Below are 55,161 nucleotides of genomic sequence, written 5' to 3'. Positions count from 1 at the left end.
GTATTTCATATTAAATCTGTGATCCAGCTCGCTATTTCAGTGCGTGATATTAACGTGCGTGAACAGAATACTATTCGCTTTTATTGCAAGATTATTCGTATGGCTGGAATTGAATGAGATAACGATGGTTTAAAAAATAGCCAAAGTAAAAGCTGGGCTGATGGATTTATGTTAAGTGTTTAGCTTGATTATGTGATCTACGTCACATATTCTTTAAATTCGCAGCATGGCTACGTTGTATGTGTAACGGGTGGCGGGTAGAGTTGCGTCGAATTAGGAAAAATCTTAGACATTTGTAAGAAATGATGTGAGCTTGTAAGGGACGCGGCATTCTAAGAAAGGAATGTTTAGACAACGCGTAAGTGCCATCACGTTGCTATGTATTTGACCTTTTGCTTTTTTTTACCGGGCCTTCCCGGCGACATCACGGGGTGCGGTTCTGCCGCATGAAAATAATGTTGGTTATTATGGATGCAAATAATGCATACATCCGAGTTGCTGAAACACATTTATGACATCAATTTGTCGTATTTATTGCTTGCACAGCGTTTGATCGTTCAGGACAAAGCATCTGCAATGTTCCGCTTGGGTATCAGCGAAGAGATGGCGGATACATTGGCAACATTAACACTTCCTCAAATGGTCAAATTGGCTGAAACCAATCAACTGGTATGCCATTTCCGTTTCGACGATCATCAGACTGTAACGCGTTTGACGCAAGATTCCCGCGTTGACGATCTTCAGCAAATTCATACCGGTATCATGCTTTCAACACGCCTGCTTAACGACATTGATGACGCAGCGCGTAAGAAAAGGGCTTGATGATGAGCGAAAAAAGCATTGTTCAGGAAGCGCGTGATATCCAGTTAGCGATGGAATTAATCACATTGGGCGCCCGTTTGCAAATGCTGGAAAGCGAAACGCAATTAAGCCGTGGCCGACTCATCAAGCTGTACAAAGAATTACGCGGTAGTCCTCCGCCAAAAGGGATGCTTCCGTTTTCCACCGACTGGTTTATGACGTGGGAACAAAATATTCATGCATCGATGTTTTGTAATGCATGGCAATTTCTGCTTAAAACCGGTTTGTGTAGCGGCGTGGATGCTGTGATTAAGGCGTATCGGTTATATCTTGAGCAGTGCCCGCAGCCAGAAGAAGGGCCATTGTTGGCGCTTACTCGTGCGTGGACCCTTGTCCGTTTTGTTGACAGTGGTTTGCTTGAATTGTCCGCCTGTAACTGCTGCGGCGGAAATTTTATTACCCACGCGCACCAACCCGCAGGCAGCTTTGCCTGCAGTTTATGTCAGCCGCCATCGCGAGCCGTAAAAAGACGTAAACTTTCCCAGAATGCTGCCGATATTATTCCACAACTGCTGGATGAACAGATCGAACAGGCTGTTTAACTGATACGGTGTGGATAAACACTCCAGCAGCGGTAAGCGATTACCGCTGCTTTTTTTTGTCCTGACCATGAGTTAACTGCCCGACTGCGCATCCTGTCATAGTCAATTGCGAAAGGATGATGTCGTGCTTATCTTATTAGGTTACCTGGTTGTTATTGGTACAGTTTTCGGCGGTTACATGATGACCGGCGGACACCTTGGGGCACTCTATCAACCGGCTGAGCTGGTGATCATCGGTGGCGCAGGTATCGGGGCATTCATTGTTGGCAACAACGGTAAAGCCATCAAAGGGACGATGAAAGCGATCCCGTTGCTTTTTCGGCGTTCGAAATATACCAAAGCCATGTATATGGACCTGCTGGCGTTACTCTACCGCCTGATGGCTAAGTCACGTCAGCAAGGCATGTTCTCGCTTGAACGCGATATCGAAAATCCAAAAGAGAGTGAAATTTTCGCCAGCTATCCGCGTATTCTTGCGGATGCAGTGATGCTTGATTTTATTGTCGATTACCTGCGTCTGATTATCAGCGGCAACATGAATACGTTTGAAATTGAAGCGCTGATGGACGAAGAGATTGAGACGCATGAAAGTGAGGCCGAAGTTCCGGCTAACAGTCTTGCAATGGTCGGTGACTCATTGCCAGCGTTCGGGATCGTGGCTGCGGTGATGGGGGTTGTGCATGCACTGGCTTCTGCCGATCGTCCGGCGGCTGAACTGGGTGCTCTGATTGCACATGCCATGGTAGGGACATTCCTCGGTATTTTACTGGCCTATGGATTTATTTCCCCACTCGCCAGCGTCCTGCGACAGAAAAGCGCTGAAACAACCAAGATGATGCAGTGTGTGAAGATCACTCTGCTCTCCAATCTGAATGGCTACGCGCCACCGATTGCGGTTGAGTTTGGTCGTAAGACGTTGTATTCCAGCGAGCGTCCTTCGTTTATCGAACTGGAAGAGCATGTTCGTGCAGTGAGAAATCCAGCAGCGCAGCAGACGACCGAGGACGCATGAAAAATCAGGCCCATCCCATTATCGTCGTAAAGCGACGTAAACATAAAAATCACGGTGGTGGGGCGCATGGTTCGTGGAAAATTGCCTACGCCGATTTTATGACCGCGATGATGGCCTTCTTTCTGGTGATGTGGCTTATTTCCATCTCCAGCCCTAAAGAACTGATTCAAATTGCCGAATATTTCCGTACACCGCTGGCTACTGCGGTGACGGGGGGAAATCGGATCTCGAACAGCCAAAGCCCAATTCCCGGTGGGGGTGATGATTACACCCAGCAGCAGGGGGAAGTAAACAAGCAGCCCAACATTGATGACCTGAGAAAGCGTATGGAGCAAAGCCGCCTGAGCAAGCTACGTGGCGATCTCGATCAGCTGATTGAATCCGACCCTAAGCTACGCGCACTGCGCCCACATCTGAAAATTGATTTAGTCCAGGAAGGGCTGCGGATACAGATTATCGACAGTCAGAACCGCCCGATGTTTAAAACCGGAAGCGCAGAGGTTGAACCTTACATGCGTGATATTTTGCGGGCGATTGCGCCCGTACTGAACGGGATCCCAAACCGTATCAGTCTTTCTGGTCATACAGATGATTATCCCTATGCCAACGGTGAGAAGGGATATAGCAACTGGGAACTGTCAGCCGATCGCGCCAATGCATCGCGTCGCGAGTTGGTCAGCGGTGGACTGGATGATGGAAAAGTATTACGGGTGGTAGGTATGGCCGCCACGATGCGTCTGAGCGATCGCGGTCCCGAGGACGCCATCAACCGCCGTATAAGCCTGCTGGTTCTGAATAAGCAGGCCGAAGAGGCCATTTTGCATGAAAACGCTGAAAGCCAGAATGAGCCGGTAAGTGTCTTACAACAGCCCGCGGCGGTGCCGCCGGCAAGCGTTCCCACATCGCCACCAGCCAATCCGAGGTGATAGCGTGAGCATGGATATTAGCGATTTTTATCAGACATTTTTTGATGAAGCTGACGAACTGTTGGCTGACATGGAGCAACACCTGCTGGATCTGGTGCCTGAAGCCCCGGACTCCGAACAGCTGAATGCCATTTTTCGTGCAGCGCACTCGATTAAAGGCGGGGCGGGCACTTTCGGCTTTACCATTTTGCAGGAAACGACCCATCTGATGGAAAACCTGCTGGATGAAGCGCGGCGTGGCGAGATGCAGCTCAATGCCGACATTATCAACCTGTTTTTGGAAACGAAAGATATTATGCAGGAACAGCTCGACGCCTATAAAAACTCAGAGGAGCCGGATGCCGCCAGCTTTGAGTACATTTGTAATGCGTTACGACAGTTAGCGCTCGAAGCAAAAGGTGAAACCGCGCCCGCGGTGGTCAATAGCGCCAAATTGAGCGTTGTTGATAGCACGGCGATACAAGACGAGGTGGTTGCACAAGCCGCCCCTGCCGCTGAAGAGGTCAAGAAGCGGATCATTCTCTCGCGCCTTAAAGCCAGTGAAGTCGATTTACTGGAAGAGGAACTGGGGAATCTGGCGACCTTGAGCGATGTGATCAAAGGTGCTGACACGCTGTCGGCTACGATCGACGGTAACCTCGCCGAAGATGACATTATTGCTGTGCTCTGCTTCGTCATTGAAGCGGATCAGATCGAGTTCGAAACCATCACTGCTGCGCCGACTACTGCAGAAACGCCAGCTGTTGCTGATGTCGTCGAACCACAGCCACTGCCGGTTGCTGCACCAGCACCTGCGCCGGTGGTCAAAGCGACCGCCAACGAAGCACCGCATGGACGAGCAGAGCGTGAGAAACCTGCGCGGGCCAGTGAATCGACCAGTATCCGCGTGGCGGTTGAGAAGGTCGATCAGCTGATTAACCTGGTGGGTGAACTGGTCATCACACAGTCAATGCTGGCTCAGCGTTCGAACGAACTGGATCCGGTAAATCATGGCGATCTCATCACCAGCATGGGGCAGTTACAACGTAACGCCCGCGATCTGCAGGAATCGGTGATGTCAATTCGTATGATGCCGATGGAATATGTTTTTAGCCGCTTCCCGCGCCTGGTGCGCGATCTGGCGGGTAAATTGGGTAAACAGGTTGAACTGACCCAGGTCGGTAGCTCCACCGAACTGGATAAGAGTCTGATCGAACGTATTATCGATCCGTTGACGCACCTGGTGCGTAACAGTCTCGATCACGGCATTGAACTGCCGGAAAAACGCATCGAATCCGGGAAAAGTCCGATTGGTAATCTGACACTCTCTGCCGAACACCAGGGCGGGAATATTTGTATCGAAGTGACCGACGATGGCGCTGGCCTGAACCGCGAACGTATCCTGGCGAAAGCGATTTCCCAGGGGATGCCAATCCACGAAAACATGAGCGATGACGAAGTCGGCATGCTGATCTTCGCCCCGGGATTCTCAACCGCCGAGCAGGTAACGGATGTTTCCGGGCGTGGTGTCGGTATGGACGTGGTGAAGCGAAATATCCAGGAGATGGGCGGGCACGTTGAGATCCAGTCGAAACAGGGCCAGGGCACAACCATCCGTATTTTGTTGCCGCTGACGCTGGCTATCCTTGATGGTATGTCTGTTCGTGTAGCCGATGAAGTGTTTATCCTGCCGCTGAATGCGGTAATGGAGTCTCTGCAACCTCGGGAAGAAGATCTCCATCCGCTGGCCGGGGGAGAGCGTGTTCTGGAAGTGCGTGGTGAGTATTTACCGCTGGTTGAGTTGTGGAAAGTCTTTGAGGTTGAAGGTGCAAAAACTGAAGCAACTCAGGGTATTGTAGTGATTTTACAAAGTGCAGGGCGTCGCTACGCGTTGCTGGTCGATCAGTTAATTGGTCAACATCAGGTAGTGGTAAAAAACCTGGAAAGCAACTACCGCAAAGTGCCAGGCATTTCCGCAGCAACGATCCTCGGCGACGGTAGCGTCGCGCTGATTGTCGATGTCTCTGCATTGCAGGGGTTAAACCGCGAACAACGTGTGGCAATCACAGCCGCCTGATTGAGTAAGAAAGGGAAGAATATGACCGGTATGAGTAATGTAACTAAACTGGCCGGCGAACCGTCAGGTCAGGAATTCCTCGTGTTTACGTTGGGGGATGAAGAGTACGGTATCGATATCCTGAAAGTGCAGGAAATCCGCGGCTACGATCAGGTTACGCGTATTGCCAATACGCCAGCCTTTATTAAAGGTGTGACAAACCTGCGCGGCGTGATTGTGCCGATCGTTGATCTGCGTGTGAAGTTCAGCCAGAGCGATGTGGATTACAACGAAAACACCGTCGTGATTGTCCTGAATCTGGGTCAGCGTGTGGTGGGAATCGTTGTTGATGGTGTATCCGACGTGCTGTCGCTGACGACGGATCAAATCCGTCCTGCGCCTGAATTTGCTGTTACCTTGTCTACGGAATATCTGACCGGGCTGGGGGCGTTGGGTGACCGGATGCTGATTCTGGTGAATATTGAGAAACTGCTGAACAGCGAAGAAATGGCGCTGTTAGATATTGCTGCCAGTCACGTCGCGTAATCGCCATACCGAATCCGGCCTACAACGATTATTGTTGCAGGCCGGATAAGCGTAGCGCGTACGGCAGACTTCCCCCTTACGCTTCTCGTTCAATCAGCTCAGGTTCAGCTTCCAGTAACCCTTCCTTCTGCGCCAGCATCGCTGTCGCAATTCCGTTACCCAATACGTTAATCGCTGAGCGCCCCATATCAAGGAAATGGTCGATGCCCATCAGTAACAGGATCCCTGCAACAGGAATATTAAAGCTTGGAATGGTGGCCGCCAGCACCACCAGCGCTGAACGCGGTACGCCAGCAATCCCTTTTGACGCCAGCATCAATGTCAGCATCAGCACGGTAATTTCCGCGAAGGAAAGGTGGATGTTATAAGCCTGTGCGATAAACATGGAGGCGAACGAGCAGTACACCATCGAACCGACCAGGTTGAATGAATAGCCAATCGGCAGTACGAACGACACGATGTTACGTGAGCAGCCAAATTTGGTTAATTGCTCCAGCGTTTTAGGGTAGGCCGCTTCCGAACTGCTGGTAGTGAAGGCGACCAACACCGGATCTTTGAGCATACTGACCAGGCGGAACACCTCTTTCTTCAGCACCAGATAGCCCACTGCCAACAGGACCAGGCAGGTCAGCAGAATAGCGACGTAGTAGCCGCCAATAAATGACGCGTAGTTGAGCAGAATACCCAGGCCCTGCGTGGAGATAACGGAAGAGATAGCGGCGAAAATTGCCAGCGGCGCGACGTACATAACATAGCCCGTCACTTTCAACATAATGTGTGAAACCACATCCAGTGCGGCGACCAGCGGCGCGTTAAATTTCTCTCCCAACGATGCCCCACCAATACCGAAGAACATTGAGAACACGACAATTTGTAGGATCTCATTATTCGCCATCGCTTCGGCAATACTGGTAGGAATGGTATGAGACAGAAAACCTTTCAGGCTCATACCACCGACGGCGAGTCCGGTGTCAGTAGCTTCCAGTGGAATGGCCAGGTTCAGCCCGCTCCCGGGTTGTTCAAGTGAGACAACAAACAGGCCAACCAAAATAGACAGCACGGACGAGCTGATAAACCAGATCATCGCTTTGCCGCCAACGCGCCCGATGGTGGAGGTTTCTCCCAGACGCATGATTCCGACGGTCAGAGTGCTGAAGACTAACGGTGCGATGACCATTTTTATCAGCCGCAAAAAGATGTCGGTGAGCAGCGTAATATTATCAGCCCAGGCGGTAACGACGCCGGGGGAGGCATAGGTGTGGATCACCGCACCCGACAGGATCCCCGCCAGCATGAAGATCACGATAAAGAGCGTGAGTTTGTTTGCATTTGCCACTAAAAAGCCCTCAGTAAGGATTTAACATTTATTAATCAGTTACTCATTTTTTATACTTATTAAGTGGTAACGAAGTATTCATCATATAAATTGAATTAAAGCCCAGGCAGATACAACTTTTTTTAATTTTTTATCCGTTTTGTTGTGGTATTCGGCGGATGGTTATGTGATCGGTATCACACGAAAAGGGAGGGGGGGAATACAAATAGTGGTCAAACAGGGCGGTTTAAAATGTTATTTGCATGATAATTATGATGTTTTTATGTAAATGAGTTGTGGTTTCTATTCCTCAGTTTTTCCCTTCTCCCGCCGGGCCTTGCTTTCCTGCTGGATTTCCTTTTTGCAAACGTAAAGTTATCTCAGTGAATGCCGATAATGTTGATAACTCGTTTTCAGGAAGGTGCCTTATGTTTAACCGTATCCGCGTTGTCACAATGCTGATGATGGTGCTGGGGGTTTTCGCACTGCTACAGCTTGTTTCCGGTGGTCTGTTGTTTTCTTCATTGCAGCAGAATCAGCAAAGTTTTGTTATTTCTAACGATCTACGACAGCAGCAAAGTGAACTCACCTCGACATGGGACCTGATGCTGCAAACACGCATCAATTTGAGTCGTTCCTCTGCGCGCATGATGATGGATGCGTCCAACCAGCAGAGCAGCGCGAAGAACGATCTGCTTAAGAATGCGAAAACGTCGCTGGCGCAAGCCGAAAAGCATTACGCTAATTTCAAAAAAATCACGCCGTTGCCTGATATGACGGATGCCAGCGGCAACGTCGATGAAAAATATCAGCAGTACCATGCAGCCCTGGTGGAGCTCGTCCAGTTCCTTGAAAACGGCAACATGGATGCATATTTTGCACAACCAACTCAGGGCATGCAAAACGCCCTCGGTGAAGCGTTAGGTAAATATGCCGATGTTAGCGAGAAACTCTACCGCCAGGCCTTCGATCAAAGCGCAAGCGATTACCATTTTGCCCAATGGCAACTCGGCATTCTGGCTGTCGTGCTGGTACTGATTCTGGTGGTGGTGTGGTATGGCATCCGTCATGCCTTGCTGAACCCTTTGTCCCGCGTCATTGCGCATATCCGTGAAATTGCCAGCGGTAACTTAACCGCAACTCTGGCTGTAAGCGGTCGTAATGAAATTGGCGAACTGGCCAGCACGGTCGATCATATGCAGCGTTCGCTGACCGAAACAGTAACCCTGGTGCGCGAAGGTTCGGATGCGATTTATTCCGGTACCAGTGAAATTGCCAGCGGTAACACCGATCTTTCATCCCGTACCGAACAACAGGCTTCCGCGCTGGAAGAAACAGCAGCCAGCATGGAACAGTTGACGGCTACCGTGAAGCAAAATGCGGACAATGCGCGTCAGGCCTCGCAACTGGCGAAAAGTGCCTCCGATACCGCACAACATGGCGGCAAAGTGGTTGATAGCGTGGTGAATACCATGCACGAAATCGCCGATAGTTCGAAGAAAATTGCCGACATCATTAGCGTTATTGATGGCATTGCATTCCAGACAAACATTCTTGCGCTGAATGCGGCGGTAGAAGCTGCGCGTGCCGGTGAACAAGGCCGTGGTTTTGCCGTCGTTGCTGGTGAAGTGCGAAACCTGGCAAGCCGCAGTGCGCAGGCAGCAAAAGAGATTAAAGCGCTAATTGAAGATTCTGTATCGCGGGTTGATACCGGTTCTGTATTGGTAGAAAGCGCCGGGGAAACCATGCATGACATCGTTAATGCGGTCACGCGTGTGACCGACATCATGGGTGAAATCGCCTCAGCATCCGATGAACAAAGTCGAGGAATAGATCAGGTTGCGCTCGCTGTGTCTGAAATGGATCGGGTTACGCAACAGAACGCCTCACTGGTGCAGGAGTCGGCCGCTGCCGCTGCCGCACTCGAGGAGCAGGCCAGTCGCCTGACCCAGTCGGTATCGACATTCCGCCTCGCGACGCGTCCTGCATCATCAAAGACGCGGGAAACACGACTACCTGCAACATCGACTCCGGCGTCACAACCGCGCCAGCTCGCTACCGAACAAGATACGCATTGGGAAACATTTTGACTGACAGCTAAACCGCGGCCTGCGCCGCCTGATGGGAGCGTTGATGTTTAATCGTATTCGAATTTCGACCACGCTGTTTTTGATTTTAATTCTCTGTGGTGTTTTGCAGATTGGCAGTAATGGCTTGTCCTTCTGGGCATTTAGGGATGGTTTTCAGAACCTGAACCAGGTCGAACAGAGTAATCAGCAACGCGCTGCGCTGGCGCAAACCCGTGCTGTGTTATTACAGGCCAGTACTGCCCTTAATAAAGCAGGAACGCTGACGGCTTTGAGCTATCCGCCAGAGGATATCAAAGCGCTGATGGTGATTGCACAGGACAGCCTGGCCCAGTCCGAATCGATGTTTAAACGCTTTATGGCGACGACAGAGACGGCAGAAGAGGGGAAGGCGCTGCAAAGCGCAACCGCGAAAAGTTTCAGTCAATGGCATAGCGATCTGGTTCACCAGGCAACCTGGCTGGAAAATAACCAGTTGTCGGATTTTTTGACCGCGCCGGTACAGGCTTCACAGGATGCCTTTGATGCAAACTTTACGGCGTGGCAGAACAACATCAACCAGGTATTGCAAAAAGCAGAGGACCACAGCCAGCGTAGTTACCATATGTCCGGGGTGATTTTCGCCACCATGCTGGTACTGGCGGCACTGTTAACGACTGCAGCGCTGTACTGGTCGCGAAAAATGATTGTACAGCCACTGGCTATCATCGGTAGCCATTTCGACAGCATTGCGGCCGGTAATCTGGCGCGACCGATAGCGGTATATGGCCGTAATGAGATTTCAGCCATTTTTGCCAGCCTGAAAGCGATGCAACAGGCACTGCGTGAGACTGTCAGTGAGGTACGCCAGGGGAGCTCGGCAATGCATACCGGGATCTCGGAAATCGCGATGGGTAATAACGATCTGTCCTCGCGAACTGAACAGCAGGCGGCATCGCTGGCGCAAACGGCAGCCAGTATGGAACAGCTTACCGCCACCGTGGGGCAAAATGCGGATAACGCGCGACAAGCTTCAGGTATTGCCAAAAGTGCGGCCGATACTGCGCATAAAGGAGGGGAACAGACGGCTAAGGTTGCCAGCACTATGCATGAGATTTCTGCCAGCTCGCAGAAGATAGGTGACATCACCAGTGTGATTGACAGCATTGCCTTCCAGACCAACATCCTGGCGTTAAACGCCGCGGTAGAAGCGGCCCGTGCCGGTGAACAGGGGCGCGGTTTCGCCGTAGTCGCGGGAGAGGTCCGCAATCTGGCAAGCCGTAGCGCGCAGGCCGCGAAAGAAATTAAAGGGCTGATCGAAGAGTCCGTCACCCGCGTTCATCAGGGATCGCAACTGGTGGATATGGCGGCGCGCACGATGACAGAGATTGTTAGCTCGGTTACCCGGGTTAACGACATCATGGGGGAGATTGCCTCGGCCTCCGATGAACAACGCAGAGGCATTGAGCAGGTGGCGCAAGCCGTCAGCCAGATGGATTCTGTCACACAGCAGAACGCCGGGCTGGTGGAAGAAGCGGCAGCCGCCACTGAGCAGTTAGCTACCCAGGCAGATAATCTTTCCGCCTGTGTCGCATTTTTTAAGCTTGAAGAGCAAACCGTAACACAACAAGAATTGGCGCAACCGCAGGTTGTGCCCGTTGTATCCTGAATGTGATTGAGAAGGCGCTATGACATCATCTCTGCCCTCCGGGCAAACGTCATTATTGTTACAGATGACACAGCGCCTCGCGCTGTCTGACGCGCATTTTCGTCGGATATGTCAATTAATCTATCAGCGCGCGGGGATCGTGCTGGCCGACCACAAGCGGGACATGGTCTATAACCGCCTGGTTCGCCGGTTGCGTACCTTGGGACTGGATGATTTTGGTCGCTATCTCAGCATGCTGGAAGCCAACCAGAACAGTGCTGAGTGGCAGGCTTTTATTAACTCCCTGACCACCAACCTGACCGCTTTTTTTCGCGAAGGGCATCACTTTCCGGTGCTGTCTGACCACGCCCGTCGACGCAGCGGTGAATATCGCGTCTGGAGCGCGGCAGCGTCTACCGGAGAAGAACCTTACAGTATTGCAATTACGTTGGCCGATACCCTGGGTATGGCACCGGGTCGCTGGCGTGTTTTTGCGAGCGACATTGATACTGAGGTGTTGGAAAAGGCAAGAAGCGGTATTTACCGCCTTGACGAGCTAAAAACGTTGTCGCCACAGCAGCTGCAACGCTATTTCATGCGCGGTACTGGACCTCATGAAGGGCTGGTACGTGTACGGCAAGAACTGGCAAGCCATGTTGAATTTTCCAGCGTGAACTTACTGGACAAAAAATACAACGTGCCAGGCCCGTTCGACGCCATATTCTGTCGTAACGTCATGATCTATTTTGACAAAACGACTCAGCAGGACATTTTGCACCGTTTTGTTCCACTCCTTAAACCTGACGGACTGCTGTTTGCCGGTCATTCAGAAAACTTTAGCAACCTCGTGCGCGAGTTTAGCCTGCGCGGGCAGACGGTGTATGCGCTAGGTAAGGATAAAGCATGAGTAAAATCAGGGTATTGTCGGTTGATGATTCTGCATTGATGCGTCAAATCATGACCGAGATTATTAACAGCCACAGCGATATGGAGATGGTTGCGACAGCGCCTGATCCTTTGGTTGCGCGGGATCTCATCAAAAAATTTAATCCCGACGTTCTGACGCTGGATGTTGAAATGCCGCGCATGGACGGCCTCGATTTTCTTGAAAAACTGATGCGTCTGCGTCCGATGCCCGTGGTGATGGTCTCTTCACTGACTGGCAAAGGTTCTGAGGTCACGCTGCGGGCCCTGGAACTGGGGGCGATTGACTTTGTTACCAAACCTCAACTGGGGATCCGCGAAGGAATGCTGGCGTATAGCGAGATGATTGCGGAGAAAATCCGCACTGCATCGCGCGCAAAACTGGCCGCCCACAAACCCACGGCAGCGCCAGCGACCTTGAAGGCGGGGCCGTTACTCAGTTCGGAAAAACTGCTGGTCATCGGCGCATCAACCGGAGGAACAGAGGCAATTCGTCATGTACTCCAGCCATTGCCGCTTTCAAGTCCCGGTATTCTTATTACCCAGCATATGCCGCCAGGATTTACCCGTTCGTTCGCCGAACGTCTGAACAAACTGTGTCAGATAACCGTGAAAGAGGCAGAAGACGGAGAGCGCGTGCTTCCAGGGCATGCGTATATCGCCCCTGGCGACAAGCATATGGAACTGGCGCGTAGCGGGGCGAACTACCAGATCAAAATTCATGATGGTCCGCCGGTTAACCGGCATCGGCCTTCAGTGGATGTGCTGTTTCATTCGGTGGCGAAACACGCGGGGCGCAATGCCGTCGGGGTGATCCTGACCGGTATGGGCAACGATGGGGCCGCCGGAATGTTAGCGATGAACCAGGCTGGTGCCTGGACCATTGCGCAAAACGAAGCAAGTTGTGTGGTGTTCGGCATGCCGCGCGAGGCCATCAATATGGGTGGCGTAAGCGAAGTGGTCGATCTTAGCCAGGTAAGCCAGCAAATGCTGGCGAAAATCAGTGCCGGACAGGCAATACGTATTTGAATCAGGAGTTTATTTTTATGGCGGATAAAGAGCTTAGGTTTTTGGTTGTGGATGACTTTTCCACCATGCGTCGCATTGTGCGTAACCTGCTGAAGGAACTGGGGTTCAACAACGTTGAAGAAGCTGAAGATGGTGTTGACGCGTTGAACAAACTGCAGGCAGGGGGATTCGGGTTTGTTATTTCCGACTGGAACATGCCTAACATGGACGGTCTTGAACTGCTGAAAACCATTCGTGCTGATGGCAGCATGTCTGCTCTGCCAGTGCTGATGGTGACGGCAGAAGCGAAGAAAGAAAACATTATCGCGGCAGCACAAGCGGGTGCCAGTGGTTATGTTGTAAAACCGTTCACCGCGGCGACGCTGGAAGAAAAACTCAATAAGATCTTTGAGAAACTGGGCATGTGAGGATGTGATGATGATGCAACCACAAATTAAACCTGTTGACGAACACTCAGCAGGGGACATCATTGCGCGCATCGGTAGTTTAACCCGAATGCTGCGCGACAGCCTGCGTGAACTGGGGCTGGATCAGGCCATTGCCGAAGCGGCGGAAGCCATTCCCGACGCGCGCGATCGCCTGGACTACGTTGTACAAATGACTGCACAGGCGGCAGAGCGCGCGCTGAACAGCGTAGAAGCTTCACAGCCACACCAGGATGCCATGGAAAAAGGGGCAAAAGACCTGACCAAACGCTGGGATGAATGGTTCGAAAATCCGATTGAACTGTCCGATGCCCGTGAACTGGTCACTGATACCCGCCAGTTTCTTGGTGATGTCCCCGGTCATACCAGCTTTACCAATGCCCAATTGCTGGACATCATGATGGCGCAGGATTTCCAGGATCTCACCGGTCAGGTTATCAAGCGCATGATGGATGTTATCCAGGAGATTGAACGTCAACTGCTGATGGTGCTGCTGGAAAACATTCCGGAGCAGGGCGCCCGACCAAAACGCGAGAACGAAAGTTTGCTGAATGGTCCGCAGGTTGACACTTCAAAAGCCGGCGTAGTGGCAAGCCAGGATCAGGTTGACGACCTGCTGGATAGCCTCGGTTTCTGATGTGTATTTGCCGGATGCGGGAGGAAACTTCTCATCCGGCTTACATGTTATTCATCGGCAATTGGCGTTAAAGCCATAAATCCCGTCTTTTTTACCGCTTACTCTCCCCATTGTTGTATGGCTGTTCTGGCATCATTCACGCCTATATCTCTATCCAGGGTCTGATGCGTGGCAGAAGAAAGCGACGACGACAAAACAGAAGCCCCCACACCCCACCGACTTGAAAAAGCACGGGAAGAAGGGCAGATACCCCGATCCAAGGAGCTAACCTCACTGCTTATTTTGCTGGTGGGCGTGTGCATTATCTGGATTGGTGGGGAGTCGCTCGCCCGTAGGTTGGCAGGCATGCTGTCAACTGGATTACGCTTTGACCACAGTATGGTCAATGACCCTAACCTGATCCTGAGCCAAATCATTCTGTTGATTAAAGACGCCATGATTGCGTTGTTGCCGCTGATTACCGGGGTTGTGCTGGTGGCATTGATCTCCCCGGTGATGCTTGGCGGCTTGATCTTCAGTGGTAAATCGCTGCAACCCAAATTCTCAAAGCTGAATCCGTTACCGGGTATTAAGCGTATGTTCTCGGCGCAAACCGGGGCGGAGCTGCTTAAAGCCATATTGAAATCCACATTGGTGGGTAGCGTGGCGGGATTCTATCTCTGGCATAACTGGCCAGAGATGATGCGCCTGATGGCCGAATCCCCGATTACGGCGATGGGTAATGCACTGGATTTAGTCGGTATGTGCGCATTGCTGGTGGTGCTTGGCGTCATTCCGATGGTGGGGTTTGACGTCTTTTTCCAGATTTATAGCCACGTAAAAAAACTGCGGATGTCGCGTCAGGATATCCGTGACGAATTTAAACAAAGCGAAGGTGATCCGCACGTTAAGGGCAAAATTCGCCAGATGCAGCGTGCGGCCGCACAGCGCCGCATGATGGCAGATGTGCCGAAGGCGGATGTTATTGTGACCAACCCTACGCACTATTCGGTTGCCTTGCAGTACGACGAAAACAAAATGAGCGCGCCAAAAGTTGTGGCTAAAGGGGCCGGACTGGTGGCATTGCGTATTCGAGAGATTGGCGCGGAGCACCGTGTCCCAACGTTAGAAGCTCCGCCTCTGGCTCGTGCGTTATATCGCCATGCTGAGATCGGTCAGCAAATACCTGGCCAATTGTATGCCGCCGTTGCCGAAGTGTTGGCATGGGTATGGCAGCTAAAACGCTGGCGTCTGGCTGGCGGCACGCCGCCACCACAACCTGGAAACCTTCCGGTGCCTGAAGCACTGGATTTTATGAACGAGAAGAATACTGATGGCTAATCTGGTCGCGATGCTGCGTCTGCCCGGCAACCTGAAATCCACGCAATGGCAAATTCTTGCCGGGCCGATCCTCATTCTGCTGATCCTGTCGATGATGGTGCTGCCGCTTCCGGCCTTCATCCTCGATTTACTGTTCACCTTTAACATTGCACTGTCGATCATGGTGCTGTTGGTGGCGATGTTCACCCAGCGCACGCTTGAATTCGCCGCATTCCCAACGATTCTGCTGTTCACCACCTTGTTGCGCCTGGCACTGAACGTCGCGTCTACGCGTATCATATTGATGGAAGGACATACAGGTGCAGCGGCGGCAGGTAAGGTGGTGGAAGCCTTTGGTCACTTCCTGGTCGGCGGTAACTTTGCCATCGGTATCGTGGTCTTCGTCATTCTCGTCATCATTAACTTTATGGTTATCACCAAAGGTGCGGGACGTATCGCTGAAGTGGGTGCGCGTTTCGTGCTGGACGGGATGCCGGGTAAGCAGATGGCGATTGACGCCGATCTGAATGCGGGATTGATTGGGGAAGATGAAGCCAAAAAACGCCGTTCTGAAGTGACACAGGAAGCCGATTTTTACGGCTCCATGGACGGTGCGAGTAAATTTGTTCGTGGGGATGCCATCGCCGGTATTCTGATTATGGTCATCAACGTGGTTGGCGGCTTGCTGGTTGGGGTGTTGCAGCACGGTATGAGCATGGGCAGCGCGGCAGAAAGCTATACCCTGCTGACCATCGGTGACGGGCTGGTAGCACAGATCCCTGCGCTGGTTATCTCAACGGCGGCGGGGGTTATCGTAACCCGCGTGAGTACCGATCAGGACGTGGGTGAACAGATGGTTACCCAGTTGTTCAGCAACCCAAGCGTCATGCTGCTTAGTGCGGCGGTCCTCGGTTTACTGGGACTGGTACCGGGAATGCCAAACCTGGTGTTTCTGATGTTTACCGCGGCATTACTGGGGCTTGCCTGGTGGATGCGCGGACGCGAGCAAAAAGCACCAGAAGAAGCTCAGCCGGTGAAAATGCCGGAAAACAACTCGGTGGTAGAAGCGACGTGGAGTGATGTACAGCTGGAAGACACGCTGGGAATGGAGGTTGGGTATCGCCTGATTCCGATGGTGGACTTCCAACAGGACGGCGAATTGCTGGGGCGTATTCGCAGCATTCGTAAGAAATTTGCCCAGGATATGGGGTTCCTGCCGCCAGTGGTACACATTCGCGACAATATGGATCTGCAACCTGCCCGCTATCGTATTCTGATGAAAGGGGTTGAGATTGGTAGTGGTGATGCTTACCCTGGGCGCTGGTTGGCTATCAACCCGGGTACCGCGGCCGGATCGCTGCCAGGGGAGAAAACGGTTGATCCTGCCTTTGGACTGGATGCTATTTGGATTGAAAGTGCGCTAAAAGAGCAGGCGCAAATTCAGGGCTTCACCGTTGTTGAAGCCAGTACAGTGGTTGCCACACACCTGAACCATCTGATTGGCCAGTTTGCCGCAGAGCTATTTGGTCGCCAGGAGGCGCAACAGCTGTTGGATCGTGTTTCACAAGAGATGCCAAAACTGACAGAAGATCTGGTGCCGGGTGTGGTCACACTGACCACACTGCACAAAGTGCTGCAGAACCTGTTGGATGAAAAAGTCCCTATTCGTGATATGCGCACCATTCTTGAAACGTTGGCGGAACATGCCCCGTTACAGAATGATCCGCATGAACTTACTGCAGTGGTGCGTGTGGCGCTTGGACGGGCGATTACTCAACAGTGGTTCCCGGGTAACGAGGAAGTTCAGGTTATCGGACTCGATACACCGCTTGAGCGCCTGTTGTTACAAGCGTTACAGGGCGGTGGGGGCCTTGAACCTGGTCTGGCAGACCGGTTGCTGGCACAGACGCAAGAAGCACTGTCTCGTCAGGAAATGTTGGGTGCGCCGCCAGTATTGCTGGTGAATCATGCGCTGCGACCTCTCCTTGCGCGTTTTTTACGTCGCAGTATTCCGCAGTTGGTGGTGTTGTCGAATATGGAGCTTTCCGATAACCGTCATATCCGTATGACCGCGACCATTGGAGGTAAATAATGGGTAAATTTCTTTGGTTGTTGCTTTTCCCGCTGGCTGTACAGGCTGCCGGGGAAGGGACATGGCAGGCAAGCGGCATGGGGATTACCTTAAATTATCGTGGGGAGTCGGCTTCATCTTCGCCTTTGGTTCCCAGCCAGCCCGTTTCAGGCTTGATGACGCTGGTCGCATGGCGCTATGAATTAAATGGGCCTACGCCTGCGGGATTACGTGTGCGCTTATGCTCTCAGTCCCGTTGTGTCGAACTGGATGGGCAAAGCGGGACCACCAATGGCTTTAATAGTGTCCCTGCGATTGAACCCATGCACTTCGTCTGGGAAGTGCCTGGTGGTGGTCGCCTGATCCCTGCCTTGCAGGTTCAGAGCAATCAGGTGATTGTGAACTACCGTTAATTCCCTTCTTTACGTCGGCCAGCAGGCGAAACTGCTGGCCACCTCGCAGTTCTGATCGACCATCCCGATTAAAAAGAAACGCTGTTTTATAAAATCGGTGATCTGTGTTATCGGACTCTTTGTGCTATTGCCATTTCGCAAAAAAACCTGGCAGAAACAAAAAGGTTTCCCCTGCGGTTAGCTTTTACTGTGGCTCGGTAATGATGCCCAATGTTTACACATCACTTTAGGGTAACAACACACAGGGTTACCTGAATCGTAATAAACCTGCCGCGTGAAACTGGAACAGGCGCAGCATCGAATTCGACACTGACAGAGGTTAAGGAAATGATTGTTTACCCGGTTAAACACAGCCCATTGTTGCGTCAACCAGAACATTTTATTGCCAGGGATGAATTAAAAACGCTCATTAAAAAGGTGACGCATAACCTGGTCAATATTCATGATGAAACGGGTGAGTTCTTGCTGCGACTGGATGACGGACGTGTTATTGATACCAAGGGCTGGGCCGGATGGGAGTGGACTCACGGCGTCGGCCTGTACGGAATGTATCAGTATTATCAGCAAACCGGTGATGAGACGATGCGCGACATTATCGATAGCTGGTTTGCCGAACGCTTTGCGGAGGGGGCGACGACCAAAAACGTCAACACGATGGCCCCGTTTTTAACGTTGGCATATCGCTATGAAGAAACGCGTAATCCGGCGTATCTGCCCTGGCTTGACGCCTGGGCAGAGTGGGCCATGCATCAGATGCCCCGTACTGAGTTTGGCGGTATGCAACACATCACGCTGGCAGAAGAAAACCATCAACAGATGTGGGATGACACACTGATGATGACGGTGCTGCCGCTGGCGAAAATTGGCAAGTTGCTTAATCGTCCTGAGTATATCGAAGAGGCCACGTATCAGTTTCTGCTGCATGTACAAAATCTGATGGATAAGGAAACGGGGCTGTGGTTCCACGGCTGGAGCTATGTGGGGCGGCATAACTTCGCGAACGCCCGTTGGGCGCGAGGTAATAGTTGGCTTACGATTGTGATCCCGGACTTCCTTGAACTTATCGATTTGCCGGCAAACAGCGCCATTCACCGTTATCTGGTGCAGGTTCTCAATGCGCAAATTGCAGCCCTGGCGGAATGTCAGGATGAGAGCGGATTGTGGCACACCTTACTGGATGATCCTCAGTCATATCTGGAAGCATCTGCAACAGCTGGATTCGCTTACGGTATTCTCAAAGCGGTGCGTAAACGCTATGTCGGTCAGGAATATGCGGGGGTGGCGGAGAAAGCTATCAGAGGTATTGTGCAGCACATTTCCCCGGAAGGGGAGTTGCTACAAACCTCGTTTGGCACCGGCATGGGGCACAATCTCGATTTCTACCACAACATCCCACTCACCTCTATGCCTTACGGACAGGCCATGGCCATGCTGTGCCTCACCGAATACTTGCGTAAGTACTATTAATCGTGTCGTCCGCTGATGCTGTGCTGGCCGGGCCTGGGTATTCTGCAACATCGGGTTGCCCGCTGTTGTCCTGCGGCGCAAACAGATGATCCATGATTTGGCGCATGACCGGCGCGGCGGTAACCCCGTCGCTGCCGCCGTTTTCCAGAATCAATGCGATGGCGACTTTTGGATTCTTATACGGCGCAAATGCGGTATAGAACACGTGGTCGCGCAGTCGTATGGGGATCATCTTCGCATTGTAAGTCTGGTTTTCTTTCAGGCTAAAGACTTGTGATGTTCCGCTTTTGGCCGCGATGCCATAAGGTGCCGTATGGAAGAACTTATAACCAGTACCGTTTGGTGCATTCGCCATGCCGAACATGGCCTGGCGTACCAGACTCCAGTACGGTGATGAGGCCGAGGCTATTTGCGCGGGTGCCGCCGGTGCCTGATAGGGAGTGATTGTTTTGCCGCTCTCTTCATCCTGTAGCAGGTGAGGGGCAATAACTTTCCCGTTGTTAATCAGTGCGACCATCGCTTTTACCATCTGAATTGGCGTGGCAATCCAGTAGCCCTGGCCGATACCGACCGAAATGGTGTCTCCCTGGTACCAGGCTTTTTTATGCACCCGTTGTTTCCAGTCGCGGCTTGGCAGCAGACCGTTGTACTCTTCATCAAGATCGATACCGGTAGGTTTGCCGTAGCCAAACTGGCTAAGCATGCTGTTAATACGGTCGATCCCCATCATGTACGCCACCTGATAGAAGAACGTATCCGCTGATTCTTCAATCGCTTTGGTCACATCCAGCATGCCGTGTCCTGTTTTTTTCCAGTCGCGGTAATGCCGTTCGGTGCCGGGGAGTGTCCATGTCGGGGCGCCAAAGAAGCTGGTTTGTGGGGTGATCACCCCGTTTAATAAGGCTGACATCGCCATGTACGGTTTTACCGTTGAGGCGGGAGGATATAACCCCTGGGTGACGCGGTTAATTAATGGCAGGTCTTTATCCTGCAACAGCGTGTTGTAATCCTGGTAGCTGATGCCTTTTACAAACGGGTTTGGATCGTAGCTGGGGTTTGAGACCATTGCCAGCACGGAACCATCATGGGGGTCTTCCACCAGCACCGCGGCGCGTTGTCCCACCAGCAGGCTTTCAATGTATTCCTGTAAGTGTAAATCCAGCGTCAGATGGATATCTTTGCCGGCGACAGGGGGGACGTCTTTAATCAAACGAACAATACGCCCGTGATTATCAACTTCCACTTCCTGATAACCCGTTTTGCCGTGCAGGTCATTCTCGTAGTAGTGCTCAATGCCCTGTTTACCGATGTTGTGATCGGCGGCGTAGTTCTCTGCCAGCCCTTTTTTATCCAGTGCTTTCAGATCGCTATCGTTGATTTTTGATACGTAGCCAAGTACATGTGCCAGCTCCGCCCCATAAGGATACTGGCGATCTTCGTAGCTATTGATGGTCACGCCGCTGAAATGGAACTGGTTCACAGAGAAACGGGCAATTTCTACATCGGTCAGCGCATTTTTAAGTACTACCGGGCGATAGCGACTGCTGGCCTTCAGTTCATGGCGAAACTGGTCAATATCATCTGGCGTGAGGTCAACAATCGGCGTGAGTTGCTTCAGCAGGGCGTCCATATCGCTGATTTTATACGGCGTAACAGAAATGTCGTACCAGGTGACATTTCGTACCAGCGGAATGCCGTTGCGATCGTAAATGATACCGCGCGTTGGGGCGACGGGCAGCATTTTGATGTCGTTTGCATCCGATCGGGTGGTGTAATACTGGTGTTGACGGATTTGTAAGTTGTAGAGGTTATAAATCAGGATGCCAAAACAGATGACGACCAGGCCAAAGGCCACCATTACACGCCGCTGGAAAAGTCTTTCTTCCGCCTCAAAATCTCTGAATGTCATTGACCCGTACCCGATTAATTCGCCGCCTCATGATACGGAGGCGTAAACGGGATGACAGGCAAAAAATGTACCATCCCTCTACGGAAATGTGTCATTCCTTGTGAGTTGTTACAAATTGATGCTATCAGTAGGCCGGATAAGGCGCTTACGCCGCCATCCGGCAAGGTGCGTCTGACCGCCTGATGATGCTTTACTTATCAGGCCTATGAGGGCTGGTAAGATCATAATAAAAAAGCCCGCGACATAGCGCGGGCTTTCACATCACTCGAGGCGGTTACATGCGTTCTACGGTTTCGATACCCAGCGTATCCAGACCCAGTTTCAGCGTTTTCGCCGTCAGTTGCGCCAGCTTCAGACGGCTGTTACGAATCTCTTCGTTTTCAGCGCTGAGGATCGGACAGTGTTCGTAGAAGCCAGAGAACAGGCCGGCAACGTCGTACAGATAAGCGCACATCACGTGCGGCGTACCTTCACGTGCTACAACGGTCAGCGTTTCTTCGAACTGCAGCAGGCGGGCGGCCAACTGAGCTTCGCGATCTTCACTGATAATAACCTGTGCGCTGGCCAGCGCGTTTTCGTCGATATCCGCTTTACGGAACACGGAAAGTACGCGCGTGTAGGCATACTGCATATACGGTGCTGTATTGCCTTCGAAGGCCAGCATGTTGTCCCAGTCGAAGATATAGTCGGTGGTACGGTTTTTCGACAGATCCGCATATTTCACCGCACCGATACCGACGGCATTCGCCAGTTTTTCCAGCTCATCAGCGGGCATATCCGGGTTCTTCTCGGCCACCAGACGACGCGCACGTTCCAGCGCTTCATCCAGCAGGTCGGCCAGTTTTACAGTACCGCCAGCGCGAGTTTTGAATGGCTTACCGTCTTTACCCAGCATCATGCCGAACATATGGTGTTCCAGCGGTACGGAGTCCGGCACATAACCGGCTTTACGCACGATAGTCCATGCCTGCATTAAATGCTGATGCTGACGGGAGTCAATGTAATAGAGGACGCGGTCGGCATGCAGCGTTTCGTAACGATACTTCGCACAGGCGATATCGGTCGTGGTGTAGAGATAGCCGCCATCTTTCTTCTGAATGATGACGCCCATTGGTTCACCTTCCTTGTTTTTATACTCATCAAGGAATACAACGGTAGCGCCTTCGCTCTCAACAGCCAGACCTTTGGCTTTCAGGTCAGCAACAATGCCCGGTAGCATCGGGTTGTACAGGCTTTCGCCCATCACGTCGTCACGGGTCAGCGTCACGTTCAGACGGTCATAGGTTAACTGGTTCTGCGACATAGTGATGTCGACGAGCTTGCGCCACATCTCGCGGAAATATTCGTCGCCGCCTTGCAGTTTCACCACATAGCTACGGGCGCGCTCGGCGAAGGCTTCATCTTCGTCGTAGTGTTTCTTCGCATCGCGGTAGAAACCTTCCAGGTCTGCCAGCGCCATTTCTCCGGCATTTTCCTGCTGCTGTTTTTCCAGCCATGCGATCAGCATGCCGAACTGGGTGCCCCAGTCGCCGACGTGGTTGGCGCGGATCACCTTATGGCCGAGAAACTCCAGCGTACGCACCGCGGCGTCACCGATGATGGTGGAACGCAGGTGGCCCACGTGCATCTCTTTCGCCACGTTAGGTGCGGAGTAGTCAACAACAACCGTTTGTTTTGCCGGTTGAGTGACGCCCAGGCGATCGGAAGTCAGCGCCTGCTGAACATGCTGCGCGAGGAATGCCGGATCGAGAAAAATGTTGATAAAGCCAGGGCCTGCAATTTCAACTTTGCTGGCAATCCCGCTGAGATCCAGATGAGTCAGCACCTGCTCTGCCAGTTGTCGCGGCGCCATACCCAGTTTTTTAGCAACTGCCATCATGCCGTTGGCCTGATAGTCGCCGAACTGTACTTTTGCAGATTGACGAACCTGCGGTTCGCAATCTGCAGGTGCACCTGCAGCAATCATGGCCTGACTAACTTTTTCTGAGAGAAGAGCCTGAATATTCACCGGAATACCTTACATTTATGAAGCGGGATAAAATTCACCGCACCAGTTTAAGAATTTAGGGCGGGAGTATACTGCAAATGCCCGTTGCCGTCAGCACTCGTCGGCATTGCGAGTACCGCCGACTGCCTGAAACGCAAACACGGTAACCCGGTGGGATTCATCATCCCATGCCCGACAAAATCAGCAGTTGGATGGGGCTGCGCAACAGAGTAAATTAGCGGCTTTGAACATGGATATGGGCTTTTACTATGGCGAACTGGCAAACAGTTGAAGAACTGCATGATATTTCCGCAGATTTACCGCATTTCATTCAGGCATTAACGGAACTTTCCACCCGCCTGGGCCTGGATATTTCATCGCTGGACGCCGATCATATCTCTTTGCGCTGTCATCAAAATACCACCGCAGAACGCTGGCGTCGGGGGTTTGAACAGTGTGGTACGCTGCTATCGGAAAATATCATTAATGGCAGACCGATTTGCCTGTTCAAACTGGATGAGCCGGTTTGTGTCGCGCACTGGCAGTTTTCGGTGGTTGAGTTGCCATGGCCGGGTGAAAAACGTTACCCGCATGAGGGGTGGGAGCATATCGAAATCGTTCTGCCCGGTGCGCCAGAAACACTGAACGCGCGTGCGCTGGCGCTGCTTTCTGATGAAGGATTGAGTCAGCCGGGGATTTTCGTGAAAACCAGCTCGCCAAAAGGAGAGCGTGAGCGTTTACCGAATCCGACACTGGCGGTGAGTGATGGCAGCGTCACCCTCAAATTTCATCCGTGGTCAATTGAAGCGATTGTCGCAAGCGAGCAACAGGAGTGAGTGATGGCATTACTGGAAATCTGCTGTTACAGCATGGAGTGCGCACGCACCGCGCAGCGTCAGGGGGCTGATCGTATTGAATTGTGCTCGGCGCCCAAAGAAGGGGGATTAACGCCATCGCTGGGGGTGTTGCGCTCAGTACGCCAGCATGTCTCTATTCCGGTTAATCCCATTATCCGCCCGCGTGGGGGCGATTTTTGTTACACCGACGGTGAATTTGCCGCGATGCTTGATGATATCGCGATGGTCAGAGATTTAGGTTTTTCAGGACTGGTGACCGGGATTCTCGATGTGGACGGGAATGTCGATATGCCACGTATGGAAAAAATAATGGTTGCTGCGGGCCCACTAAATGTCACGTTTCATCGGGCCTTCGATATGTGCGCCAACCCATTAAATGCGCTGAATAAATTGTCCGATTTGGGCGTCGCCAGAGTGCTGACTTCCGGGCAAAAATCAGATGCAGCGCAAGGTTTAACAAAAATAATGGAACTTATTGAGCAGGTGAATGCTCCAATCATTATGGCCGGAGCGGGGGTTCGCGCCGCGAATTTATCCCTGTTCCTCAACGTTGGAGTGCAGGAAGTCCACAGTTCTGCCGGAGTATGGCTGGCTTCACCCATGCGGTATCGCAATTCGGGGTTGTCGATGTCTTCGGATACGCAGGCGGATGAATATTCCCGCTATGCGGTAGACGGGGCGGCGGTTGCTGAAATGAAGGCAATCATTGCGCACCACCAGGCCAGCTGATTTTTACCGTTGCATCATGTCGCCCAATATGATGCTTGCTCGTACCAGGCCCCTGCAATTTCAACAGGGGCCTTTTTTTATCCTTCTCCTGCATATTTCGGTCTGCTACTGCGTTGGCTTTCCTCGCGCACCCCGGTCACGTAGTTATCTACGCTCCCGAGGATTTGCTGCGTCGCCGCCTTGTCGCAAACCGAACTATTTTGGAGAAAATGTGCCACCAGTCAAAAATGATTAGGGTTTACGTGCAATCAATACCGCGCGTAATGGGGCGGGGTAGCCTTCCACCGTTTTACTGTGGTCATTCGGATCGAGGAAATCGGCCAGTGACTCGGTTATCATCCATTCGGTGCGACGCTGCTCTTCTGTGGTAGTGACACAGACGTCGGCGATACGGACATCCACAAACCCACATTTTTCCAGCCAGTTTTTCAGCGCCAGCGCGGATGGAATAAAGTAGACGTTACGCATTTGCGCGTAGCGGTCACCTGGTACCAGAACGGTATTCTCATCACCTTCGACCACCAGTGTTTCCAGCACCAGCTCTCCGTCTTTTACCAGTTGATCTTTCAACTGCCAGAGATGTTCCAGCGGTGAGCGACGGTGATAAAGCACGCCCATAGAGAATACGGTATCAAACGCGTTCAGTGCCGGAAGCTGTTCGATACCCAGCGGCAGCAGGTGAGCGCGCTGATCGTTACCCAGCAATTTACGTACTGCTTCAAACTGACACAGGAACAACTGCGTAGGATCGATACCGACAGCCAGATGAGCACCCGCGCCAATCATGCGCCACATGTGATAGCCACTACCGCAGCCCACGTCGAGAATGGTTCGCCCGGTCAGATCGGATAAATGCGGCAGAACGCGATCCCACTTCCAGTCGGAACGCCATTCGGTATCAATATTGACGCCGTACAGCGAATATGGACCTTTGCGCCACGGCATGAGATGTCGCATCAGCGTATCAATCCGTTTGATCTGCCCTTCGCTGAGCGGCTCTTCGCTTTCGGCAGTCACGCTATGCAGTAAATCCAGACGATGCGGCGTCAGTTCCGGCAGAAACTCCACGGCATTCGACCACTGCTTAAACAACCCATGTTGATCGCGCTGCCAGGCGGCGATTTGTGCCGGGAGCGTTTCCAGCCAATGGGAAAGATGGTTTTTGGCAATCAGCTGATAAAAGTTACCAAAGTCTGTCATGCCGGAACCTCAGATTTCAACGCGACCAGTGACCCAAAGTTGAAGCACTGGAACCACAGTTCGCTGTGCTCAAAACCTGCCTGATGCAGACGTGCTTTGTGCGTTTCAACAGAGTCAGTTAGCATCACGTTTTCCAGCATGCTGCGCTTCTGGCTGATTTCCAGTTCGCTGTAGCCATTGGCGCGTTTGAAGTCGTGGTGCATGTTGAACAGCAGTTCGCCAACGTTGGCATCTTCGAAGCTGAACTTCTCGGATAGCACCAGCGCACCGCCGGGGTTCAACCCCTGATAAATCTTATCCAACAATGCCTGGCGCTCAGGTGGCTCAAGGAATTGCAGGGTAAAATTCAGCACCACCATCGAGGCGTTTTCGATAGTGATGTTGCGAATATCGCCTTCGACCACGTCAACAGGCGTAGGGGCTTTATAGGCATCGATATGACGACGACAGCGTTCAACCATCGCCGGCGAGTTATCAACGGCGATAATTTTGCAATTCTCATGATGGATATTGCGACGCACCGAGAGCGTCGCTGCGCCCAAAGAGCAGCCCAGATCGTAGACCTGCGTGTTGGGTTGCACGAAACGTTCGGCCAGCATGCCAATCATAGAAATGATATTGGAATAGCCGGGAACGGAACGCTGGATCATATCCGGGAAGACTTCAGCTACCCGTTCATCAAAGGTCCAGTCACCCAGACTGGCGATAGGCGCAGAAAAAAGCGTGTCGCGGTGAGACATAACGTAAAAATCCGGGAAAAATAAAGTGGCGTATTGTGCGCTAATGCAGGGAGAAAACCAACTCCCAGGGCATATACCAAAGATTCGCCAGCACCATTAGCAACAGTGAACACCAGGTGGCGCTCATGCCGGAACGACGCCAGCGGAAAAGACGGTGATGGAATCCGTAATAATGCATCAGTCGCCCGGCTATTAACATCAGCCCGCAAATATGCACCATCCACGTTTCAGCGCCGTTCATTTCCATAAAAAGCAGCAGCACTAATGCAACGGGAATATATTCCACTGCATTGCCGTGAATGCGGATAGCGCTTTGCAGCTCACTAAAGCCGCCATCACCATAGGCAACGCGATATTGCATGCGCAGGCGAACGACGTCAAAGGAGAACTTTATTAACAATAACGCACCCAGGACGGCATATAGCGCGCTTACCATACAAACTCCCTTTCCTCGTCATACTTCAAGTTGCATGCGCGGTGGCTGTACTCGCTCCCCCCAGTCACTTACTTATGTAAGCTCCAGGGGATTCTCTCCCTTGCCATCTTCCTGCAACTCGAATTATTTAGAGTACGGTTGGGTTGATGGCATTGACTATGATAGGTGGCATTTTCAGAAAAGAGAAGATTGCTGTGGAATCGAGGGTGCTGATCCGATCTCTGGCAGGGCACTACGTAAATCTGCCCATAGCGTGTCTACAAGCTGTGGAGCCTGTGCGATATCCGGCGTGTGCAAAAAAAGATATGGCGTGGTGGTCTGTTGCCAGAGTGACAACTTTGCCAGCCAGGCGGCAAAGAACTGCCGATTTTGTGTCATGTTATCACTACCGATAAAACGGACCATCGGGTGGTTTGCCGTGACTACCGCATGGACCGGGACCTTCGGTTTCTTACGTTGAGCATCGCGTATCGCTTCCGTGTGTGGGATCGCGGCATGGACCGGACGACTGTCTAAAATGACCCGATTAACCCCGCGTTCATGCAAACCCCGATTGAGCTGAATCTCTGATTCACCCTTCGCAAAGAAATCCGGATGACGAACCTCGACACCGTAGGTAAACGTTTTAGGGAGGGCATCGAGGAATTGCCACAGGGCAGGGAGGTCACGTGGGCCGAACGTGGCAGGTAGCTGCAACCAGTATTGTCCGATACGGGCATCCAGCGGTGACATGCGCGTAAAAAACTCCTGTACCAGGTCATCGCAATTCCGCAGTGCGGCCTGATGCGAGATGGTGGCCGGGAATTTGAAACAGAAGCGAAAATCGTCGCGGGTTTGTGCAAACCAGCGGTCAACAATCTCGGCCTTCGGCAAGGCGTACAGCGTGGTATTACCCTCCACACAGTTAAAGTGGTGGGCATACTCTTCAAGGCTGGTGATCCCCAGACGCATCCATTTCGGGTGTGACCACTGGGGTAAGCCGATATAGATCATAACGCTTGTAGGATCTCGTCAACGCGACGTACACGGGCAATGCGTGGGAAAATATGCGTCATGCTGCCCTGATGCTGGTCGGCGCTGGCGGCACTGCAGGCGTCTTCGGCAACGATCAGGCTAAAACCCAGCTCCCAGGCGTTACGCGCAGTGGATTCGACGCCGATATTGGTGGAGATCCCGCAAAGGACGATGGTGTCGATACCACGACGGCGCAGCTGTAGTTCCAGGTCAGTACCGTAGAATGCTCCCCACTGGCGCTTGGTAACCTCCAGGTCTGTCGCACATTTTCCCAGCGCTTGCGGGTATTCCCACCAGTTGTCGGGTAATGCTTTGGCTGGCGCGGGGGCATCAACCGGTTGTTTTAGCGCTTCGGCATAATCCGCAGACCAGCCGACACGAACCATCACCACCGGTGAACTGTGGGTACGGAATTTTTCCGCCATTTGTGCTGCGCGAGCGACGACGTCGTTTGCCGAATGAGGCCCACCCGCGAAAGGCAAGATCCCTTCCTGTAGATCGATGACGACAAGTGCGGTTGTTTTTGCGTTCAGTTCCAGCATGGTGACTCCAGTAAAAAAGATTTCCGCTACACCTTAATCGCGAATCTGTGTGAAAGGGGCGACAATTTTTGTTATTTTTTGTGAGATTACGCAATACCCGCTTAGGAAACACGCGTACAGTCAGTACCGGACTGAGAGTCTACCCCAGTAGGCTCTTATCGTGCGGCAGAATTTCCAGTATAATAGCCGCCTTTTTTCATTCAGTTGTGACATTCAGCTAAAGCTGCGACTTCGTCATCTGCCGGGCAGGTGACAATCCGCCTGCGGCAAAGTTAAGGGATATCTCATGCGTACAGAATATTGCGGACAGCTACGTCTGTCCCACGAGGGGCAGCAGGTGACTCTGTGTGGTTGGGTCAACCGTCGTCGTGATCTTGGTAGCCTGATCTTTATCGATATGCGCGACCGCGAAGGTATCGTGCAGGTATTTTTCGATCCGGACCGTGCGGACGCGTTAAAGCTGGCCTCCGAACTGCGTAATGAGTTCTGCATTCAGGTAACGGGCACCGTGCGTGCGCGTGACGCGAAAAACGTCAACGCCGATATGGCGACGGGCGAAATTGAAGTGCTGGCATCCGATCTGGTCATTATCAACCGTTCAGATTCACTGCCGCTCGACTCTAACCACGTAAATACTGAAGAAGCTCGTCTGAAGTATCGCTACCTCGATCTGCGTCGCCCTGAAATGGCGCAGCGTCTGAAAACGCGTGCCAAAATTACCAGCCTGGTGCGTCGTTTCATGGACGACCACGGCTTCCTCGACATTGAAACGCCGATGCTGACGAAAGCGACGCCAGAAGGTGCGCGCGACTACCTGGTACCGTCTCGCGTACATAAAGGTAAATTCTACGCGCTGCCACAGTCTCCTCAGTTGTTCAAACAGCTGCTGATGATGTCTGGCTTCGACCGTTACTACCAGATCGTAAAATGCTTCCGTGATGAAGATTTACGTGCTGACCGCCAGCCTGAATTTACGCAGATCGATGTTGAGACCTCCTTCATGACCGCACCGCAGGTGCGTGAAGTGATGGAAGCGCTGGTGCGCAATCTGTGGCAGGAAGTAAAAGGTGTGGACCTGGGTGATTTCCCGATCATGACCTTTGCTGAAGCAGAGCGTCGTTACGGTTCCGATAAGCCGGATCTGCGTAACCCGATGGAGCTGGTGGACGTTGCTGATCTGCTGAAATCTGTTGAATTCGCCGTGTTCTCTGGTCCGGCTAACGATCCGAAAGGGCGTGTAGCGGCACTGCGCGTACCTGGCGGCGCCGCACTTAGCCGTAAGCAGATCGACGATTACGGTAACTTCATTAAGATCTACGGTGCGAAAGGTTTGGCATACATTAAAGTCACCGAGCGTGCTAAAGGTCTGGAAGGGATAACCAGCCCGGTGGCCAAGTTCCTGAATGCTGAAATCATTGAAGCTATTCTGGAACGTACTGGCGCACAAGACGGCGATATGATCTTCTTCGGTGCCGACAACAAGAAAGTGGTTGCCGACGCGATGGGGGCTCTGCGCCTGAAACTGGGTAAAGACCTGAACCTGACCGACGAATCCAAATGGGCGCCGTTGTGGGTTATCGACTTCCCAATGTTTGAAGACGATGGTGAAGGTGGTCTGACCGCAATGCACCATCCGTTCACCTCACCGAAAGACATGACGGCGGCTGAGCTGAAAGCTGCGCCGGAAGATGCGGTTGCCAATGCGTACGATATGGTTATCAACGGCTACGAAGTAGGCGGTGGTTCTGTACGTATCCATAACGGTGATATGCAGCAGACCGTATTCGGTATTCTGGGTATCAACGAACAAGAGCAGCGTGAGAAATTTGGCTTCCTGCTGGATGCATTAAAATACGGTACACCGCCGCACGCGGGCCTGGCGTTTGGTCTGGATCGTCTGACCATGCTGTTGACCGGTACTGATAACATCCGTGACGTTATTGCTTTCCCGAAAACGACAGCTGCCGCATGTCTGATGACCGAAGCGCCTAGCTTTGCCAACGAAGCTGCGCTGGCGGAACTGAGCATTCAGGTTGTTAAGAAGGCCGAGAATAACTGATATGGCATATAAACAGCCTGTCTCGGTGTTAGTCGTGATTTATGCAAAGGACACCGGGAGAGTGCTGATGTTACAGCGACGCGACGATCCTGATTTTTGGCAGTCGGTCACCGGCAGCCTTGAAGAAGGTGAAACCGCGTCGCAAGCCGCCCTGCGCGAAGTAAAGGAAGAGGTCGCCATTGATGTTGCGCGTGAGCAACTGACCTTAATTGACTGCCAGCGCACGGTGGAGTTTGAGATTTTTAGTCATTTACGTCATCGCTATGCGCCAGGAATTGTACGTAATACGGAGTCCTGGTTTTGCCTGGCACTGCCCACTGAACGAGAGATCGTGTTCACCGAACATTTGACCTACCGTTGGGTTAATGCGCACGAGGCTGCACAGTTAACCAAGTCGTGGAGTAACCGGCAGGCGATTGAAGAGTTTGTAATTAACGTCGCCTGAGAAGGCGCGCTTTTTGGAGAGATTATTTATGGCAGGTCATAGTAAATGGGCCAACACCAGACATCGTAAAGCAGCGCAGGATGCTAAGCGCGGTAAGATCTTCACCAAAATCATTCGTGAGCTGGTAACGGCGGCTAAATTGGGTGGTGGCGATCCAGATGCTAACCCGCGTCTGCGTGCAGCGGTTGATAAAGCGCTGGCAAACAACATGACACGTGACACTCTGAACCGTGCGATTGCGCGCGGTGTGGGTGGTGATGAAGATTCCAACATGGAAACTATCATCTATGAAGGTTACGGTCCTGGCGGTACAGCCGTTATGATTGAATGTCTGTCTGACAACCGTAACCGTACCGTTGCGGAAGTGCGCCACGCATTCACTAAAACGGGTGGCAACCTCGGTACCGACGGTTCCGTCGCATACCTGTTCAGCAAGAAAGGCGTGATCTCCTTTGAGCAAGGCGACGAAGACGCCATCATGGAAGCGGCCCTGGAAGCCGGTGCTGAAGACGTTGTAACTTTTGACGACGGCGCGATTGACGTTTACACCGCGTGGGAAGAGATGGGTAAAGTTCGTGATGCACTGGAAGCGGCAGGTCTGAAAGCGGACGCGGCTGAAGTTTCTATGATCCCATCCACCAAAGCGGATATGGATGCAGAAACAGCGCCGAAACTGATGCGTCTGATCGATATGCTGGAAGATTGCGACGACGTGCAGGAAGTTTACCACAACGGCGAAATCTCCGATGAGGTTGCAGCTACGTTAGAATGATGTGGTTAAGCCATAAAATAACAGGAGATGCGTGATGTCTATCATTCTCGGCATTGATCCGGGGTCGCGCATTACCGGTTATGGCGTAATCCGTCAGGTCGGCAGACAGCTGACCTACCTCGGCAGTGGTTGTATTCGCACCAAAGTTGATGATCTCCCGTCACGTCTGAAATTGATATACGCGGGGGTGACGGAAATCATCACCCAGTTCCAGCCGGATTATTTTGCCATCGAGCAGGTCTTTATGGCGAAAAATGCCGATTCGGCGCTGAAGCTGGGACAGGCGCGCGGCGTAGCGATTGTTGCTGCGACCAATCAGGATCTTCCGGTGTTTGAGTATGCTGCCCGACAGGTTAAACAGACCGTCGTCGGTATCGGCAGCGCGGAAAAAAGCCAGGTACAGCACATGGTGCGTACGCTTCTCAAACTCCCGGCTAACCCTCAGGCGGATGCTGCGGATGCGCTGGCGATTGCCATTACTCACTGCCATGTCAGCCAGAACGCCATGCAAATGAGTGAGTCGAGGTTAAATTTAGCGCGCGGCAGGTTACGTTAGTGACAAATGAGGCTGGATATCTATCCAGCCTTTTTTTATGATAGCGCATTACCTTTTAGCCCTTAACGCAGGAGCGTCATGTGATAGGCAGACTCAGAGGCATCATTCTTGAAAAACAACCCCCACTGGTCCTTCTGGAAACGGGTGGGGTAGGCTATGAAGTACATATGCCGATGACCTGTTTCTACGAGCTGCCGGAAGCCGGGCAGGAAGCGATCATCTTCACGCATTTTGTGGTGCGCGAAGACGCACAGCTGCTGTATGGCTTTAACAATAAGCAAGAACGCACGCTGTTTAAAGAGCTAATTAAAACCAACGGCGTGGGGCCGAAGCTGGCGCTGGCGATCCTCTCCGGCATGTCTGCGCAGCAGTTCGTGAATGCTGTTGAGCGCGAAGAGCTTGGTGCGTTAGTGAAATTACCGGGTATCGGTAAGAAAACGGCGGAGCGTTTGATTGTCGAAATGAAAGACCGCTTTAAAGGACTGCATGGCGATCTCTTTACTCCGGCAGCCGATCTGGTGCTGACATCACCTGCCGGTCCGGTAAGTGATGACGCCGAGCAGGAAGCAGTTGCTGCGCTGGTAGCGTTAGGCTATAAACCACAAGAAGCCAGCCGCATGGTAAGCAAAATTGCTCGCCCTGATGCCAGCAGTGAAACCCTGATTCGCGAAGCCCTTCGCGCGGCATTGTGAGGTAAAGGATGATTGAAGCAGATCGCCTGATTTCGGCTGCCAGCACTACTCCTGAAGACCTGGTGGATCGTGCGATCCGCCCCAGATTGCTGGAAGAGTATATCGGCCAGCCTCAGGTACGTTCGCAGATGGAAATTTTTATCCAGGCGGCGAAGCTGCGCGGTGATGCCCTCGATCACCTGCTGATTTTTGGTCCTCCGGGTCTTGGTAAAACCACGCTTGCCAATATTGTTGCCAATGAAATGGGCGTCAACCTGCGTACTACGTCCGGTCCGGTGCTGGAAAAAGCAGGCGATCTGGCGGCTATGCTCACCAACCTTGAACCCCATGATGTGCTGTTTATTGATGAAATCCATCGCTTGTCGCCGGTAGTGGAAGAGGTGTTGTATCCGGCAATGGAAGACTATCAGCTGGATATCATGATTGGCGAAGGCCCGGCAGCACGTTCAATTAAAATCGATCTGCCGCCGTTTACCCTGATTGGTGCCACAACGCGTGCGGGTTCGTTAACGTCTCCACTGCGCGATCGCTTTGGCATTGTGCAGCGCCTGGAGTTCTATCAGGTCGCTGATCTTCAGCACATTGTTGGACGCAGTGCCCGCTTTATGGGGCTGGAGATGAGTGACGAAGGGGCGCTGGAGGTTGCACGCCGGGCACGCGGTACGCCGCGTATTGCTAACCGTTTACTGCGTCGTGTGCGTGATTTCGCCGAAGTGAAGCATGACGGCACCATCTCGGCGGATATCGCGGCCCAGGCACTGGATATGCTCAATGTCGATGCTGAAGGCTTCGATTATATGGACCGCAAGCTGTTGCTGGCGGTGATCGATAAATTCTTTGGTGGTCCGGTCGGGTTGGATAACCTGGCGGCGGCAATCGGCGAAGAACGTGAAACCATTGAGGACGTGCTGGAACCGTATTTGATTCAGCAAGGCTTTCTACAACGTACCCCACGTGGGCGCATGGCAACGGTGCGGGCATGGAACCACTTTGGCATTACACCGCCGGAAATGCCTTAAGCCCCAATAATGCCTGATGGCGCTACGCTCATCAGGCCTGGCGATTTTGTAGGCCCGGTAAGCGCAGCGCCACCGGGCAACACATGCTCAGCTCGCTTGCTTCTTCATCATACTAAAGATAAACAGCAGCGCAGCGCAAAGCACCACGGATGGCCCCGCCGGTGTGTCATAAAACGCTGAGAAGGTCAGCCCGCCTGTAACCGCTATCATCCCTACACCTACGGCAACGCCTGCCATCTGCTCTGGCGTACGCGCAAAACGGCGTGCGGTAGCCGCAGGAATAATCAGCAGTGAGGTGATAATCAGTGCCCCGACGAATTTCATCGCCACACCAATAGTGAGTGCTGTGACCAGCATCAGCAATAGCTTGACACGTTGCAGCTTCACGCCATCAACAAAAGCCAGATCCGGGCTGATAGTCATCGACAGCAGGTTACGCCACTGCCAGAACAGAATAGCCAGTACAACCACGACACCAGTGGCAATGGCCACCAGATCTTCTGGGGTGACGGCGAGCAGATCGCCAAACAGATAGGCCATCAGATCCACACGAATGTTCGACATCAGGCTGACAACCACCAGGCCTAATGACAGCGCGCTGTGCGCCATAATACCGAGCAGGGTATCAATCGCGAGGTGCGGGCGCTTCTCCAGCCATACCAGGCCTGCGGCCAGCAACAGGGTGACGACGATAACAGCATAAAAGGGGTTTACATCCAGCAGCAGACCAAACGCAACGCCCAGCAGAGATGCGTGCGCCAGCGTATCGCCAAAATAAGACATCCGACGCCAGACCACAAACGAGCCAAGCGGGCCAGCAGCGCAGGCCAGCATGATCCCGGCTAACCAGCCGGGTAATAATAATTCAATCATGAGTGACCATTTCCCCGGCGTAAAACAATGCGACCCTGTAAATCGTGGCGATGATTATGGTTGTGACGGTAAATTCCGAGTTGTTCAGCGCCGCGTTGCCCGAACATAGAAATGAATTCGGGGTGCATTGAAACCACCTCTGGTGTGCCGGAGCAGCAAATGTGGTGGTTCAGACACAGGACTTCGTCGGTTTTTGCCATGACCAGATGCAGGTCATGGGAGACCATCAGCACGGCGCAATCCAGCTCACGTCGCAACTGATCGATAAGATCGTACAGTGCAACCTGACCATTCACATCCACTCCCTGCGTCGGTTCATCGAGCACCAGGAGCTGTGGTTTATTAAGCAAAGCACGGGCCAGCAAGACACGCTGCGTTTCCCCGCCGGACAGTTTTTGCATCGGAGCATCCATCAGATGCCCGGCCTGAACACGCTTTAGCGCAGGGAGAATGTCGGCTTTCTTTGTGCCAGGACGTAAGCGCAAAAAGCGGCTCACCGTCAGCGGAAGTGTTGTATCGAGGTAGAGTTTTTGCGGTACATAGCCAATTCGCAAATGCCCGTTGCGCTTGATAACCCCTTCATCAGCCGCTACCAGCCCCAATACAACGCGCACCAGCGTAGACTTTCCGGCCCCATTTGGGCCAAGAAGCGTTAAAATTTTGCCGGGTCGAAGTTCAAGCGATACGTCAGAAAGGACGCGGCGTTGACCATAAGAGACCGAGACATTTTCCAGTGAAACCAAAGTCGTCATATCAATTTTAGTCTTGCAGAAGTTATAGAATGTTATAATATCACATTTCTCACATTCGTTACGATGATTGGTCGCATTATGTTACATAAAAATACGCTTCTTTTCGCAGCATTATCCGCTGCTCTTTGGGGTAGTGCAACTCAGGCAGCAAATGCCGCTGTAGTGGCGTCACTTAAGCCGTTGGGCTTTATTGCTTCAGCGATTGCAGATGGGGTTACAGACACCCAGGTTCTGCTGCCTGACGGGGCTTCCGAACACGATTATTCGCTGCGCCCTTCAGATGTAAAACGCTTACAGAACGCGGACTTAGTAGTTTGGAACGGTCCGGAAATGGAGGCGTTTATGGAAAAGTCAGTCAAGAATATTCCTAACGCAAAACAGGTAACGATTGCGCAGCTCAATGACGTGAAACCGTTACTCATGAAAGGCGCTGACGATGATGATGACGATCATGGGCATAACGACGCTCACGGCGAAAAAAGTGACGAGCATCACCATCATGGTGATTACAACATGCATCTTTGGCTTTCCCCAGAGATAGCGCGGGCCTCAGCGGTTGCAATCCATGATAAATTAGTGGAACTTATGCCGCAAAGTCGAGCCAAACTTGACGCCAACCTGAAGGATTTTGAGGCACAATTAGCCGCAACCGATAAGCAGGTAGGTAACGAGCTCGCACCGCTCAAGGGGAAAGGGTATTTTGTTTTTCATGACGCCTATGGCTACTACGAAAAACACTACGGGCTAACACCGCTTGGTCACTTTACCGTGAACCCTGAGATTCAACCTGGTGCGCAGCGTTTACATGAAATAAGAACACAGTTGGTTGAGCAAAAAGCAACCTGCGTTTTTGCTGAGCCACAGTTCAGGCCAGCGGTCGTTGAAGCCGTAGCGAGAGGGACATCCGTTCGAATGGGAACGTTGGATCCCCTCGGAACGAATATCAAACTGGGTAAAACAAGCTATTCAGCGTTTCTGAACCAATTAGCCAACCAGTATGCGAGCTGCCTGAAAGGAGATTAATGAGGAAGTGAATACGTGCAACAGATAGCCCGCTCTGTCGCTCTGGCATTTAATAATTTGCCGCGACCCCATCGTGTTATGTTGGGGTCGCTTACTGTTCTGACATTGGCCGTCGCAGTCTGGCGGCCTTATGTATACCATCCCGACTCTGCACCCATCGTTAAAACCATTGAGCTGGAAAAAAGCGAGATACGTTCACTGCTGCCAGAGGCCAGCGAACCTATCGATCAAGCCGCTCAGGAAGATGAAGCTATCCCTCAGGACGAACTCGATGACAAGACCTCTGGCGAAGCCGGGGTTCACGAGTATGTTGTTTCTACCGGCGATACGCTGAGCAGTATTCTGAACCAGTACGGCATTGATATGGGCGATATCAGCCAGCTTGCCGCATCTGATAAAGATTTACGTAACCTAAAAATTGGCCAGCAACTTTCCTGGACACTGTCTTCGGAAGGTGATTTGCAGCGCCTGACCTGGGAAGTCTCCCGCCGTGAAACCCGTACTTATGATCGTACGGCAACGGGTTTCAAAATGAGCAGTGAAATGCAGCAAGGTGACTGGGTCAACAGCCGCATCAACGGTACGGTGGGCGGTAGTTTTGTCGCCAGTGCAAGAGATGCCGGCCTGACCAGCTCTGAAATCAGCGCGGTGATTAAAGCGATGCAATGGCAGATGGACTTTCGCAAGCTGAAGAAAGGCGATGAGTTCTCCGTTTTGATGTCTCGCGAGATGCTGGACGGTAAACGTGAACAAAGCCAACTGCTGGGTGTTCGTTTGCGCTCTGAAGGCAAAGATTATTACGCGATCCGTGCTGAAGACGGTAAATTCTATGACCGTAACGGGACCGGGCTTGCTAAAGGGTTTATGCGTTTCCCTACGGCGAAGCAATTCCGTATTTCGTCAAACTTCAATCCACGTCGCCTGAATCCGGTAACCGGACGGGTTGCACCGCACAAAGGTGTCGACTTTGCGATGCCGCAAGGTACGCCGGTGCTGTCAGTCGGTGATGGTGAAGTGGTGGTCGCGAAACGCAGTGGCGCGGCCGGATACTATGTTGCTGTTCGTCACGGTCGCACTTACACCACCCGTTACATGCACCTGCGTAAGCTGCTGGTTAAACCAGGGCAAAAAGTGAAACGAGGTGATCGTATTGCGCTGTCAGGTAACACTGGGCGTTCTACTGGCCCGCACCTGCACTACGAAGTATGGGTCAACCAGCAGGCTGTGAACCCGTTGACGGCAAAACTGCCGCGTACGGAAGGGCTGAGCGGTTCAGATCGTACCGAGTACCTGGCACAGGTGAAAGAGGTTCTGCCTCAGTTACGCTTCGATTAATAAATACACGGACAGAGCCGGTACGCTATGCGTGCCGGCTTTTTTATTTTGTACGGGACACGGTGCGCCGCTACACTATCAGCAGATTTACTTTTTCGCGGCCCCCGATACTGGAAGAGCATGGAAACGAAAAAAAAGAGTATTGAGTATATCCCTGAGTTTCATAAATCATTCCGTCACCCGCGCTACTGGGGCGCCTGGCTTGGCGTGGCAGCGATTGCAGGGATTGCATTAACGCCAGCATCATTTCGCGATCCCATTCTGGCGAAACTGGGACGGCTTGCCGGACGGCTGGGGAAAAGTTCGCGTCGTAGAGCGCTTATCAATTTATCCCTCTGTTTTCCTGAGCGCAGCGAAGCCGAGCGTGAGGCCATCGTTGATGAGATGTTTGCGACTGCGCCTCAGGCGATGGTTATGATGGCAGAATTAGCCATGCGCGGTCCGGAGAAAATCCAGCACCGCGTTGACTGGCAGGGCCTGGAAATTATCGATGAGATGCGACGCAACGAGGAAAAGGTGATTTTTCTCGTCCCTCACGGCTGGGGTGTTGATATTCCGGCAATGCTGATGGCATCTCAAGGCCAGAAAATGGCAGCGATGTTCCATAACCAGGGCAATCCGGTATTTGACTATGTCTGGAATACGGTACGTCGACGTTTTGGCGGCCGTTTACATGCACGTAACGACGGTATTAAACCTTTTATTCAGTCAGTTCGGCAGGGATACTGGGGATATTACTTACCGGATCAGGACCACGGCCCGGAGCACAGCGAGTTTGTGGATTTCTTCGCGACCTATAAAGCAACGTTACCGGCAATTGGTCGTCTGATGAAGGTTTGTCATGCGCGCGTAATACCGCTGTTCCCGGTGTACGATGGCAAAACGCATCGTCTGACGATTCAGGTACGCCCACCCATGGATGACATTCTGACGGCCGATGACCATACCATTGCCAGACGGATGAATGAAGAAGTGGAGATTTTTGTCACCCCGCATCTCGAACAATACACCTGGATTCTGAAACTGCTAAAGACCCGCAAACCCGGCGAAATCGAACCGTATAAACGCAAAGATCTTTATCCTAAGAAATAGAAAAAGCCTCTCGTTCGAGAGGCTTTTTTGTATCAGATGACCCGTCGCTGAATAGCGAGTAATATCAGGCAGTCAGCAGCGTCGTTATTCTACAGTCAGAATACGTGTGGTGTTGGTGGAACCGATGGTGCTCATGACATCACCCTGAGTCACAATCACCAGATCGCCTGACACCAGGTAACCTTTGTCGCGCAGCAGATTGACCGCTTCGTTGGCAGCCACTACACCGTCAGTTTCGCTGTCAAAGTGGACCGGCGTAACGCCACGGTACAGAGAGGTCAGATTCAGCGTACGCTCATGACGAGACATCGCGAAAATTGGCAGGCCAGAACTGATGCGGGATGTCATCAGCGCAGTACGGCCGGACTCGGTCATGGCGATGATAGCGGTAACGCCTTTCAGATGGTTCGCGGCATACATCGCTGACATAGCGATAGCTTCTTCTACATTATCAAACTGTACGTCGAGACGGTGTTTAGAAACGTTGATGCTCGGGATTTTCTCTGCACCCAGACAGACGCGGGCCATCGCTGCGACGGTTTCCGCCGGGTACTGGCCTGCGGCAGTTTCTGCAGACAGCATAACGGCATCAGTCCCATCCAGAACGGCGTTTGCCACGTCCATGACTTCTGCACGGGTCGGCATTGGGTTAGTGATCATCGACTCCATCATCTGCGTTGCGGTAATTACCGCACGGTTCAGTTGACGTGCGCGACGGATCAACGCTTTCTGAATACCGACCAGCTCCGGGTCACCGATTTCCACGCCCAGGTCACCACGCGCAACCATTACCACGTCAGAGGCAAGGATGATGTCATCCATCGCATTCTGATCGCAGACGGCTTCAGCACGCTCTACCTTGGCAACGATTTTCGCATCGCAGCCTGCGTCGCGCGCCAGGCGGCGGGCATAATTCAGATCTTCGCCGCAGCGAGGGAAGGAGACCGCCAGATAGTCAACGCTGATTTGCGCTGCAGTAATGATGTCTGCTTTGTCTTTTTCCGTCAGCGCTTCAGCAGAAAGGCCACCGCCAAGTTTGTTGATGCCTTTATTGTTGGAGAGCGGGCCACCGACAGTGACTTCGGTGAAAACTTTCATACCCTGAACTTCCAGCACTTTGAGCTGTACGCGACCATCATCCAGCAGCAGGATATCGCCCGGCACGACGTCAGCAGGCAGACCTTTGTAATCGATGCCGACTTTTTCTTTGTCGCCTTCACCTTTACCGAGGTTGGCGTCTAACAGGAATTTGTCGCCAACATTGAGAAATACTTTGCCTTCTTTAAAGGTCGATACGCGGATTTTAGGTCCCTGCAGGTCACCCAAAATAGCTACATGACGCCCCAGTTTGGCGGCAATCTCACGGACTTTATCCGCCCGCATTTTGTGATCTTCTGGAGAGCCGTGTGAAAAGTTCATACGTACAACGTTCGCCCCAGCGGCGATAATTTTTTCAAGGTTGTTATCGCGGTCAGTTGCCGGGCCTAACGTGGTAACGATTTTGGTTCTGCGAAGCCTTCTGGACATGTAATACTCCGTTGACTGAAACAACTAGGTGTTGCGTGAACATTGATCCGGCCGTTCTCGAACATAAACGGTAAAATGAACGACCCGGATGATAAAAGGGTAGAACATTGTTATTGCTTTTAGCGGTCATCACTCTTGATGAGTAATTCTTTATCAAAACGCGATTCCTTGAGCGCTTCCTTGACACGCTTCAAGTTATCTCTAAATTTTGCCCCACGGCGCAAAGTAAATCCTGTAGCCAGCACATCTATCACGGTAAGTTGAGCAAGTCGAGAGACCATGGGCATATAAATGTCAGTATCTTCCGGTACATCGAGGGTAATTGCCAGCGTTGCTTCACGTGCCAGCGGAGTACCAGGAGATGTCAGGGCAATCACCATGGCATCGTTTTCTCTTGCCAGTTGTGCCAGTTCCACCAGACTTTTGGTTCTTCCGGTGTGTGAAATGAGCACAATGACATCGTCATCACTACAATTCATACAGCTCATGCGTTGCAGAACGATGTCGTCGGAATAGATAACCGGAACGTTAAAACGGAAAAATTTATTCATGGCGTCATGCGCCACCGCAGCGGAGGAACCTAGCCCAAAAAAGGCTATTTTCTTCGCCTGAGTGAGCAAATCAACCGCACGATTTACCGCCACGTTATCCAGAGACTGACGAACATGGTCAAGGCTTGCCATTGCAGACTCGAAGATTTTCCCCGTGTAGGATTCAACGCTGTCATCCTCATCCACATTGCGATTAACATATGGGGTACCATTTGCCAGACTTTGCGCCAGATGCAGTTTAAAATCAGGAAAGCCACGCGTATCCATGCTGCGACAGAAACGATTAACGGTCGGTTCGCTGACATTGGCTTCCAGCGCCAGCGCAGCAATGCTCGAATGGATTGCCTGGTCTGGTGAGGTAAGAATAACGTCAGCAACTTTACGTTCTGACTTGCTCAAATGTTCCAGTTTTAACTGGATTTTTTCCAGCATATTCATGATGTAGGTGGACTCATGGGTCATGGGCAAAAGCGATTTCAGCAATATGGGGAAATCGGGGCATAATTTTGTTATACACGGCATACTTCGAGCCGCAGGGGCGTTGGCTATGTTAACTCACCTGAATCACTTACTTGAGTAAGCTCATCGGGAGGGAATGAGGGACATCCTTCTGCAGGGAAAATTCGTTCCTGACGAGTTTGTCACACTCTTGCCGCTGTCCTGCAACGCGAATTATTTTGTGTATAGATACTACCCCTGGGAGCGAAGGAACGGGGCAAAATGGAGAGAATAGTTGTTGTTTTTTTTCATTACATGATCGAAGTCTGGTTTTCATACTTCTTCATGGGTACGAAAAAAAACGACTTTTTTATCCATTTTGAGCCCAACAGGCGTCTCTTTAGCCGCTGTTTTCGGTAACAGCACGGCTGGATAAGCGTTTACGGTTCACGGAATCACGTAAAAGCAGTACAGTGCATTGTAAGAAAATTACAACCAGTGTCTGGCAAAAGCACCAGGCACTCAATTGAGGAGAATGACATGGCGGTAACGCAAACAGCCCAGGCATGTGACCTGGTCATTTTCGGCGCGAAGGGCGACCTGGCGCGACGGAAATTGCTGCCTTCCCTGTATCAACTGGAAAAGGCCGGTCAGATTAACCCGGATACCCGTATCATTGGAGTAGGGCGTGCTGATTGGGACAAAGCTGCCTATACCAAGGTTGTACGCGAAGCGCTCGAAACTTTCATGAAAGAAAAAATTGATGAAAGTTTATGGGAAACCCTCAGCGGCCGTCTGGATTTTTGTAACCTGGACGTCAATGACACCGCCGCATTTAGCCGTCTGGGCGAGATGTTGGATCAAAAATCACGTACCACGATTAACTATTTCGCAATGCCGCCAAGCACCTTTGGCGCGATCTGCAAAGGTTTGGGTGAAGCAAAACTTAATGCTAAACCTGCGCGTGTCGTGATGGAAAAACCGCTGGGTACTTCGCTCGCGACATCCCGTGAAATCAACGACCAGGTGGGTGAGTATTTCGAAGAATGCCAGGTTTACCGCATCGACCACTATCTTGGTAAAGAGACGGTTCTGAACCTGCTGGCGCTGCGTTTCGCTAACTCCTTGTTTGTAAATAACTGGGATAATCGCACTATCGACCACGTAGAAATTACGGTGGCGGAAGAAGTGGGTATTGAAGGACGCTGGGGCTATTTTGACCAGGCAGGTCAAATGCGGGATATGATCCAGAACCACCTGCTGCAGATCCTCTGCATGATCGCAATGTCTCCTCCGGCTGATCTGAGCGCCGACAGCATTCGCGATGAGAAAGTCAAGGTACTGAAATCGCTGCGTCGCATCGATCGCTCGAACGTGCGTGAAAAAACGGTTCGCGGTCAGTACACCACCGGTTTTGCCCAGGGTAAAAAGGTACCGGGTTACCTGGAAGAAGAGGGCGCGAATAAGAGCAGCAACACGGAAACGTTTGTGGCGATCCGCGTCGATATCGATAACTGGCGCTGGACGGGTGTACCGTTCTACCTGCGTACCGGTAAACGTTTACCAACCAAGTGCTCTGAAGTGGTGGTTTACTTCAAAACACCTGAGCTGAATCTGTTTAAAGAATCCTGGCAGGATCTGCCGCAGAACAAGCTGACTATTCGTTTGCAGCCTGATGAAGGGGTTGATATCCAGGTACTGAACAAAGTGCCGGGTCTGGACCACAAACATAATCTGCAAATCACTAAGCTGGATCTGAGCTACTCAGAAACTTTCAACCAAACGCACCTGGCCGACGCCTATGAGCGCCTGCTGTTGGAAACCATGCGCGGTATTCAGGCTCTGTTTGTGCGTCGCGATGAGGTCGAAGAAGCCTGGAAGTGGGTGGATTCAATTACCGAAGCCTGGGCGATGGATAACGAGTCGCCGAAGCCTTATCAGGCAGGAACCTGGGGACCGGTTGCGTCTGTGGCCATGATCACCCGTGACGGCCGTTCCTGGAACGAATTCGAGTAAAAGATCATCTAGCCATTAGGTGTTATTTTACCGGTAACATGATCTAACACAGATTGTAGAATAATTTTTGCACTTTTAAACCTCGCGTGGATTCACCCGCGAGGTTTTTTTTATTACACTGCCTGAAACGATTTTGCCCCTGAGCTACGGCTAACAAGCGATTCAGCAATATTTAGTGATGCTGAGTAACACTGTTTACCCAACCGCTCTGACAGATAAATTTTAGGAGCCTCTATGAATCCGAATTTGTTACGCGTAACACAACGTATCGTCGAACGTTCCCGGGACACGCGTTCCGCCTACCTCGCGCGAATCGAACAGGCTAAAACGACTACCGTCCATCGTTCACAACTGGCGTGCGGTAATCTGGCGCATGGTTTTGCCGCCTGTCAGCCGGAGGATAAAGCCTCGCTAAAAAGCATGTTGCGTAACAATATCGCGATCATTACCTCCTATAACGACATGCTTTCCGCGCACCAACCGTATGAACACTATCCGGCCATCATTCGTAAAGCACTACATGAAGCCAATGCAGTGGGCCAGGTTGCTGGTGGCGTACCTGCGATGTGCGACGGGGTGACCCAGGGTCAGGACGGCATGGAGCTTTCTCTGTTAAGTCGTGAAGTCATTGCGATGTCGGCGGCCGTGGGGCTCTCACACAATATGTTCGATGGTGCGCTGTTCCTTGGCGTATGTGACAAGATTGTCCCGGGCCTGGTCATGGCGGCGCTTTCCTTCGGTCATCTGCCTTCAATCTTCATCCCTTCAGGCCCGATGGCGAGTGGCCTGGCGAACAAAGAGAAAGTGCGTATTCGTCAACTGTATGCCGAAGGCAAAGTAGATCGTATGGCACTGCTCGAATCCGAGGCTGCGTCTTATCATGCACCGGGTACCTGTACGTTTTACGGCACCGCTAACACTAACCAGATGGTCGTGGAGTTTATGGGCATGCAGTTGCCAGGCTCCTCTTTTGTGCACCCGGATGCACCACTGCGTGAAGCATTGACCGCAGCGGCGGCCCGTCAGGTAACACGTCTGACCGGGAACGGTAACGAGTGGATGCCGATCGGTAAAATGATCGATGAAAAAGTTGTGGTAAACGGTATTGTCGCGCTGCTGGCGACCGGCGGTTCAACCAACCATACGATGCACCTTGTGGCTATGGCGCGTGCAGCCGGTATTCTGATTAACTGGGATGACTTCTCCGACCTGTCCGATATCGTGCCGCTGATGGCGCGTTTGTACCCGAATGGCCCTGCAGACATTAACCATTTCCAGGCTGCTGGCGGTGTGCCTGTACTAATGCGTGAACTGCTGAACGCGGGTCTGTTACATGAAGATGTGAATACCGTGGCCGGATTCGGTTTATCGCGTTATACCCTGGAGCCGTGGCTGAATAACGGTGAACTGGACTGGCGCGAAGGCGCGGAAAAATCGCTGGACAGCAATGTGATTGCTGCCTTTGACCAGCCATTCTCCCATCATGGCGGCACTAAAGTACTGAGTGGCAATCTGGGGCGTGCGGTGATGAAAACCTCAGCTGTTCCAGTTGAAAATCAAGTGATTGAAGCGCCTGCCGTGGTCTTCGAAAGTCAACATGATGTGTTACCGGCATTTGATGCGGGTCTGCTTGACCGGGATTGTGTGGTCGTTGTGCGCCATCAGGGACCAAAAGCGAACGGAATGCCAGAATTACATAAACTCATGCCGCCACTTGGTGTATTATTGGACCGTTGTTTCAAAATTGCGTTAGTTACTGATGGACGACTTTCAGGTGCTTCAGGTAAAGTGCCTTCAGCAATCCATGTAACCCCAGAAGCCTACGATGGCGGGCTGCTGGCGAAAGTGCGTGATGGCGACATCATTCGTGTGAATGGACAGACAGGTGAATTGACGCTGCTGGTTGATGAAGAGGAACTTGCCTCTCGTCAGCCTCACATTCCTGACCTTAGCGCTTCGCGCGTGGGTACCGGGCGTGAAATGTTCAGCGCGTTGCGTGAAAAGCTGTCCGGTGCGGAGCAGGGCGCAACCTGTATCACTTTTTAAGACTTAATTTGTAATCAGGCGAGAGAAAACTCTGATGAAAAACTGGAAGACAAGTGCAGAAGCAATCCTGACCACTGGCCCGGTTGTACCGGTTATCGTGGTTAACAAACTGGAACACGCTGTGCCGATGGCAAAAGCGTTAGTTGCAGGGGGCGTGCGCGTTCTGGAAGTGACGTTACGTACCGCATGTGCGATGGATGCTATTCGTGCAATCGCGAAAGAAGTACCGGATGCTATCGTCGGTGCGGGTACTGTGCTGAATCCACAGCAACTGGCTGAAGTTACTGCGGCTGGCGCTCAGTTTGCGATTAGCCCGGGTCTGACCGAGCCGCTGCTGAAAGCAGCAACCGAAGGGACGATTCCGCTGATCCCTGGTATCAGCACCGTTTCTGAACTGATGCTGGGTATGGACTACGGCTTGAAAGAGTTCAAATTCTTCCCGGCTGAAGCGAACGGCGGTACGAAAGCACTGCAGGCAATCGCGGGTCCATTCTCTCAGGTTCGTTTCTGCCCGACTGGCGGTATCTCCCCGGCGAACTACCGTGATTACCTGGCCCTGAAAAGCGTGCTGTGCATTGGCGGTTCCTGGCTGGTTCCGGCGGATGCGCTGGAAGCGGGTGATTACGATCGTATTACCAAACTGGCTCGCGAAGCGGTTGAAGGCGCGAAGCAGTAAGCCGTTAATGCGTATACCGTAGGCCCGATGTCGGCGCGTCAGCGCCGACATCGGGCTTTGCCGGATGCGGCATCAATGCCTTATCCGGCCTACGGGGCTGGTTTTTATCCGGTAACTTTCACCAGTGCGGCGGCGTCTTTCGCACGTTCAACCGCGTCTTCAATGGTCTGCGCTGTAGCCAGTACCACCCCTAAACGACGACTCCCGTCGATCTCCGGCTTACCAAAGAATCGTACTTGCAGGCCAGCGCCCACGGCAGACTGTACGTTATCAAACGTCACATTCTGGCTGGTAAGTTGCGGCAGAATAACGGCGGAAGCAGAAGGTCCGTATTGACGGATTGCGCCAACGGGCAGACCGAGAAATGCGCGTACGTGCAGGGCAAACTCAGACAGGTCCTGCGATATTAAGGTCACCATTCCGGTATCGTGTGGGCGAGGGGATACTTCGCTGAAAATGACTTCGTCACCGCAGACAAACAGCTCCACACCAAATAATCCGTGGCCGCCCAATGCCAGTACCACTTTCCGGGCAATCTCCTGCGCCCGCGCTAATGCCAGTTCGCTCATCTGCTGTGGCTGCCAGGATTCGCGATAATCACCGTCTTCCTGGCGATGACCTACCGGTGCGCAAAAATGTACGCCGTCAATGGCGCTGACGGTAAGCAGTGTGATTTCAAAATCGAAATTCACTACGCCTTCGACGATGACACGCCCGGCGCCAGCCCGCCCACCCTGTTGGGCATAGTTCCAGGCTTCGGTTAGCTGTTCGGCGGAGCGGATAAAGCTCTGTCCTTTACCAGAAGAACTCATTACCGGTTTTACGATGCAGGGATAACCGATTTCCTCTACGGCCTCGCGAAAACGCATTTCACTGTCGGCGAAGCGGAAAGATGATGTTGGTAAAGATAACTCGTCGGCGGCGAGGCGACGGATGCCTTCCCGGTTCATGGTCAGTTGAGTCGCACGTGCACAAGGCACTACGTTCAGGCCTTCCTGCTCCAGTTTTACCAGCATATCTGTGGCGATGGCTTCGATTTCTGGCACGATAAAATGTGGTTTTTCATGCTCGACTACCTGGCGCAATGCATCGCCATCCAACATGTTGATGACGTAGGAACGATGAGTAACGTGCATCGCTGGTGCGTCGGGGTAACGATCCACGGCAATGACTTCCACACCCAGGCGTTGGCATTCAATCGCCACTTCTTTACCCAGTTCACCTGAACCTAATAACATCACACGCGTTGCTGCAGGACGCAGTGCTGTGCCAAATAACGTCATAAATTAATCCCCTGTTTCAACTAGGCGCAGTATATACGAAAACGTTTGCGTCTGTCTTTATTACCAGGTTGATTTCAGGGATGAAAAAGAATATGCTGTATATAAATACAGGTAATTTAAGAGGCTGCAAAAATGGCGGTTGAAGTTAAATACGTAGTCATTCGGGAAGGTGAGGAAAAAATGTCGTTTACCAGTAAAAAGGAAGCCGATGCGTATGACAAGATGCTCGATACAGCCGATCTGCTCGACACATGGCTGGAACAATCACCGGTAGCGCTGGAAGATGAGCAGCGTGAAGCGCTTTCTCTGTGGCTTGCTGAGCAAAAAGAGGTGCTAAGCGCCATCCTGAAAAACGGCAAGCTGCCTTCTCCACAGGTGGTCGACAGCGACACATCTGCTGAGGATGATACCCAGGCGGCCTGAAGCGACTTGCGCTCCTGATATTTTGTACCATGCTTTTCCCTGAATCATTGTGCAATCTCTGACAGCCTTCACACCGCGGGTCTGCGGCCTGAAGGACGAAGGGGAGATAAGGAGAAAAGAATGTATAAAAAAAGAGCGCTGTTGAGCCTGCTGTTATTATCTGCCAGCGTATCAGTATTTGCGGCGAATACGGAAAGTAAGTCAGTTAAGTTTCCAAACTGTGAAGGCCTGGATGCTGATGGTATCGCGGCCAGCGTAAAACGTGATTATCTGCAGAATCGCATTGTGCGCTGGGCCGACGATCAAAAGAAACTTGGTCAGCTTGACCCGGTAGCGTGGGCCAATCCGCAGGATATTGTCGGTAAAGATGGGCAGTGGACAGTCCCCCTGACCGTGCGCGGCAAAAGCAGCGACATTCAATATCAGGTAAAGCTTGATTGCAAAGCTGGCACAGCAGAGTATCAGGTGCGTCAGTAGCTGAATTTGCACATCTTTTGATGACCTGAACACTTCCTGACATCCCCTCGGGTACGCTTTGATGATTATTCGTCTGTACTTGAGGGGCAACATGGCTAACTGGCTGAATCAACTACAATCTCTTCTTGGGCAAAAAGCATCATCTGCGACATCTTCTGGTGAACAAGGGCTTAGCAAACTGCTGGTGCCTGGCGCGCTAGGCGGTCTGGCAGGATTACTGGTTGCTAACAAATCCTCACGTAAATTACTCAGTAAATACGGAACCAGTGCGCTGCTGGTCGGTGGGGGCGCAGTGGCCGGCACGGTGTTATGGAACAAGTACAAAGATAAGGTTCGTGCGGCGCATCAGGGGGAATCACAATTTGGTGCACAGAGCTCACCGCTGGATGAGCGAACTGAGCGTCTGATCCTGGCGCTGGTTTTTGCGGCGAAAAGCGATGGGCATATCGATGCTAAAGAGCGTGCGGCCATTGAACATCAACTCCGTGAAGCAGGTGTCGAAGAGCAGGGGCGTGTTCTGATTGAGCGTGCGATTGAACAACCACTCGACCCGCAGCGTCTGGCTCAGGGGGTCCGTAATGAAGAAGAGGCACTGGAAATTTACTTCCTGAGCTGTGCGGCAATTGATATCGACCACTTTATGGAGCGCAGTTATCTGAATGCGTTGGGTGATGCGTTGAAGATTCCGCAGGATGTTCGCGAAGGGATTGAGCAAGATCTTAAGCAACAAAAACAGGCTCTGCCGGGTTAAATAGTTACTGCGCAGGAGCATGTTTCGCTTGCATCATTGCTGACTTTTGCCACCCTTATAGAATGTTTAAGCAAAAGAACAATGACATGCTACCTAAAGCTCCTCGTATCCCCTACGCCATGACGCAGCATGGCGATACTCGTGTTGATAATTATTACTGGCTGCGAGATGACACCCGCTCGCAGCCAGAAGTATTGAATTACCTGCAACAAGAAAATGCGTATGGCCGCCAGGTGATGGCTTCGCAGCAAGCTTTGCAGGATCGTGTTCTGAAAGAGATTATCGACCGTATTCCCCCTCAGGATGTGTCCGCACCGTATGTGAAAAATGGGTACCGCTATCGCCATCTCTATGAACCGGGGTGTGAATATGCCATTTATCAGCGTCAGTCTGCTCTCAGTGAAGAGTGGGATGAATGGGATACCTTGCTGGATGGGAACCAGCGCGCAGCCCATAGCGAATTCTATACATTAGGTGGTCTGGCAATATCACCGGATAATACCATTATGGCGCTGGCGGAGGATTACCTTTCCCGCCGGCAATATGGCGTGCGCTTTCGCAACTTACAAACGGGTAACTGGTACCCGGAGGTACTTGAAAACGTCGAGCCGGAATTAGTCTGGGCTAACGACTCGCAGACTTTCTATTATGTCCGCAAGCATGAAACCACATTGCTGCCGTATCAGGTCTGGCGGCATACTGTCGGTTCACCATCCACTGATGATGAGCTGGTGTATGAAGAGGCTGATGATATGTTTTATGTCAGTCTGCATAAAACCACCTCGCAGCACTATGTTGTTATTCATATTGCGAGTGCAACCACCAGCGAGGTTTTGCTCATTGATGCAGAACTGGCTGATGCCGAGCCACTGGTCTTTTTGACGCGTCGGAAAGACCATGAATACAGTCTCGATCATTATCAGCACGCGTTTTATCTGCGCTCAAACCGTCAGGGTAAAAACTTCGGTCTGTACCGTACCCGAGTACGAGACGAACACGCCTGGGAGACGCTAATCCCTGCGCGTGACAGTGTCATGCTGGAGGGCTTTACGCTGTTCACCGACTGGCTGGTGGTGGAAGAACGGCAACAGGGGTTAACCAGCCTGCGGCAGATCAATCGCAAAACGCGCGAAGTAATAGGGATTGCCTTTGACGATCCCGCCTATGTGACCTGGCTGGCTTATAATCCCGAGCCGGAGACATCGCGCCTGCGCTATGGCTATTCCTCCATGACTACGCCGGACACACTGTTCGAGCTGGATATGGATACTGGCGAGCGCCGTGTACTTAAGCAGACCACTGTCCCCGGTTTCGACGCTGCAAATTACCGCAGTGAACACGTGTGGATAACCGCGCGCGATGGTACAGAGGTACCTGTCTCGCTGGTCTACCACAAGCAGCATTTCCGTAAAGGGAAAAATCCATTATTGGTGTATGGCTATGGTTCATATGGCGCAAGCATGGACGCTGATTTCAGCAGCAGCCGCTTAAGCTTATTGGATCGTGGCTTTGTGTACGCGATCGCCCACGTGCGTGGCGGTGGTGAATTGGGGCAGCAATGGTATGAAGATGGTAAATTTCTGCGCAAGAAAAATACCTTCAATGACTATCTTGACGTCTGTGATGCACTGCTCAAACTGGGTTATGGATCACCTTCATTGTGTTATGGGATGGGAGGAAGCGCCGGGGGAATGCTGATGGGTGTTGCCATCAACGAGCGTCCGACACTTTTTCACGGTGTTATTGCCCAGGTGCCATTTGTCGATGTGGTGACCACCATGCTGGATGAGTCAATTCCGCTGACAACCGGTGAGTTTGAAGAGTGGGGTAATCCGCAGGACAAAGAATATTACACCTACATGAAAAGCTACAGCCCATACGATAATGTCACCGCACAGGATTATCCGCATCTGTTGGTTACCACAGGGCTACACGATTCCCAGGTGCAATACTGGGAACCGGCGAAGTGGGTGGCGAAACTGCGTGAAATGAAAACAGACGATCATCTGTTGCTATTGTGTACGGACATGGACTCCGGGCATGGCGGTAAATCCGGGCGTTATAAATCCTATGAAGGCGTGGCCCTCGAGTTTGCTTTTTTAATTGGTCTCGCGCAGGGAACACTGCCTGGTCAGGCGGCAACTCAGGCGTTATCCAGATAGTGTTTCAGCGTTAGGCGCAATTCCGGGCTCATATTGTCAAGGTTATTAAACAGCCAGCGCAAATAGCCCGGATCGCGTTCAGCGACTTCAGATACCGGTTTCCCGCGGTATTTCCCGAAGGTAAATGTGGTTAGCAACGCAGGACGACCGGTGACATCGGCCATTTGCTCCGGGGTCCAGCCGGACGTCTGCATAATGTCGATCAGCAGTGCCGCCGTGATGTAGCAGTCATAAAGCGCGCGGTGGTGGTGTAGACCAGACGGTGTCTGGACGCTCAGCTTGCGGGATTTATAGAGCGCCATATTGCTGTATTTGATCCCCGGCCACAGGCGGCGGGAAAGCTTCATGGTGCAAATCCATTCCCCCGGCATTTCGGGCAGCACACGCCGATCAAAACTGGCGTTATGCGCCACGTACCACTCGCTGCCGTAATAGTGCGGGATGACATCTTCAATCCACGGTTTATCCGCTACCATCGCTTCAGTGATGTGATGGATAGCCATGGCTTGTGGACTGATGGGACGGTCAGGGCGCACCAGATGGCTCATGGGATTAACGATCGTTCCGTCAACGACATCGACAGATGCAATCTCAACAATGCCTCCCTGCAGACCACAGGTTTCTGTATCTATTATGCGCAACATGCCGGGCTCCAGACCAAAAACGACTAGCGTAATGGAATGATATCACCTTGCCAACCCCGTGGCGTGCGTTGACCGGTTAACAGTAATGAACCGCTGTCGGCGCGTACAATTAACCGACCACGTTCATCCCACAATGCGCTGCTGCCACGGGCATTGGCCATCAGTACCGCAATGGCGAATTTATGCGAAAAACTTTGCAGGCGCGAAGCGGAAGAGAGCAGTTCTGGTTCGCTGACGGACTGACAGGTTGTGAATAGCGAAAATGTCGGGTCGATATCAATACCTTCCGGCTGGCTGTCGACCACGCTGATGGCATTTCGTTGCCTGGCGATACAGGCGCCATGGCTTTGATGAAACATTAACGGCGAGCTCATCCAGGGAGAGAAAAGCGCTATTCCCTTCACAAATCGATCGTGATGCTCTACCGACAACCCGGCAATGATGGTCATACGATACGTGGCCGCGGCGTGGGCGAGGGGTTGCAATAACTCTTCATCGGGCGGGGCTGGGAGAGCGTCGTCTTCGTCCACACATCCCAACAGGGACAATGATGGAAAAACCAACAATTCGCATTGGCATTTAGCCGCTTCATGAATGAACTGCAAATGATGGGCGACGTGTTCGCTTAATGATCTTTGAAGTGGTTCGTACTGCGCTGCAGCAATTTTCCAGTGTGACATAATGATTTCCTTTTCATAGTGTCTACAACCATCCTTAAATAATAGATTAAGAATGTGCTTATACTGTAGCAGGCATCATGTAAGGAATCGTAACTTAATATAAGGTTTATTTTACTTTAGGCTCGTAAGGTAAACGTGAGAGGGAAACGGAAGCTAAACGGTGCGCGATCAGGCGTTCACGGAACCAGTCGCGTAAATGTGCAGGCTGTTCACGCTCGACAACTTCAGCAACGACAGGCATGTTGTAGCGCTCTTTAAATGCGACGCCTGCCGCAGCCAGATCGACGTTAACCTTGTCCATTTCTGCTTGCTCAAGTTTGGCCAGATTAATATTCATACGTTTCTCCTTATCTCTCCATTGGCGCGCAAAAGTTACTAAGAGTGCGCATTAATGGCAAGCCATAATTTAAATAGATGCCAATCAATGCAACAGTGTAAACTTGTGAGATCCACAATGAAACAGGCGGACAGATACACCATATATGAAAAAATTATACAGCTATATTCGCTGGTCAAGCCAGAAACAAACGGTGGGGACATCTTTAGCTAGGCAGACAGAAGCCGCACGCAAATATGCTGCTGAGAATGGCTTGGAATACGCAGAAATTAGAGATGCTGGGGTATCCGCATTTAAAGGTAAAAATATTACACATGGTGCTTTAGGTGCATTTATTCAGGCTGTCAAAGATGGGGTTATAGAAAAGGATTCAACCATTTTTATTGAAAACTTGGACCGACTCACACGAAGCGGAGTGGGTACTGCACAAAAGTTATTACTTGATTTGCTCGATCTAGGCTTGACAGTGGTAACAGGTATGGATCAGCGCGTTTATACGATGGAATCAGCAAACGAGAACCTTACAGATATGTTGATCTCGCTGTTGATGTTCAGTAGGTCTAACGAAGAATCTAAAACTAAACAGAATCGCACCAACGCTACCGCTATGGCGCTTGTTACACGTTTTAAGCAAGGTCACCCCACCAACATAAAAAATATGAGTAACGATCCATGGTGGTTTGACGCAAGTGGTTCAAAATATGAAGCTGTTAAACCACATCCTGTTCACTGGATTGCAGCACAAAAGGCAATAGAACTGTTCCTTTTGGGCTGGGGCTGTTTCCGTGTCACTGCATATCTGAATTCACATTTGGACTTTTATCCAGCCCCAAAACCAACAAAGAAGCGGATTGATCAAGGTATAAAAAAATGGACTGTCCCTAACTTAGTGACGATGAGAAAAAACCCAGCATTAATGGGGGTGAAGAAACTGACAATTGAAGGTTATGAACACAAATTAGATGGGTATTACCCTGCTTTGGTGACGCCTGAACAGTTTGCACGTATCCAAGACATCAGAACCGGAAACAAGCTTGTACAAGGCGAACAGAAAAAGATGATCAGCCTTTTGTCTGGACTAGGTGTTCTGAAGTGTGGGCTATGTGGTGGCCCTATGATTGCGTATAGTAGAGAAGGGCGACTCCGCTATGTCTGTTTAAATGGAAAAATTCAGAAATCGACCTGTAAAGTCTGGTCAGTCAACGGAAGTATTATTGAGAATTTAACAGCCCGTGCTCTGATATACGGGTATACGCATAGTATCCTACTAGGAAACACAAAAGCAGAAGATTTGACGCCATTAATTGAATCTAAAGAGACTGAACTCAGATTAGTAAAAAAACAACTAACTCATCAGGCACAAGCGATAAGCACAACAGGGCCAATTCAGGCACTAATAGAACAAGTCACAGTGCTTTCGCAGCGTGAGCAATCCCTATTGTTAGAACTGGACTCTCTGAAACAGAAATTGTCTCTACAGGGGTCAGAAAGCGACTTGAATGAGTTGATCATAGATATTCTCAGTCTGTTTTCTGAGGAACTATTGAATGATGTCACTCATACTGACCGGATGCAAATTCGCGAGGTTGTAAGAAAGTGCCTACCTGAAATCACTATTTCAAAATTAGAAGACAAAGCACTGAAAATTGAATTCAGATTTCAAGATTATAGTTACATGACTTTTCAAGGGGTTATGAAGGGTAACGAAAAATCTTATAAGATTACTAGGACCCCACAGGATCACATTTATGCAAAGGTTGCAGCTGTATTTTCAGATGCTCTAGAAACATCTTTAGACGCTTCAGATATCGATGGCTACATGGCTTCATCAGACAGGTTAGTCGCTGCATTGGGACTCCCGGAGCCACTAGGAAGAGACTTTTTCTCGAAGAGATAATGTAA

Annotated in this window: 51 protein-coding genes; 35 read left to right on the top strand and 16 right to left on the bottom strand. The window is 51.7% G+C overall.

The window, feature by feature from the left end; all coding sequences use genetic code 11:
* Nucleotides 1–480 precede the first annotated feature (480 nt).
* From flhD to cheW, 6 genes are all read left to right on the top strand, one after another.
* Nucleotides 481–822 carry a flagellar transcriptional regulator FlhD gene (gene flhD, locus NNO02_RS08220; protein ID WP_040232414.1) on the top strand — a complete coding sequence of 114 codons (342 nt, stop codon included), beginning with the start codon at nucleotides 481–483 and terminating at the stop codon, nucleotides 820–822.
* A gap of 2 nt (nucleotides 823–824) precedes the next feature.
* Entirely contained in the window at nucleotides 825–1,403 is a 579-nt protein-coding gene (gene flhC, locus NNO02_RS08215; protein ID WP_005127694.1) for a flagellar transcriptional regulator FlhC, read from the top strand.
* 124 nt (nucleotides 1,404–1,527) lie between these two features.
* Entirely contained in the window at nucleotides 1,528–2,415 is an 888-nt protein-coding gene (motA, locus tag NNO02_RS08210) for a flagellar motor stator protein MotA (protein WP_005127691.1), read from the top strand.
* A complete protein-coding gene (gene motB / locus NNO02_RS08205) occupies nucleotides 2,412–3,341 on the top strand; it encodes a flagellar motor protein MotB (protein WP_271442788.1) in 930 nt (309 codons plus the stop codon). The genes motA and motB overlap by 4 nt, the downstream gene beginning before the upstream one ends.
* Nucleotides 3,342–3,351: 10 nt before the next feature.
* Nucleotides 3,352–5,397 (top strand): chemotaxis protein CheA, encoded by a 2,046-nt coding sequence (gene cheA / locus NNO02_RS08200; protein ID WP_271454555.1) that lies wholly within the window; start codon nucleotides 3,352–3,354, stop codon nucleotides 5,395–5,397.
* Nucleotides 5,398–5,418: 21 nt separating this feature from the next.
* The gene (gene cheW, locus NNO02_RS08195; RefSeq protein WP_003034638.1) at nucleotides 5,419–5,922 is read left to right on the top strand and encodes a chemotaxis protein CheW; all 504 of its coding nucleotides are present in this window, start codon (nucleotides 5,419–5,421) and stop codon (nucleotides 5,920–5,922) included.
* A 76-nt stretch (nucleotides 5,923–5,998) separates the two neighbouring features.
* Here cheW and NNO02_RS08190 read toward each other — a convergent pair whose 3' ends face one another.
* Nucleotides 5,999–7,258, bottom strand: coding sequence for a dicarboxylate/amino acid:cation symporter (locus tag NNO02_RS08190; RefSeq protein WP_271442789.1), 1,260 nt, complete (start codon nucleotides 7,256–7,258; stop codon nucleotides 5,999–6,001).
* Between the two features lie 407 nt (nucleotides 7,259–7,665).
* Between NNO02_RS08190 and tar the strand changes: the two genes are divergently transcribed.
* The 10 genes from tar (at nucleotide 7,666) to bglB (ending at nucleotide 19,216) form a co-directional block, all read left to right on the top strand.
* Entirely contained in the window at nucleotides 7,666–9,327 is a 1,662-nt protein-coding gene (gene tar / locus NNO02_RS08185; protein WP_271454554.1) for a methyl-accepting chemotaxis protein II, read from the top strand.
* Nucleotides 9,328–9,370: 43 nt separating this feature from the next.
* Complete coding sequence (gene tap / locus NNO02_RS08180) at nucleotides 9,371–10,972, top strand: methyl-accepting chemotaxis protein IV (RefSeq protein ID WP_271454553.1); 1,602 nt, start codon at nucleotides 9,371–9,373, stop codon at nucleotides 10,970–10,972.
* A 19-nt stretch (nucleotides 10,973–10,991) separates the two neighbouring features.
* Nucleotides 10,992–11,858 (top strand): protein-glutamate O-methyltransferase CheR, encoded by an 867-nt coding sequence (gene cheR, locus NNO02_RS08175; protein WP_271441777.1) that lies wholly within the window; start codon nucleotides 10,992–10,994, stop codon nucleotides 11,856–11,858.
* Complete coding sequence (locus NNO02_RS08170; RefSeq protein ID WP_005127683.1) at nucleotides 11,855–12,904, top strand: protein-glutamate methylesterase/protein-glutamine glutaminase; 1,050 nt, start codon at nucleotides 11,855–11,857, stop codon at nucleotides 12,902–12,904. Before cheR ends, NNO02_RS08170 begins: the two co-directional genes overlap by 4 nt.
* A gap of 17 nt (nucleotides 12,905–12,921) precedes the next feature.
* Complete coding sequence (gene cheY, locus NNO02_RS08165) at nucleotides 12,922–13,311, top strand: chemotaxis response regulator CheY (protein ID WP_005127682.1); 390 nt, start codon at nucleotides 12,922–12,924, stop codon at nucleotides 13,309–13,311.
* A 10-nt stretch (nucleotides 13,312–13,321) separates the two neighbouring features.
* Nucleotides 13,322–13,966, top strand: a complete 645-nt coding sequence (cheZ, locus tag NNO02_RS08160) for a protein phosphatase CheZ (RefSeq protein ID WP_040232409.1) — start codon at nucleotides 13,322–13,324, stop codon at nucleotides 13,964–13,966.
* Between the two features lie 168 nt (nucleotides 13,967–14,134).
* Nucleotides 14,135–15,286: a flagellar biosynthesis protein FlhB gene (flhB, locus tag NNO02_RS08155; RefSeq protein ID WP_271441778.1), complete on the top strand. Its 1,152-nt coding sequence runs from the start codon at nucleotides 14,135–14,137 to the stop codon at nucleotides 15,284–15,286.
* Nucleotides 15,279–17,357, top strand: a complete 2,079-nt coding sequence (gene flhA, locus NNO02_RS08150; protein ID WP_048211356.1) for a flagellar biosynthesis protein FlhA — start codon at nucleotides 15,279–15,281, stop codon at nucleotides 17,355–17,357. Before flhB ends, flhA begins: the two co-directional genes overlap by 8 nt.
* Entirely contained in the window at nucleotides 17,357–17,749 is a 393-nt protein-coding gene (flhE, locus tag NNO02_RS08145) for a flagellar protein FlhE (RefSeq protein WP_271454552.1), read from the top strand. The genes flhA and flhE overlap by 1 nt, the downstream gene beginning before the upstream one ends.
* Before the next feature lie 327 nt (nucleotides 17,750–18,076).
* On the top strand, nucleotides 18,077–19,216 hold the full coding sequence (bglB, locus tag NNO02_RS08140; protein WP_271454551.1) for a beta-galactosidase BglB: 1,140 nt from the start codon (nucleotides 18,077–18,079) through the stop codon (nucleotides 19,214–19,216).
* On the opposite strand, the gene mrdA is transcribed toward bglB, so the two are convergent.
* Nucleotides 19,188–21,125: a penicillin-binding protein 2 gene (mrdA, locus tag NNO02_RS08135; protein ID WP_271454550.1), complete on the bottom strand. Its 1,938-nt coding sequence runs from the start codon at nucleotides 21,123–21,125 to the stop codon at nucleotides 19,188–19,190. The two genes, bglB and mrdA, sit on opposite strands and share 29 nt — an antisense overlap.
* A 274-nt stretch (nucleotides 21,126–21,399) precedes the next feature.
* On the bottom strand, nucleotides 21,400–23,133 hold the full coding sequence (argS, locus tag NNO02_RS08130; protein ID WP_271450079.1) for an arginine--tRNA ligase: 1,734 nt from the start codon (nucleotides 23,131–23,133) through the stop codon (nucleotides 21,400–21,402).
* Between the two features lie 248 nt (nucleotides 23,134–23,381).
* On the opposite strand from argS, the gene NNO02_RS08125 reads away from it, so the two are divergent.
* Nucleotides 23,382–23,948 (top strand): VOC family protein, encoded by a 567-nt coding sequence (locus tag NNO02_RS08125; protein WP_271450080.1) that lies wholly within the window; start codon nucleotides 23,382–23,384, stop codon nucleotides 23,946–23,948.
* A gap of 3 nt (nucleotides 23,949–23,951) precedes the next feature.
* The gene (gene cutC / locus NNO02_RS08120) at nucleotides 23,952–24,698 is read left to right on the top strand and encodes a copper homeostasis protein CutC (RefSeq protein ID WP_271454549.1); all 747 of its coding nucleotides are present in this window, start codon (nucleotides 23,952–23,954) and stop codon (nucleotides 24,696–24,698) included.
* A gap of 231 nt (nucleotides 24,699–24,929) precedes the next feature.
* On the opposite strand, the gene cmoB is transcribed toward cutC, so the two are convergent.
* From cmoB to NNO02_RS08095, 5 genes are all read right to left on the bottom strand, one after another.
* Entirely contained in the window at nucleotides 24,930–25,898 is a 969-nt protein-coding gene (gene cmoB, locus NNO02_RS08115; RefSeq protein WP_271454548.1) for a tRNA 5-methoxyuridine(34)/uridine 5-oxyacetic acid(34) synthase CmoB, read from the bottom strand.
* Nucleotides 25,895–26,638 (bottom strand): carboxy-S-adenosyl-L-methionine synthase CmoA, encoded by a 744-nt coding sequence (cmoA, locus tag NNO02_RS08110; protein WP_271454547.1) that lies wholly within the window; start codon nucleotides 26,636–26,638, stop codon nucleotides 25,895–25,897. Before cmoA ends, cmoB begins: the two co-directional genes overlap by 4 nt.
* 40 nt (nucleotides 26,639–26,678) lie before the next feature.
* A complete protein-coding gene (locus NNO02_RS08105) occupies nucleotides 26,679–27,074 on the bottom strand; it encodes an MAPEG family protein (protein ID WP_003833847.1) in 396 nt (131 codons plus the stop codon).
* A 174-nt stretch (nucleotides 27,075–27,248) separates the two neighbouring features.
* Entirely contained in the window at nucleotides 27,249–28,067 is an 819-nt protein-coding gene (locus NNO02_RS08100; protein WP_271454546.1) for a DUF72 domain-containing protein, read from the bottom strand.
* Nucleotides 28,064–28,630 (bottom strand): hydrolase, encoded by a 567-nt coding sequence (locus NNO02_RS08095; RefSeq protein WP_271454545.1) that lies wholly within the window; start codon nucleotides 28,628–28,630, stop codon nucleotides 28,064–28,066. Before NNO02_RS08095 ends, NNO02_RS08100 begins: the two co-directional genes overlap by 4 nt.
* A gap of 286 nt (nucleotides 28,631–28,916) precedes the next feature.
* Here NNO02_RS08095 and aspS point away from each other — a divergent pair, with 286 nt between their 5' ends.
* The 6 genes from aspS to ruvB all read left to right on the top strand — a co-directional run bounded on the left by aspS (nucleotide 28,917) and on the right by ruvB (nucleotide 34,173).
* Nucleotides 28,917–30,689: an aspartate--tRNA ligase gene (gene aspS, locus NNO02_RS08090; protein WP_271441788.1), complete on the top strand. Its 1,773-nt coding sequence runs from the start codon at nucleotides 28,917–28,919 to the stop codon at nucleotides 30,687–30,689.
* 1 nt (nucleotide 30,690) lies between these two features.
* Nucleotides 30,691–31,134, top strand: a complete 444-nt coding sequence (gene nudB / locus NNO02_RS08085) for a dihydroneopterin triphosphate diphosphatase (RefSeq protein WP_040232398.1) — start codon at nucleotides 30,691–30,693, stop codon at nucleotides 31,132–31,134.
* Between the two features lie 28 nt (nucleotides 31,135–31,162).
* Entirely contained in the window at nucleotides 31,163–31,906 is a 744-nt protein-coding gene (locus tag NNO02_RS08080; RefSeq protein ID WP_003833836.1) for a YebC/PmpR family DNA-binding transcriptional regulator, read from the top strand.
* 34 nt (nucleotides 31,907–31,940) lie between these two features.
* Entirely contained in the window at nucleotides 31,941–32,462 is a 522-nt protein-coding gene (gene ruvC / locus NNO02_RS08075) for a crossover junction endodeoxyribonuclease RuvC (protein ID WP_003034867.1), read from the top strand.
* 80 nt (nucleotides 32,463–32,542) lie between these two features.
* Nucleotides 32,543–33,154 carry a Holliday junction branch migration protein RuvA gene (gene ruvA / locus NNO02_RS08070; protein ID WP_137381569.1) on the top strand — a complete coding sequence of 204 codons (612 nt, stop codon included), beginning with the start codon at nucleotides 32,543–32,545 and terminating at the stop codon, nucleotides 33,152–33,154.
* Between the two features lie 8 nt (nucleotides 33,155–33,162).
* On the top strand, nucleotides 33,163–34,173 hold the full coding sequence (ruvB, locus tag NNO02_RS08065) for a Holliday junction branch migration DNA helicase RuvB (protein ID WP_271450086.1): 1,011 nt from the start codon (nucleotides 33,163–33,165) through the stop codon (nucleotides 34,171–34,173).
* Between the two features lie 87 nt (nucleotides 34,174–34,260).
* Here the strand turns inward: ruvB and znuB are convergent, their stop codons facing one another.
* Both znuB and znuC read right to left on the bottom strand, forming a co-directional pair.
* Nucleotides 34,261–35,046, bottom strand: coding sequence for a zinc ABC transporter permease subunit ZnuB (gene znuB / locus NNO02_RS08060; protein WP_271454544.1), 786 nt, complete (start codon nucleotides 35,044–35,046; stop codon nucleotides 34,261–34,263).
* Nucleotides 35,043–35,798 carry a zinc ABC transporter ATP-binding protein ZnuC gene (gene znuC / locus NNO02_RS08055; RefSeq protein ID WP_040232396.1) on the bottom strand — a complete coding sequence of 252 codons (756 nt, stop codon included), beginning with the start codon at nucleotides 35,796–35,798 and terminating at the stop codon, nucleotides 35,043–35,045. Before znuC ends, znuB begins: the two co-directional genes overlap by 4 nt.
* Nucleotides 35,799–35,876: 78 nt before the next feature.
* On the opposite strand from znuC, the gene znuA reads away from it, so the two are divergent.
* From znuA to lpxM, 3 genes are all read left to right on the top strand, one after another.
* Nucleotides 35,877–36,821, top strand: coding sequence for a zinc ABC transporter substrate-binding protein ZnuA (gene znuA, locus NNO02_RS08050; protein WP_271454543.1), 945 nt, complete (start codon nucleotides 35,877–35,879; stop codon nucleotides 36,819–36,821).
* Nucleotides 36,822–36,836: 15 nt separating this feature from the next.
* Nucleotides 36,837–38,156, top strand: coding sequence for a murein DD-endopeptidase MepM (mepM, locus tag NNO02_RS08045; protein ID WP_071887356.1), 1,320 nt, complete (start codon nucleotides 36,837–36,839; stop codon nucleotides 38,154–38,156).
* 120 nt (nucleotides 38,157–38,276) lie between these two features.
* The gene (gene lpxM, locus NNO02_RS08040; protein ID WP_271454542.1) at nucleotides 38,277–39,248 is read left to right on the top strand and encodes a lauroyl-Kdo(2)-lipid IV(A) myristoyltransferase; all 972 of its coding nucleotides are present in this window, start codon (nucleotides 38,277–38,279) and stop codon (nucleotides 39,246–39,248) included.
* An 84-nt stretch (nucleotides 39,249–39,332) separates the two neighbouring features.
* Here lpxM and pyk read toward each other — a convergent pair whose 3' ends face one another.
* Both pyk and NNO02_RS08030 read right to left on the bottom strand, forming a co-directional pair.
* Nucleotides 39,333–40,775, bottom strand: coding sequence for a pyruvate kinase (pyk, locus tag NNO02_RS08035; RefSeq protein WP_137381575.1), 1,443 nt, complete (start codon nucleotides 40,773–40,775; stop codon nucleotides 39,333–39,335).
* A gap of 119 nt (nucleotides 40,776–40,894) precedes the next feature.
* Nucleotides 40,895–41,764, bottom strand: a complete 870-nt coding sequence (locus tag NNO02_RS08030) for a MurR/RpiR family transcriptional regulator (protein WP_137381864.1) — start codon at nucleotides 41,762–41,764, stop codon at nucleotides 40,895–40,897.
* A gap of 540 nt (nucleotides 41,765–42,304) precedes the next feature.
* Here NNO02_RS08030 and zwf point away from each other — a divergent pair.
* The 3 genes from zwf (at nucleotide 42,305) to kdgA (ending at nucleotide 46,502) form a co-directional block, all read left to right on the top strand.
* Complete coding sequence (gene zwf, locus NNO02_RS08025) at nucleotides 42,305–43,780, top strand: glucose-6-phosphate dehydrogenase (RefSeq protein ID WP_137381576.1); 1,476 nt, start codon at nucleotides 42,305–42,307, stop codon at nucleotides 43,778–43,780.
* A gap of 234 nt (nucleotides 43,781–44,014) precedes the next feature.
* Nucleotides 44,015–45,826: a phosphogluconate dehydratase gene (gene edd, locus NNO02_RS08020; RefSeq protein WP_086523748.1), complete on the top strand. Its 1,812-nt coding sequence runs from the start codon at nucleotides 44,015–44,017 to the stop codon at nucleotides 45,824–45,826.
* 34 nt (nucleotides 45,827–45,860) lie between these two features.
* Nucleotides 45,861–46,502: a bifunctional 4-hydroxy-2-oxoglutarate aldolase/2-dehydro-3-deoxy-phosphogluconate aldolase gene (gene kdgA, locus NNO02_RS08015; protein WP_005120716.1), complete on the top strand. Its 642-nt coding sequence runs from the start codon at nucleotides 45,861–45,863 to the stop codon at nucleotides 46,500–46,502.
* A gap of 104 nt (nucleotides 46,503–46,606) precedes the next feature.
* On the opposite strand, the gene purT is transcribed toward kdgA, so the two are convergent.
* Nucleotides 46,607–47,785, bottom strand: a complete 1,179-nt coding sequence (gene purT, locus NNO02_RS08010) for a formate-dependent phosphoribosylglycinamide formyltransferase (protein ID WP_271454541.1) — start codon at nucleotides 47,783–47,785, stop codon at nucleotides 46,607–46,609.
* A 132-nt stretch (nucleotides 47,786–47,917) separates the two neighbouring features.
* Between purT and yebG the strand changes: the two genes are divergently transcribed.
* The 4 genes from yebG (at nucleotide 47,918) to ptrB (ending at nucleotide 51,598) form a co-directional block, all read left to right on the top strand.
* Complete coding sequence (gene yebG / locus NNO02_RS08005; protein WP_271450094.1) at nucleotides 47,918–48,208, top strand: DNA damage-inducible protein YebG; 291 nt, start codon at nucleotides 47,918–47,920, stop codon at nucleotides 48,206–48,208.
* 120 nt (nucleotides 48,209–48,328) lie between these two features.
* Entirely contained in the window at nucleotides 48,329–48,685 is a 357-nt protein-coding gene (yebF, locus tag NNO02_RS08000; protein WP_271441794.1) for a protein YebF, read from the top strand.
* Nucleotides 48,686–48,776: 91 nt separating this feature from the next.
* On the top strand, nucleotides 48,777–49,436 hold the full coding sequence (locus NNO02_RS07995) for a tellurite resistance TerB family protein (protein WP_271454540.1): 660 nt from the start codon (nucleotides 48,777–48,779) through the stop codon (nucleotides 49,434–49,436).
* An 86-nt stretch (nucleotides 49,437–49,522) separates the two neighbouring features.
* Nucleotides 49,523–51,598 carry an oligopeptidase B gene (ptrB, locus tag NNO02_RS07990; protein WP_271454539.1) on the top strand — a complete coding sequence of 692 codons (2,076 nt, stop codon included), beginning with the start codon at nucleotides 49,523–49,525 and terminating at the stop codon, nucleotides 51,596–51,598.
* Here ptrB and exoX read toward each other — a convergent pair.
* The 3 genes from exoX to NNO02_RS07975 form a co-directional block, all read right to left on the bottom strand.
* Nucleotides 51,580–52,242: an exodeoxyribonuclease X gene (exoX, locus tag NNO02_RS07985; RefSeq protein ID WP_271441797.1), complete on the bottom strand. Its 663-nt coding sequence runs from the start codon at nucleotides 52,240–52,242 to the stop codon at nucleotides 51,580–51,582. The two genes, ptrB and exoX, sit on opposite strands and share 19 nt — an antisense overlap.
* 23 nt (nucleotides 52,243–52,265) lie before the next feature.
* Nucleotides 52,266–52,922 carry a carbon-nitrogen hydrolase family protein gene (locus tag NNO02_RS07980; RefSeq protein ID WP_271450096.1) on the bottom strand — a complete coding sequence of 219 codons (657 nt, stop codon included), beginning with the start codon at nucleotides 52,920–52,922 and terminating at the stop codon, nucleotides 52,266–52,268.
* A 106-nt stretch (nucleotides 52,923–53,028) separates the two neighbouring features.
* On the bottom strand, nucleotides 53,029–53,259 hold the full coding sequence (locus NNO02_RS07975; protein WP_005120732.1) for a DNA polymerase III subunit theta: 231 nt from the start codon (nucleotides 53,257–53,259) through the stop codon (nucleotides 53,029–53,031).
* 145 nt (nucleotides 53,260–53,404) lie between these two features.
* Between NNO02_RS07975 and NNO02_RS07970 the strand changes: the two genes are divergently transcribed.
* Nucleotides 53,405–55,156, top strand: a complete 1,752-nt coding sequence (locus NNO02_RS07970) for a recombinase family protein (protein ID WP_271441799.1) — start codon at nucleotides 53,405–53,407, stop codon at nucleotides 55,154–55,156.
* Nucleotides 55,157–55,161 lie beyond the last annotated feature (5 nt).

This window comes from Citrobacter sp. Awk 2 (assembly GCF_028069815.1).
In the GTDB taxonomy this organism is placed as follows: domain Bacteria; phylum Pseudomonadota; class Gammaproteobacteria; order Enterobacterales; family Enterobacteriaceae; genus Citrobacter.
This window is presented reverse-complemented; position numbering and strand designations above follow the sequence as displayed.

Coding starts and splice junctions, on each gene's coding strand:
- flhD (WP_040232414.1), top strand. CDS start 481: ATGCATACATCCGAGTTGCTGAAACACATTTATGACATCAATTTGTCG.
- flhC (WP_005127694.1), top strand. CDS start 825: ATGAGCGAAAAAAGCATTGTTCAGGAAGCGCGTGATATCCAGTTAGCG.
- motB (WP_271442788.1), top strand. CDS start 2,412: ATGAAAAATCAGGCCCATCCCATTATCGTCGTAAAGCGACGTAAACAT.
- cheA (WP_271454555.1), top strand. CDS start 3,352: ATGGATATTAGCGATTTTTATCAGACATTTTTTGATGAAGCTGACGAA.
- cheW (WP_003034638.1), top strand. CDS start 5,419: ATGACCGGTATGAGTAATGTAACTAAACTGGCCGGCGAACCGTCAGGT.
- tar (WP_271454554.1), top strand. CDS start 7,666: ATGTTTAACCGTATCCGCGTTGTCACAATGCTGATGATGGTGCTGGGG.
- tap (WP_271454553.1), top strand. CDS start 9,371: ATGTTTAATCGTATTCGAATTTCGACCACGCTGTTTTTGATTTTAATT.
- cheR (WP_271441777.1), top strand. CDS start 10,992: ATGACATCATCTCTGCCCTCCGGGCAAACGTCATTATTGTTACAGATG.
- NNO02_RS08170 (WP_005127683.1), top strand. CDS start 11,855: ATGAGTAAAATCAGGGTATTGTCGGTTGATGATTCTGCATTGATGCGT.
- cheY (WP_005127682.1), top strand. CDS start 12,922: ATGGCGGATAAAGAGCTTAGGTTTTTGGTTGTGGATGACTTTTCCACC.
- cheZ (WP_040232409.1), top strand. CDS start 13,322: ATGATGCAACCACAAATTAAACCTGTTGACGAACACTCAGCAGGGGAC.
- flhA (WP_048211356.1), top strand. CDS start 15,279: ATGGCTAATCTGGTCGCGATGCTGCGTCTGCCCGGCAACCTGAAATCC.
- flhE (WP_271454552.1), top strand. CDS start 17,357: ATGGGTAAATTTCTTTGGTTGTTGCTTTTCCCGCTGGCTGTACAGGCT.
- bglB (WP_271454551.1), top strand. CDS start 18,077: ATGATTGTTTACCCGGTTAAACACAGCCCATTGTTGCGTCAACCAGAA.
- mrdA (WP_271454550.1), bottom strand. CDS start 21,125: ATGACATTCAGAGATTTTGAGGCGGAAGAAAGACTTTTCCAGCGGCGT.
- NNO02_RS08125 (WP_271450080.1), top strand. CDS start 23,382: ATGGCGAACTGGCAAACAGTTGAAGAACTGCATGATATTTCCGCAGAT.
- cutC (WP_271454549.1), top strand. CDS start 23,952: ATGGCATTACTGGAAATCTGCTGTTACAGCATGGAGTGCGCACGCACC.
- cmoB (WP_271454548.1), bottom strand. CDS start 25,898: ATGACAGACTTTGGTAACTTTTATCAGCTGATTGCCAAAAACCATCTT.
- cmoA (WP_271454547.1), bottom strand. CDS start 26,638: ATGTCTCACCGCGACACGCTTTTTTCTGCGCCTATCGCCAGTCTGGGT.
- NNO02_RS08105 (WP_003833847.1), bottom strand. CDS start 27,074: ATGGTAAGCGCGCTATATGCCGTCCTGGGTGCGTTATTGTTAATAAAG.
- NNO02_RS08100 (WP_271454546.1), bottom strand. CDS start 28,067: ATGATCTATATCGGCTTACCCCAGTGGTCACACCCGAAATGGATGCGT.
- NNO02_RS08095 (WP_271454545.1), bottom strand. CDS start 28,630: ATGCTGGAACTGAACGCAAAAACAACCGCACTTGTCGTCATCGATCTA.
- aspS (WP_271441788.1), top strand. CDS start 28,917: ATGCGTACAGAATATTGCGGACAGCTACGTCTGTCCCACGAGGGGCAG.
- nudB (WP_040232398.1), top strand. CDS start 30,691: ATGGCATATAAACAGCCTGTCTCGGTGTTAGTCGTGATTTATGCAAAG.
- NNO02_RS08080 (WP_003833836.1), top strand. CDS start 31,163: ATGGCAGGTCATAGTAAATGGGCCAACACCAGACATCGTAAAGCAGCG.
- ruvC (WP_003034867.1), top strand. CDS start 31,941: ATGTCTATCATTCTCGGCATTGATCCGGGGTCGCGCATTACCGGTTAT.
- ruvB (WP_271450086.1), top strand. CDS start 33,163: ATGATTGAAGCAGATCGCCTGATTTCGGCTGCCAGCACTACTCCTGAA.
- znuB (WP_271454544.1), bottom strand. CDS start 35,046: ATGATTGAATTATTATTACCCGGCTGGTTAGCCGGGATCATGCTGGCC.
- znuC (WP_040232396.1), bottom strand. CDS start 35,798: ATGACGACTTTGGTTTCACTGGAAAATGTCTCGGTCTCTTATGGTCAA.
- znuA (WP_271454543.1), top strand. CDS start 35,877: ATGTTACATAAAAATACGCTTCTTTTCGCAGCATTATCCGCTGCTCTT.
- lpxM (WP_271454542.1), top strand. CDS start 38,277: ATGGAAACGAAAAAAAAGAGTATTGAGTATATCCCTGAGTTTCATAAA.
- pyk (WP_137381575.1), bottom strand. CDS start 40,775: ATGTCCAGAAGGCTTCGCAGAACCAAAATCGTTACCACGTTAGGCCCG.
- NNO02_RS08030 (WP_137381864.1), bottom strand. CDS start 41,764: ATGAATATGCTGGAAAAAATCCAGTTAAAACTGGAACATTTGAGCAAG.
- zwf (WP_137381576.1), top strand. CDS start 42,305: ATGGCGGTAACGCAAACAGCCCAGGCATGTGACCTGGTCATTTTCGGC.
- edd (WP_086523748.1), top strand. CDS start 44,015: ATGAATCCGAATTTGTTACGCGTAACACAACGTATCGTCGAACGTTCC.
- kdgA (WP_005120716.1), top strand. CDS start 45,861: ATGAAAAACTGGAAGACAAGTGCAGAAGCAATCCTGACCACTGGCCCG.
- purT (WP_271454541.1), bottom strand. CDS start 47,785: ATGACGTTATTTGGCACAGCACTGCGTCCTGCAGCAACGCGTGTGATG.
- yebG (WP_271450094.1), top strand. CDS start 47,918: ATGGCGGTTGAAGTTAAATACGTAGTCATTCGGGAAGGTGAGGAAAAA.
- yebF (WP_271441794.1), top strand. CDS start 48,329: ATGTATAAAAAAAGAGCGCTGTTGAGCCTGCTGTTATTATCTGCCAGC.
- NNO02_RS07995 (WP_271454540.1), top strand. CDS start 48,777: ATGGCTAACTGGCTGAATCAACTACAATCTCTTCTTGGGCAAAAAGCA.
- ptrB (WP_271454539.1), top strand. CDS start 49,523: ATGCTACCTAAAGCTCCTCGTATCCCCTACGCCATGACGCAGCATGGC.
- exoX (WP_271441797.1), bottom strand. CDS start 52,242: ATGTTGCGCATAATAGATACAGAAACCTGTGGTCTGCAGGGAGGCATT.
- NNO02_RS07980 (WP_271450096.1), bottom strand. CDS start 52,922: ATGTCACACTGGAAAATTGCTGCAGCGCAGTACGAACCACTTCAAAGA.
- NNO02_RS07975 (WP_005120732.1), bottom strand. CDS start 53,259: ATGAATATTAATCTGGCCAAACTTGAGCAAGCAGAAATGGACAAGGTT.
- NNO02_RS07970 (WP_271441799.1), top strand. CDS start 53,405: ATGAAAAAATTATACAGCTATATTCGCTGGTCAAGCCAGAAACAAACG.